46 protein-coding genes and 2 pseudogenes (2 of these 48 cut by a window edge) are annotated in these 57,671 nt (G+C 67.4%); 25 read left to right on the top strand and 23 right to left on the bottom strand.

Annotated features, from left to right (window positions below; translation table 11 throughout):
* Positions 1–1,593, bottom strand: a pseudogene (locus VGK20_13600) (heavy metal translocating P-type ATPase) (it extends 762 nt beyond the left edge of the window).
* A 150-nt stretch (positions 1,594–1,743) separates the two neighbouring features.
* Here VGK20_13600 and VGK20_13595 point away from each other — a divergent pair.
* Positions 1,744–2,322, top strand: a complete 579-nt coding sequence (locus tag VGK20_13595; protein ID HEY2775075.1) for a hypothetical protein — start codon at positions 1,744–1,746, stop codon at positions 2,320–2,322.
* 25 nt (positions 2,323–2,347) lie between these two features.
* Here the strand turns inward: VGK20_13595 and VGK20_13590 are convergent.
* The 8 genes and pseudogenes from VGK20_13590 to VGK20_13555 form a co-directional block, all read right to left on the bottom strand.
* Positions 2,348–2,701 (bottom strand): annotated as a pseudogene (locus VGK20_13590) (FKBP-type peptidyl-prolyl cis-trans isomerase).
* 205 nt (positions 2,702–2,906) lie between these two features.
* Positions 2,907–4,103 (bottom strand): class I SAM-dependent RNA methyltransferase, encoded by a 1,197-nt coding sequence (locus VGK20_13585; GenBank protein ID HEY2775074.1) that lies wholly within the window; start codon positions 4,101–4,103, stop codon positions 2,907–2,909.
* A gap of 16 nt (positions 4,104–4,119) precedes the next feature.
* On the bottom strand, positions 4,120–5,616 hold the full coding sequence (locus VGK20_13580) for an ammonium transporter (protein ID HEY2775073.1): 1,497 nt from the start codon (positions 5,614–5,616) through the stop codon (positions 4,120–4,122).
* A 181-nt stretch (positions 5,617–5,797) separates the two neighbouring features.
* Positions 5,798–7,429 (bottom strand): PTS sugar transporter subunit IIA, encoded by a 1,632-nt coding sequence (locus VGK20_13575; protein ID HEY2775072.1) that lies wholly within the window; start codon positions 7,427–7,429, stop codon positions 5,798–5,800.
* A 34-nt stretch (positions 7,430–7,463) separates the two neighbouring features.
* Entirely contained in the window at positions 7,464–9,314 is a 1,851-nt protein-coding gene (locus tag VGK20_13570) for an ATP-binding protein (protein ID HEY2775071.1), read from the bottom strand.
* A 39-nt stretch (positions 9,315–9,353) separates the two neighbouring features.
* A complete protein-coding gene (locus VGK20_13565; protein HEY2775070.1) occupies positions 9,354–10,736 on the bottom strand; it encodes a sigma-54 dependent transcriptional regulator in 1,383 nt (460 codons plus the stop codon).
* A 155-nt stretch (positions 10,737–10,891) separates the two neighbouring features.
* The gene (locus tag VGK20_13560) at positions 10,892–12,916 is read right to left on the bottom strand and encodes an APC family permease (GenBank protein ID HEY2775069.1); all 2,025 of its coding nucleotides are present in this window, start codon (positions 12,914–12,916) and stop codon (positions 10,892–10,894) included.
* Positions 12,917–12,953: 37 nt separating this feature from the next.
* A complete protein-coding gene (locus VGK20_13555) occupies positions 12,954–13,283 on the bottom strand; it encodes a hypothetical protein (protein ID HEY2775068.1) in 330 nt (109 codons plus the stop codon).
* Positions 13,284–13,619: 336 nt separating this feature from the next.
* Between VGK20_13555 and gnd the strand changes: the two genes are divergently transcribed.
* From gnd to VGK20_13525, 6 genes are all read left to right on the top strand, one after another.
* Positions 13,620–14,624 carry a decarboxylating 6-phosphogluconate dehydrogenase gene (gene gnd / locus VGK20_13550; GenBank protein ID HEY2775067.1) on the top strand — a complete coding sequence of 335 codons (1,005 nt, stop codon included), beginning with the start codon at positions 13,620–13,622 and terminating at the stop codon, positions 14,622–14,624.
* Between the two features lie 72 nt (positions 14,625–14,696).
* On the top strand, positions 14,697–16,220 hold the full coding sequence (zwf, locus tag VGK20_13545) for a glucose-6-phosphate dehydrogenase (GenBank protein HEY2775066.1): 1,524 nt from the start codon (positions 14,697–14,699) through the stop codon (positions 16,218–16,220).
* Entirely contained in the window at positions 16,220–16,990 is a 771-nt protein-coding gene (gene pgl / locus VGK20_13540; GenBank protein HEY2775065.1) for a 6-phosphogluconolactonase, read from the top strand. The genes zwf and pgl overlap by 1 nt, the downstream gene beginning before the upstream one ends.
* Before the next feature lie 455 nt (positions 16,991–17,445).
* Positions 17,446–18,024, top strand: coding sequence for a DnaJ domain-containing protein (locus tag VGK20_13535; GenBank protein ID HEY2775064.1), 579 nt, complete (start codon positions 17,446–17,448; stop codon positions 18,022–18,024).
* 26 nt (positions 18,025–18,050) lie between these two features.
* A complete protein-coding gene (gene dnaK, locus VGK20_13530) occupies positions 18,051–20,027 on the top strand; it encodes a molecular chaperone DnaK (GenBank protein ID HEY2775063.1) in 1,977 nt (658 codons plus the stop codon).
* 35 nt (positions 20,028–20,062) lie between these two features.
* On the top strand, positions 20,063–21,346 hold the full coding sequence (locus VGK20_13525; protein ID HEY2775062.1) for a spherulation-specific family 4 protein: 1,284 nt from the start codon (positions 20,063–20,065) through the stop codon (positions 21,344–21,346).
* 112 nt (positions 21,347–21,458) lie between these two features.
* On the opposite strand, the gene VGK20_13520 is transcribed toward VGK20_13525, so the two are convergent.
* Entirely contained in the window at positions 21,459–22,610 is a 1,152-nt protein-coding gene (locus VGK20_13520) for a phosphoserine transaminase (GenBank protein ID HEY2775061.1), read from the bottom strand.
* A gap of 229 nt (positions 22,611–22,839) precedes the next feature.
* Here VGK20_13520 and VGK20_13515 point away from each other — a divergent pair, with 229 nt between their 5' ends.
* From VGK20_13515 to VGK20_13485, 7 genes are all read left to right on the top strand, one after another.
* Positions 22,840–23,118, top strand: a complete 279-nt coding sequence (locus tag VGK20_13515; protein HEY2775060.1) for a pyrimidine/purine nucleoside phosphorylase — start codon at positions 22,840–22,842, stop codon at positions 23,116–23,118.
* A gap of 58 nt (positions 23,119–23,176) precedes the next feature.
* Entirely contained in the window at positions 23,177–24,691 is a 1,515-nt protein-coding gene (locus tag VGK20_13510; GenBank protein HEY2775059.1) for an oligosaccharide flippase family protein, read from the top strand.
* Positions 24,688–25,521: a glycosyltransferase family 2 protein gene (locus tag VGK20_13505; GenBank protein HEY2775058.1), complete on the top strand. Its 834-nt coding sequence runs from the start codon at positions 24,688–24,690 to the stop codon at positions 25,519–25,521. The genes VGK20_13510 and VGK20_13505 overlap by 4 nt, the downstream gene beginning before the upstream one ends.
* On the top strand, positions 25,518–26,690 hold the full coding sequence (locus tag VGK20_13500; GenBank protein HEY2775057.1) for a glycosyltransferase family 4 protein: 1,173 nt from the start codon (positions 25,518–25,520) through the stop codon (positions 26,688–26,690). Before VGK20_13505 ends, VGK20_13500 begins: the two co-directional genes overlap by 4 nt.
* 105 nt (positions 26,691–26,795) lie before the next feature.
* Entirely contained in the window at positions 26,796–27,260 is a 465-nt protein-coding gene (locus VGK20_13495) for a nuclear transport factor 2 family protein (GenBank protein ID HEY2775056.1), read from the top strand.
* Positions 27,261–27,402: 142 nt separating this feature from the next.
* A complete protein-coding gene (locus tag VGK20_13490) occupies positions 27,403–30,786 on the top strand; it encodes a hypothetical protein (protein ID HEY2775055.1) in 3,384 nt (1,127 codons plus the stop codon).
* A gap of 169 nt (positions 30,787–30,955) precedes the next feature.
* Positions 30,956–32,404, top strand: coding sequence for a PQQ-binding-like beta-propeller repeat protein (locus tag VGK20_13485; GenBank protein ID HEY2775054.1), 1,449 nt, complete (start codon positions 30,956–30,958; stop codon positions 32,402–32,404).
* Between the two features lie 42 nt (positions 32,405–32,446).
* Here the strand turns inward: VGK20_13485 and VGK20_13480 are convergent, their stop codons facing one another.
* Positions 32,447–33,118: a helix-turn-helix domain-containing protein gene (locus VGK20_13480; GenBank protein ID HEY2775053.1), complete on the bottom strand. Its 672-nt coding sequence runs from the start codon at positions 33,116–33,118 to the stop codon at positions 32,447–32,449.
* An 80-nt stretch (positions 33,119–33,198) separates the two neighbouring features.
* On the opposite strand from VGK20_13480, the gene VGK20_13475 reads away from it, so the two are divergent.
* The 3 genes from VGK20_13475 (at position 33,199) to VGK20_13465 (ending at position 36,165) form a co-directional block, all read left to right on the top strand.
* The gene (locus tag VGK20_13475; GenBank protein HEY2775052.1) at positions 33,199–34,173 is read left to right on the top strand and encodes an alpha/beta hydrolase; all 975 of its coding nucleotides are present in this window, start codon (positions 33,199–33,201) and stop codon (positions 34,171–34,173) included.
* A gap of 65 nt (positions 34,174–34,238) precedes the next feature.
* Entirely contained in the window at positions 34,239–34,892 is a 654-nt protein-coding gene (locus tag VGK20_13470; protein ID HEY2775051.1) for a glutathione S-transferase family protein, read from the top strand.
* 73 nt (positions 34,893–34,965) lie between these two features.
* Entirely contained in the window at positions 34,966–36,165 is a 1,200-nt protein-coding gene (locus VGK20_13465) for an amidohydrolase family protein (GenBank protein ID HEY2775050.1), read from the top strand.
* Positions 36,166–36,247: 82 nt separating this feature from the next.
* Here VGK20_13465 and VGK20_13460 read toward each other — a convergent pair whose 3' ends face one another.
* Positions 36,248–36,895: a protein-L-isoaspartate(D-aspartate) O-methyltransferase gene (locus tag VGK20_13460; GenBank protein HEY2775049.1), complete on the bottom strand. Its 648-nt coding sequence runs from the start codon at positions 36,893–36,895 to the stop codon at positions 36,248–36,250.
* Between the two features lie 111 nt (positions 36,896–37,006).
* Between VGK20_13460 and VGK20_13455 the strand changes: the two genes are divergently transcribed.
* Entirely contained in the window at positions 37,007–38,278 is a 1,272-nt protein-coding gene (locus tag VGK20_13455) for an adenylate/guanylate cyclase domain-containing protein (protein ID HEY2775048.1), read from the top strand.
* Positions 38,279–38,287: 9 nt separating this feature from the next.
* Here the strand turns inward: VGK20_13455 and VGK20_13450 are convergent, their stop codons facing one another.
* Positions 38,288–38,890: a hypothetical protein gene (locus VGK20_13450; protein HEY2775047.1), complete on the bottom strand. Its 603-nt coding sequence runs from the start codon at positions 38,888–38,890 to the stop codon at positions 38,288–38,290.
* Between the two features lie 123 nt (positions 38,891–39,013).
* Positions 39,014–40,882: an ATP-binding protein gene (locus tag VGK20_13445; GenBank protein ID HEY2775046.1), complete on the bottom strand. Its 1,869-nt coding sequence runs from the start codon at positions 40,880–40,882 to the stop codon at positions 39,014–39,016.
* Positions 40,883–41,080: 198 nt separating this feature from the next.
* Between VGK20_13445 and VGK20_13440 the strand changes: the two genes are divergently transcribed.
* Entirely contained in the window at positions 41,081–42,040 is a 960-nt protein-coding gene (locus tag VGK20_13440) for a DNA-formamidopyrimidine glycosylase family protein (protein ID HEY2775045.1), read from the top strand.
* A 3-nt stretch (positions 42,041–42,043) separates the two neighbouring features.
* Here VGK20_13440 and VGK20_13435 read toward each other — a convergent pair whose 3' ends face one another.
* Genes VGK20_13435 through VGK20_13415 form a run of 5 tightly spaced genes read right to left on the bottom strand, consistent with a single transcriptional unit; the run spans position 42,044 to position 47,963 of the window.
* Positions 42,044–44,473: a mechanosensitive ion channel domain-containing protein gene (locus tag VGK20_13435; GenBank protein ID HEY2775044.1), complete on the bottom strand. Its 2,430-nt coding sequence runs from the start codon at positions 44,471–44,473 to the stop codon at positions 42,044–42,046.
* On the bottom strand, positions 44,470–45,072 hold the full coding sequence (locus tag VGK20_13430) for a PqiC family protein (GenBank protein HEY2775043.1): 603 nt from the start codon (positions 45,070–45,072) through the stop codon (positions 44,470–44,472). The genes VGK20_13435 and VGK20_13430 overlap by 4 nt, the downstream gene beginning before the upstream one ends.
* The gene (locus VGK20_13425) at positions 45,072–46,658 is read right to left on the bottom strand and encodes an MlaD family protein (GenBank protein ID HEY2775042.1); all 1,587 of its coding nucleotides are present in this window, start codon (positions 46,656–46,658) and stop codon (positions 45,072–45,074) included. Before VGK20_13425 ends, VGK20_13430 begins: the two co-directional genes overlap by 1 nt.
* Positions 46,645–47,292 (bottom strand): paraquat-inducible protein A, encoded by a 648-nt coding sequence (locus VGK20_13420; GenBank protein HEY2775041.1) that lies wholly within the window; start codon positions 47,290–47,292, stop codon positions 46,645–46,647. Before VGK20_13420 ends, VGK20_13425 begins: the two co-directional genes overlap by 14 nt.
* The gene (locus VGK20_13415) at positions 47,289–47,963 is read right to left on the bottom strand and encodes a paraquat-inducible protein A (protein ID HEY2775040.1); all 675 of its coding nucleotides are present in this window, start codon (positions 47,961–47,963) and stop codon (positions 47,289–47,291) included. Before VGK20_13415 ends, VGK20_13420 begins: the two co-directional genes overlap by 4 nt.
* A gap of 327 nt (positions 47,964–48,290) precedes the next feature.
* Here VGK20_13415 and VGK20_13410 point away from each other — a divergent pair, with 327 nt between their 5' ends.
* The 4 genes from VGK20_13410 to VGK20_13395 all read left to right on the top strand — a co-directional run bounded on the left by VGK20_13410 (position 48,291) and on the right by VGK20_13395 (position 52,376).
* Complete coding sequence (locus VGK20_13410) at positions 48,291–48,992, top strand: DUF4410 domain-containing protein (GenBank protein HEY2775039.1); 702 nt, start codon at positions 48,291–48,293, stop codon at positions 48,990–48,992.
* Between the two features lie 76 nt (positions 48,993–49,068).
* Positions 49,069–50,043 (top strand): AAA family ATPase, encoded by a 975-nt coding sequence (locus VGK20_13405; protein ID HEY2775038.1) that lies wholly within the window; start codon positions 49,069–49,071, stop codon positions 50,041–50,043.
* A 52-nt stretch (positions 50,044–50,095) separates the two neighbouring features.
* Positions 50,096–51,502 carry a hypothetical protein gene (locus VGK20_13400; GenBank protein ID HEY2775037.1) on the top strand — a complete coding sequence of 469 codons (1,407 nt, stop codon included), beginning with the start codon at positions 50,096–50,098 and terminating at the stop codon, positions 51,500–51,502.
* A gap of 298 nt (positions 51,503–51,800) precedes the next feature.
* Positions 51,801–52,376, top strand: a complete 576-nt coding sequence (locus tag VGK20_13395; protein ID HEY2775036.1) for a DUF4142 domain-containing protein — start codon at positions 51,801–51,803, stop codon at positions 52,374–52,376.
* A gap of 77 nt (positions 52,377–52,453) precedes the next feature.
* On the opposite strand, the gene VGK20_13390 is transcribed toward VGK20_13395, so the two are convergent.
* Genes VGK20_13390 through VGK20_13375 form a run of 4 tightly spaced genes read right to left on the bottom strand, consistent with a single transcriptional unit; the run spans position 52,454 to position 56,674 of the window.
* Positions 52,454–53,650 carry an ABC transporter permease gene (locus VGK20_13390; GenBank protein ID HEY2775035.1) on the bottom strand — a complete coding sequence of 399 codons (1,197 nt, stop codon included), beginning with the start codon at positions 53,648–53,650 and terminating at the stop codon, positions 52,454–52,456.
* Positions 53,651–53,652: 2 nt separating this feature from the next.
* Positions 53,653–54,816, bottom strand: a complete 1,164-nt coding sequence (locus tag VGK20_13385; protein ID HEY2775034.1) for an ABC transporter permease — start codon at positions 54,814–54,816, stop codon at positions 53,653–53,655.
* A complete protein-coding gene (locus VGK20_13380; protein HEY2775033.1) occupies positions 54,813–55,538 on the bottom strand; it encodes an ABC transporter ATP-binding protein in 726 nt (241 codons plus the stop codon). The genes VGK20_13385 and VGK20_13380 overlap by 4 nt, the downstream gene beginning before the upstream one ends.
* A 5-nt stretch (positions 55,539–55,543) precedes the next feature.
* Positions 55,544–56,674 carry an efflux RND transporter periplasmic adaptor subunit gene (locus tag VGK20_13375; GenBank protein HEY2775032.1) on the bottom strand — a complete coding sequence of 377 codons (1,131 nt, stop codon included), beginning with the start codon at positions 56,672–56,674 and terminating at the stop codon, positions 55,544–55,546.
* Between the two features lie 340 nt (positions 56,675–57,014).
* Here VGK20_13375 and VGK20_13370 point away from each other — a divergent pair, with 340 nt between their 5' ends.
* Both VGK20_13370 and VGK20_13365 read left to right on the top strand, forming a co-directional pair.
* Positions 57,015–57,308: a hypothetical protein gene (locus VGK20_13370; protein HEY2775031.1), complete on the top strand. Its 294-nt coding sequence runs from the start codon at positions 57,015–57,017 to the stop codon at positions 57,306–57,308.
* 340 nt (positions 57,309–57,648) lie between these two features.
* Positions 57,649–57,671, top strand: partial view of a hypothetical protein gene (locus VGK20_13365; GenBank protein ID HEY2775030.1) — the 5' portion only. Its footprint extends 3,016 nt past the window's final position; only the first 23 of its 3,039 coding nucleotides appear in the window; its start codon is at positions 57,649–57,651; its stop codon lies off the right edge, out of view.

Raw genomic sequence — 57,671 nt, 5'->3', positions numbered from 1 at the left:
GTCGGCAATGGCAACGCCGCGCCGCGCTGCTTCGCGCACGACGGCTTCGGCCAGCGGATGCTCGCTTGCACGCTCGACCGCTGCGGCGGCTTCGAGTGCCATGTTTTCCGTAGCGCCCGGCGCCGCGACGATCGCAGTCACCTCGGGTCGCCCTTCGGTCACGGTGCCGGTCTTGTCGAGCACGACCGTGTCGACTTTCTCCATGCGCTCGAGAGCCTCGGCGTTGCGGATCAGGATGCCGGCGCCGGCACCGCGGCCGATGCCGACCATCACCGACATCGGAGTGGCAAGGCCAAGAGCGCAGGGGCACGCGATGATCAGGACGCTGACGGCCGAGACGATCGCGTGGGCGAGCCGCGGCTCGGGGCCGAGCACGAGCCACGCGGCGAACGAAAGCACGGCGACGACGATCACCGACGGAACGAAGAGCGCGGAGACGCGATCGACGAGGGCCTGCACCGGGGCGCGGCTTCGCTGCGCGGTCGCGACGAGGCGGACGATTCTGCCGAGCATCGAGGCCTGCCCGAGCCTTTCCGCGCGCACGACGAAAGACCCCGAGCCGTTGACGGTGCCGCCGATGACGCTCGATTCCTCGCTCTTGGCGACAGGCATCGACTCGCCCGTGATCATCGACTCGTCGACCGTCGAGTTTCCACTGATGACGCTGCCGTCCACCGGAACTCTCTCTCCCGGTCGCACGCGAAGCAGGTTTCCGGGCTGCACGTCCTCGAGTGCAATCTCTTCGTCGCTGCCGTCGGCAGCAACGCGTCGCGCGGTTTTCGGCGCGAGCCGAAGCAGCGCGCGGATGGCATCCGACGTGCGATCCCTCGCGCGCAGTTCGAGCACCTGTCCGAGAAGTGCCAGCGTCACGATCACGGCCGCCGCCTCGAAATAGACGGGTACGGTGCCGCCGTGCTCGAGCATCGTCGCGGGAAACAGGCCGGGAGCGAGCAGGGCGACGATGCTGTAGAGGCACGCCACGCCGGTGCCGAGCGCGATCAGCGTGAACATGTTGAGGCTTCGCACCCGGACCGAGTCGTAGCCGCGACGGAAAAACACGGAGCCTGCCGCAGCGACCACCGGCGTCGCCAGCGCGGCCTGCACCCACTGCGAGCTTCGCGGATCGAGCACCACCGCGTGCCCCGCGACGTGCTGCCCCATCTCGAGTGCGAACACAGGCAAAGTCAGCAGTGCCGCGCCGGCAAAGCGCCGCTTCATCGACGCAAGCTCGGCGTTCGGTGTTTCGTTGGCTGTGACAGTCTCCGGCTCCAGCGCCATGCCGCAGAGGGGGCAGGCACCGGGGCCGGTCTGGCGCACCTGCGGATCCATCGGGCAGGTATAGATCGCACGCGGATCGGCATCGTATGCTGGCGGCCGCGCCTCGCCCGCAAATTACGCGGGCGCGGCGACGAAGCGCCGCTGGCATTTTTCGCTGCAGAAGTAGTACGTGCGGCCTTCGTGCCGCGCGCGCCACGGCTTGACGTCGGGATCGACGGTCATGCCGCAGACGGGGTCGAGGAACGAGGACGCATTCGACCTCGTCGCGCTCGCGGAGCCTGCCGCCGTCTCGCCCTCGCCGTTGATCCCACCCATCGTGCGACAATAAGTCCTGGGTGTGCGGGCACAACCCGGCGGTGTGTCGCTGTCCTCAGCCGGCGCCGCGCGCTATCTGGCAGAAGCAGGCTGCGGAAAAACCCCTCCCGTCGGCCCGCACCGCAAGCCGCACCGAAGGAGGACCAACACGTGCACCAACGACGCATTCGAGGAGCCGCGATCGGCGCCCTTTTCTGCTGCTCGCTCACGGCGTGCAGCACGATGGCCCCGCAAGGCTACGGCCGCGGCGAGAACCTGAGGCTTCCCGCGCAGATGCCGGGAAAAAGCTGGCAGGTGCGTCGTGGCCGTGAGGACCAGACCGACGTGTCCGAGTGGACGCAGCCGGGCAGCCCGGGCGTCTTCGTCGTTCGTGTGATGCGCGAGGGGCCTGGGCCCAATCCCGCGGATTTTCGCCGCATGGCCGAGCAGGGAGGCAATCCCGCCTGCCTCACGGAGACTTCCGACACTCTGGATGAGTCCGCGGCCGGCGGCACCCCGCGTCTGCTGTGGCTCAAGACCTGCAGCACCCGCGACGCGAAGCATCTGGCGAACCTGCTTCTCTATCTTCGCGGCGCCGATGCGCACTACCTGCTGATCCGTCGTTGGGGCGCCGCTCCGCAGGACGCCGAGCTGCGTCAATGGGAGGACTACCTGCGCAGCGTCGCGCTTTGCGACACGAGGTCCGGCCACGGCGCACCGTGCCCGCTGGCGGGAACGGTGACGCCGTAGCCGGAAATCCTGCGCGCAGCCTCGCTCAGTTGATGCCGAGCAGCTCGACTTCGAAGACCAGCGTCGAGTTGGGCGGAATCTTGCCCATGTTGCGCGGTCCGTACGCAAGCTCGGGCGGAATCGTGAAACGGTATTTGGAGCCCACCGTCATGTACTGCAGGCCTTCGGTCCAGCCCTTGATCACGCCGCTCAGTGGGAACGTGGCCGGCTGGCCGCGGTCGTAGGAGCTGTCGAACACGGTGCCGTCGGTCAGCGTGCCCTTGTAGTTGACGGTGACGTTGCTGGCTGCGGTGGGCTTGGCGCCCGTTCCTTCGCGCAACACTTCGTACTTGAGGCCGCTGGCCGTGGTGGTCACCTTGCCTTGCTCCTTGCTGTCGGCGGCAGCCGGTTTGGCGGCTTGTGCCGCAGGCTTGCTGTCCTTGGTGGCGTCCTGCGCGCACGCTACCAGGGTGGACGTGAGGGCGACGGCAATCGCCGTCGTCGTGACGAAGGTCTTCATGTTCGTTCTCCAGTTTCGGTCGCGGTGAAGGCCCCGCCAGCGGCGGGAGCCGGGACCTTGTCTTGCCAAAGGCCGGCGGAAAAGCCTACCGGGGCCCGCTTTCGCGTGCTTCCCGGTCTTCGCCGGTGCCGGTGCCGGTGCCGCCGCCGTCGGCCCGCGGAGGCTTGGGCCCGTGGAACTGGAAGTACGTGCACTCGATGCGGGCATTGTAGAGCTTGCGGCGCCGGTCGGCGCGCCGCCGGACGATGCTCTCGAAATCGCGCCACGGCGTAAGAACGAAGAACGACCAGGTCGGCAGGCGCTCGAACACGGCCGCCATCGATTCGTACAGGCGGCGCACGTCGTCATCGTCCTCGAGACGCACCCCGTAGGGCGGGTTGGTGACGATGCAGCCGTAATGGTGACTGGTCTCGAGGTCGGCAAAGGCGCGCTTCTGGAAGTGGATGTCGGCCTCGACTCCGGCGCGCGCGGCGTGGCGGCGCGCGAGCGACAGCGCTTCGGCGTCGATGTCGGTCGCGATGATGCGTTCGTCGAGGCGCTCCAGCGCCTGGTCTTGCGCTTCTTCGCGTGCCTGCGCCCAGACCTCCGCCGGCATCCAGCTCCAGCCTTCGGCCGCGAAGCTGCGTGCCACACCGGGCGCGATCCTGCGGCCGGCCAGCGCCGCTTCGATGGCGATCGTTCCGCTGCCGCAGAACGGATCGATCAGGGCCTTGCCGTTTTTCCAGAACGAAAGATCGACGAGGGCGGCCGCCAGCGTCTCGCGCAGCGGAGCGGCGCCGACCAGGTCGCGGTAGCCGCGCTTGTGCAGCCCGTCGCCGCTGGTGTCGAGGAGCAAGGTGGCGGTGTCGTGGAGCAACGCGATTTCGATGGGAACGACAGCGCCGGTCTCGGCAAGGCTGCGCACGCCGAACGCCTCGCCGAGCCGCATGGAGATGGCCTTTTTGACGGTCCGTTGCAGCGCCGGCACGCTCGACAGCGTGCTTCGTACCGATCGTCCCGTGACCGGAAAGGCCTCGTCGCGCGCGATCCAGTCTTGCCACGGGATCGACAGCACGGTCTCGAACAGCGCATCGAAATCGGGCGCGGGAAACTCGGCGAGCCGCACGAAGACGCGGTCGGCGCTTCGCAGCTGGATGTTCGCGCGCGCCAGCGCGAGGCGATCGCCCTCGAAGTGGATGCGCCCGGTCTGCGCGGGGCTGGCCTGGTAGCCGAGCGCGTCGAGCTCGCGCGCGACGACCGCCTCCACGCCGAACGTGGAGGCGGCTACGAGATCCAGCGGCATCAGCCGCTCCGCGCGTTCAGAAGTTGTACCCCACTTCGCCGTGTTCGCTGATGTCGAGACCCTGGCGCTCGACCTCGGTCTCCGGCCTGAGCCCGACCAGCGCGCGCACGACGTTGGCGATCACCACCGTGCCGACGACGGCCATCACGATCGTGATGCCCATCGCCTTGAGCTGCTCCATCCACAGCGTGCTGCCGACGATCTTCGACAGGTTCGTCGCGAGGTTCGAGTTGACGTCGGGAGTCGCGAAGATTCCGGTGACGAAGGCGCCGAGAGTTCCGCCGACGGCGTGCACGCCGAAGGTGTCGAGCGCGTCGTCGTACTGGAATATGTGCTTGATGCGCGTGCACGCGATGAACGGAACGATTCCGGCCAGGATGCCGATGAGGACGCTCGAGCCGGGCGTGACGAAGCCGCAGGCCGGCGTGATCACGACGAGGCCGGCCACCGCACCCGAACAGAAGCCGAGCACGCTGGGCTTGCCGCGCTCGAAGTATTCGGCCATCGCCCACGTAAACGACGCGACCGCCGTTGCCAGCGTCGTGGTCGTGAACGCGTTGGCGGCAACGCCGTCGGCAGCCACCGCGCTTCCTGCATTGAAGCCGTACCAGCCGACCCACAGCATCCCGGTGCCGATCATGCACATCACCATGCTGTGCGGCGCGAATGCCTCCTTGCGGAATCCGATGCGGGGCCCGAGGATCAGGCACAGGATCAGCGCCGACCATCCCGACGACATGTGCACGACAGTGCCGCCGGCGAAGTCGATGGCCTTGATCGGGGCGTCGGCGTTCCAGACGCCGTTCATCATCCCGGTGACACCCCAGACCATGTGGGCCAGCGGGAAGTAGACGACGAGCATCCAAAGCGTGACGAACAGCAGGATTGCCGAGAACTTCATGCGCTCGGCGATCGCGCCGATGATCAGCGCCGGCGTGATGATCGCGAACATCATCTGGTACATCGCGAAGACGTTCTCGGAGACCCAGTACGAGTAGTCGGTATTGGGTGCGCTCGTCACGCCTCGCAGGAACATCTTGGAGAAGCCGCCGATGATGCCGCCGCCCCTGTCGAAGACCATGCTGTAGCCGAAGGCCCACCAAAGGATCGTCACGAGGCCGGCAATGCCGAAACACTGGGCCAGCACCGACAGCACGTTCTTCGTGCGCACGAGGCCGCCGTAGAACAGCGCCAGCCCCGGCAGCGTCATGAACAGCACCAGTGCCGCCGACGTCATCATCCAGCCGTTATGGCCGGGGCCGGAACCGGAGACCTTCGACGCGACCGTCGCATTGGTTGCGTCGGCTCCGCGCGCGGCGTTGTTCACGTAGGCCTCGAGGTCGGCCACCCGTTGCTCGATGGTCGGGTCGGAGCGCGTCGCTGCGTCGGCCGCCGAGGCGATCGCCGGCGCGAAGACGCCGACAAGGGCCGCGATGACGGTGACAGCGGCAAGAGGCCGCAGGAGAGCGCAGGCGCTGCCGCCCACGAAGAGAACTCGCGAACTTCCTTTCATGGCTGGTCCCTTGTGGCGATAGATTGGCCGTGTCGCGGAGGCGGCGACGACGGCACCGGAACGCCGCCGCCCCTATAGCGCATGCGCCGGGGGAAAGGACAGGGTGCGCGCTGTGCAGGCATCGGCCTGGTCGAACTGCGCGGGGCACCGCGAAAAACGGCCGCCAGGCATGGCCTGGCCGTCAGGTGAACGGCTCTCCATCCTCGAGCGCCCGGAGCACGTCCCCGGGACCGGCAGCTGCTGCCAGACGCCGCCGCACCGACGCGTTGCGGAACACGCGTACGGCCGTGCCGATCCATTGAAGGTGCTCGTGGGCCTGCGTCGCGGGCGCCAGCAGAAGGAAGACGACCTCGATGGGGTGCTCGCGCGCGACGTCGCTGACTCCGGCCCTGGTCACGGCCAGCGCTGCTACGGGAGCGGCGAGGCCATCGAGCCGGGCGTGGGGAAGCGCGATGCCTTCGTTCAGGAACGTCGAGCCCTGGCTTTCGCGTTCGTGAAGGCGCGCGAGCGCCTCGTCGGCGTTCCACTGCGCGCGTCCGGCCCCGATGCGTGAGAGCAGGGTTCTCAGCACCTGCTCGGTGGCCATCGGTCGATCGAAGATCTCGATATGATTCTCGCCGAGAAGCTGCGACAGGCGTCGCGACGATTCCGCCGTGCTTCGTGTCGGTGCGGTGTCGCCCTCGATCGCTACAGGCTCGTCGCGATCGGTGTCGACGACGACCACGGTGAAGCCGGCCGAGCGCTCGATCAGATCCGAGCACAGCGTCGTGCGACCGAGCCGGTGCTGCCACCACGCCAATTGTCTCGACCTGCCGACGACGATCTGGCCGACGCGGTATTCGCCGGCAAAGCGGACGATGGTATCGACGACGCTGTCGCCGCGGAACGTGAAGACGGTCGCGCCGAGCTCGTTGGCCAGCACCATCGTGTCGGCGAGCGCTCGCGCCGCCGCCTCGCCGGCGTCAACCGAGCCCTGCACGTGCACCGCGTACCAGTTGCGGTTGAGGCGCCCGGCCAGGCGCGACGCGAAGCGCAGCAGGCTCGCATTGGCGGCGGCGCCTGTGCCGAGGCAGACCATGATCTGGTCGGGAGAGGATCCTTCGCCGGCGCGCGGGATTGCGCGGCGACGGAAATCGATCTGGGATGCGATCTCCCGCATCGTCAACTCGCGAAGCCGCTCGAGGCTCGTCTCTGCGAAAAGCCCGGCCGTTTCGCCGTCACTGCCGCCGCGCGGATAGACTTTGCCGTCGGCGACGCGCCTTCGAAGATCCTGCGGCGAAAGATCGACGTTGACGACTTCGTCGGCGTCGGCGAGCACCGAGTCGGGCAGCCTTTCGCGCACCTTGATGCCGACCAGTCGTTCGACCGTGTCGTAGAGGCTTTCGAGATGCTGGACGTTCAGCGTCGTCAGCACGTGGATGCCGGCGGCGAGCAGCTCCTGGACGTCTTCGTATCGCTTGGCATTGCGGCTTCCGGGAAGGTTGGCGTGCGCGAGCTCGTCGACGAGCACGACTTCCGGTTTTCTCGCGAGCGCCGCCTCGACGTCGAATTCCTCGAGCACCAGGCCGCGGTAGTCTTCCTTGCGCCGCGCAAGCGTCTCGAGTCCGGCGGCGAGCCTGGCGACGTCGTCGCGTCCGTGCGTCTCGACGTACCCGACGACGACGTCCACGGCCTGCTGCCGCAGGCGGTGCGCTTCCTCGAGCATCTGCCAGGTTTTGCCGACACCGGGGCCGTAGCCAAGATAGACCTTGAGGCGGCCGCGGTGCGCGCGGCGAATCAGCTCGAGGAAGTGATCGCTTCGTTCCCTGCTCATTGCCGTTCCGGCAGGCCGGCGACGAAAGACCGGCTCACGATGCGGCTTCGCCCCGGCTCGCGGCGGCGTCGGCTGAGCTGGCCGCCCGCAGCGAGAAGCGGAACGTTGTGCCGCGCGCGGGCTCGCTTTGCACGAAGATCGTTCCGCCGTGCGCCTCGACGATCTCCTTGACGATCGCCAGGCCGAGCCCCGCGCCGCTGTGGGCGGCCTGGTGGGCTGCGCGATAGAAGCGGTCGAAAATGCGCGGGAGATCCTCGGGTGCGATGCCGCTGCCAGTGTCGGCGACGGCAAATTCGACGAACTCGCCGCTGCGCGAAGAAGTGATCGACACGCGGCCGCCGCCGGGCGTAAAGCGCAGCGCATTTTCCAGCAGGTTCGCGAAGACGTGACGGACGCGCCCGGTATCGACGAGCGCTGCGCCCGAATCCGGCGCGCACCCAACCTCGAGCTGCACGCCGCGGCTGCGGTAACGGGTCGCGAATTCGGCGACCGCATCCTCGACCAGGCTCTGCACCGGTACCGGCTCCAGGTCGAGAAGGCCGCGCCCCGACTGCAGGCGCCCGAGGTCGAGCAGGTTGTCGATGATGCCGTGCAGGCGGTCGCCGTCCTCGCGCGCCGCCTGCAGGAGGTCGGCCTGCTGTGCCGTCAGCGGTCCGACCCTGCCTTCGAGCAGAAGGTGCGTGGCCATGCGGATCGACGTGAGCGGAGTCTTGAGCTCGTGCGACACGACCGACAACAGGCCGCTCTTCATCATGTCCAGAATGCGCAGGCTCGTGACGTCGCTCAGCACCAGCGTCACACCGACGAGCGTCTTGTCTTCCGACAGGATCGGCACCGCCTGAGGCTGAAAGTAGCGCTCGGTCTCGCGAAAGATTCCGATCGCCGACTCGTAGCCCCTCGGACGGAACGGCTGCTGGGTCGCCAGCGTCTGCCCGACGATGTTCCACAGGGCCTTGTTCTCCGAGCGCGCCAGGTCCACTCCGGGTGCGAGCTGGAACTCGCGCTCGGCGGTCTCGTTGGCCATCTCGATGCGACCGTCGGGACCGACGACCGCCACGGCGTCGGGAAAGCTGTTGAGCGCCAGCAGCGTCGTGCGCTCGGTGCGCGCCAGGCGCGCGCGGTCGGAACGGCGGAACTCGCGCAGGCGTGCCGTCATGTTGTTGAACGCCTCGGCCAGCTCGCCGATCTCGTCGCCCGACGGAACGGCCACCGCCAGGTCGAGATTGCCGCGCTCGATCTCGCGCACCGACGCAGTCAGTGCGCGAAGCGGATCGAGGATGGATCGTCCGATCAGCACCGTGAGCGCGACGGCGAACAGTGCGGCCAGCCCCATGATCGCCAGCATCTCGCGGCGCGACGTCTCGGCCTGGGAACGTACCTGGCCGTCGACCGAGACCATGTTGGCAAGGTTGAGGTCGATGATGTGCTGGGCCGTCGCCTTGACGGCCTGGGCCTGGACAAGCAGCACCGTGCGGTAAGCCTCGCGTCTGGCCGGCACCGGATCCTCGCTGGCAAGCTGGCGTTCGAGGTTCTGGCGGTAGGTTTTCCACTGGGCGCCGAGCTGGTCGGCGGCTTCGGCCTCCCCCGGCAGCGTGATGTTGCCGAACTCGCTGGCAAGGTTGCGCTCGAAGGAATCGGTCGCGTCGTGTGCCTGCGATGCGTCGGTGTTCTCGTTCCACAGCGAGCGCTCGGCCAGGCCGTCGAGGACGTCGATCGAGTCCTTCATGTGCTGCGCATAAAGGACGGTGTCGTAGTTCTCGCGGAAGATCCTCTCGAGCGTCGAGCTGTATTCGTTGAGCAGCGCGATGCTGGTCGCGCCGAGCACGAGAAGCAGCGCGAGCAGGCCGCCGAAGGCGAGCGTGAGTTTGCGGCGCAGTCCGAGCATCGAGCAGGCTTTGCTTGCAGGCGGCCGCGAGCGCCGCCGTCAGGCTTCGTACTTCTTACGCTTGCGCCACAGCGTGGACGAGTCGATTCCGAGGATCCGCGCCGCTTCTTCCATGCTCGGGGCGCGGCCGAGCACGCGAAGGACATGCTCGCGCTCGATGGCTTCCAGCGTGAAATCGCCGCCGAGGCGGGCCAGGCCGCCGTCGTGGGCGGCCATGGCCTCGGGCAGCGCCTCGGGCCCCATCACGGAGGACGGCCACAGGATGACCGCCCTTTCGACGGTGTTGCGAAGCTCGCGCACGTTGCCGGGCCAGCCGTAGGCGACGAGGGCCGCCTCGGCTTCGGGAAGCAGCCGCGGCGAGGCGCGCCCGGCCTTGAGCGCGAAGAAATCGAGGAAGCGACGCGCCAGGCGCACGATGTCTTCGGGACGTTCGCGCAACGGCGGCACGCGCACTTCGATGACGTTGAGGCGAAACAGCAGGTCCTCGCGGAAGCGCCCGGCACGCACGTCCTCGTCGAGGTTGCGGTTGGTCGCCGCGACGATGCGCACGTCCGCCGTCCGCGTGCGGTTCTCGCCGACCCGCTCGTAGCGCTTCTCCTGGACGAATCGCAGCAGCTTGGACTGCATCTGCGGCGAGATCTCGCCGATCTCGTCGAGGAACAAGGTGCCGCCTTCGGCCGCGTCGACGCGGCCGGGCTGGTCACGCACCGCGCTCGTGAACGCGCCGCGCACGTGACCGAACAATTCGCTGGCGAGCAGGTCTTCGGACAGCGTCGGGCAGTTGAGCGTGACGAAGGGACGCGCGCGCCTCGGGCTCTGCGCATGGACTGCGCGTGCGAGCACGCCCTTGCCGGTGCCGTTCTCGCCGCGCAGCAGCACCGGCGCCTCCGAGGCCGCGGCGCGCGACAACAGGTCGAGCACCGCCCTCATCTTGGAGGAGGCGGTGACGAGGTCCACTTCGGGAACCTCTTCGGCCAGCCGGTCCTCGAGCTCGAGCACCCGTCCGACGATTTCCCTGCGCCGCGCGGCCTGCTCGACGATGTGACGGATCTGCGCGGGCGTGAACGGCTTGGGCACGTAGTCGACGGCGCCGCGCTTGATCGCCTCGACGGCGGTATCGAAGGTTGCGTGCGCAGTGATGATGACGACGGACAGGCTCGGCCGGGCGCTCAGCATGCGCGCGAGCACGTCCAGGCCGTCGGCATCGCCGAGCCGGAGATCGAGGAACGCGATGTCGAACGGAGCGCGTTCGAGGGCTTCGAGGGCGCTCTCGGCCGTCGCGACTGCCGTCACTTCGCAGCCCATCCCCTCGACGCAGACCGACAGGGTGGTCCGGATGTTTCGCTCGTCGTCGACGATCAGCACGCGCGAGGCGCCGCCGTGCCCGGCGTGGCCCGCGTCGGCGCGTGGGACGCTGTCCATGCCGTCATCCATGACGGGAAGCAGCCGGGCGGTCAATGAAAGCGGGCGGTACAGAGCCGCCGGAGGCGGGGTACCTGCCGGATCTTCGTCGCGGAGGAGCCGCGGGCTGCCGGCGGCCGACCGCGGCGGCGGCTCTCCGGCGGGCCGCCCGGTGCTCATGCAGCGGTCTCCAGCACGCGGGTCGGAAGCACCATCGCGTTCAGGCCGGCGAACTGCAGGCTTCGCTGGAGCTGGTAAGCCGTCTCGTTGTGCAGCAGGCGCTGGTACCAGCGCTCCCGCTCGAACACGAGCTTGCCGGCAAAGAAGATCGAGCGCGGGTAGTCGCGCTGGACGTCGGTGCACAGGCGCAGCGCGGGACCGAGCACTTCGGTGTCGATGGCCATGCGCATCTGCGCAGCCAGCCCGAGGCGGTTGGCCAGCTCGACGTAACGCGCGAGCTCGGTCTGCGTGCGCTCGCGCACTTCGTCGACGGCGCTCACGTTGGTGAACGACGCCGAATCGATGACCCCGACCGCGACGAACACGTAGTTCTTGAAATAGCGGGGGAACAGCCTCTCGATTGACAGCATCGTGTGGATGCCGAGTCCCGCGTAGGAGCCGACCAGCAGCACTGCGGTCGGCGCTTCCGGCTGCAGCTCCGGCGTATGGCCGTTGCAGGTGGTCGGCAGCGCCTCGACGATGTCGTCGAGCCGGTTCAGCCCGCCCTGCACGGTGCGGTAGTGGCGCCGGATCACGAAGCAGGTGGCGATCAGCACCGCGGTAAGCCCCAGCGTGACCCAGCCGCCTTCGGCGAACTTCACGTAGACGGTGGCGCAAAGGATGAACACGCAAAGCGCCAGCGCGATCACGTGCACGCCCAGGCGCCGCCTCCACAACTCGTGGTCGCTGCGGTGGCGCACCCAGAAGCGGCACATCGCGAGCTGGGACAACGAGAACGTCACGAACACGTTGATCGAGTACATGACGACCAGGTGCGTGACGTCGCCACTGGTGTACCAGAGCGCGGCAGCGGAAAGGCCGCCCATCAGCAGCACGCCGTAGTGCATCGTCAGGCGGTCGGAAAGCTGGCTGAACCGGTGCGGGAGGAACGAGTCGGAGGCCATGTTGGCCATCACGCGCGGACCGTCGATGAAGCCGGCCTGCGCGGCGACGACGAGCAGCGCAGCCTCGGAGACGAGCGTGACGAACACGAACGCGGTGCCGTACGAGAAACCGCCGATGTGCATGCCCTCGCTGAACTTCTCGGCGAGAACGGCGTTCATCGTCTTGCCTTCGACCGGGATCACGTGCGCGAGAAGGTACGCGACGATCAGCCCTCCGGCGGTGAGCGCCAGCGAAGAGGCCATCAGCGCCATCGTGCGGCGGCCGGTCTGTACCTTCGGCTCGCGCATGATCGAAAGGCCGTTGGAGACGGCCTCGATGCCCGTGTAGGTACCGGCACCCATCGAGTAGGCGCGCAGGAACAGCGCGATCATTCCGATTGCGCCGAGCCCGAGCGGCGGACTCTGCAGCCCGTGGGCGAAACCTTCGCGCACGCCGGCGACGACGACCGGAATTTCGCCCGAGCGGCTGAGGATGACGCCGACGATCAGGATCGCATGCGTGACGAGGAAGGTGAGGAAAATCGGCGCCAGCGCCGTCACCGACTCCTTGACCCCGCGCAGGTTGAGCAGGATCAGCACGACGATGGCGAGAAATTCAATCGGAAGCTTCAGCGGGAACAGCCCGAAGACCAGTTTGGTGCTCCACTCCGGGTGCAGGAAGCTGAAGATCGCGTCGCCGCCCGCCGCGATCGAGATCGAGATCGTCAGAACGTAGTCGATCACGAGCGCCGATCCCGATGTCACGCCCGCGCCGGCTCCGAGAAGTCGCGACGCGACGATGTACCCGCCGCCGCCCAGCGGAAAATGCTCGATGATGCGGCTGTACGAGTACGCGATGATGACGACCGTCAGCGTCGTCGCGAGCGCGAGCATGATCGCGAGGTAGGTCTCGCCGCCGAGGGCCTTGAACGCTTCCTCGGGGCCGTAGGCCGACGACGACAGACCGTCGGCGCCGAGGCCCACCCAGGCCAGGAACGCCACCAGCGAGACCTTGTGGAACACGCCCTCGTCGATCTCCCTCTTGTCGCCGATGACGGCACGCAGCAGGCGCGACGCAGTAAAACTCTGGTTGGTCATCCCCACGGCAAGCTCTCTCCTTTTCTCATTTTCTCATCTAGCGGGTCGGCTCCGGCAGGAAGGGCCGCGCAAGGGTGCGGCAGGCTTCGTCGCATTCCGGAAACTCGACGAGGAAGCGGGCGCTGTCCTGGCAGCGCGAAGCGACGGCGTCGGCGGCGCGCTGGTCGGTGCACAAAGCGGTGACGCTCGAAAGCGTGCGAAGGTAGATTTCGCGCCGGATCGGTGCCGGCAGCGACAGCAGCCCGCGTTGCTCGCGGCCGCTCCACCATCCGGCGACCACCATCGCGAGCAGCGCGCCGGCGAGCCAGCTGCTCGTGCGAGCGGCCGCCAGACCTTGCGCAGCCGGTGTCGAATGGGACGGTGCCACACGGGCTCTGGAGCAGGCGGCGTGCCATGCGCGAGCACCGGGAATTCACGCGTTTTCGGCAGCCTCCCCGGACGGGTCGTGCAGGATGCAGGATTGTCCGCCGGGGCGTCGTGCGATCTGCAACACAGCTGGCGAGGGCGCTGGGAACGGCGCGCCACCCGTGCTCGGATTGGCGAAATCCGGGCCAGGTACACATTCGGCGCGCCCGCTCGCGCCCGCGCGCCGGCTCGCGATGGATGCCCGGTATTGCGGGAATGGCACGCATGAGCCGGCTGCCGCGCGTGAAATGCTTTGCCGTCGCGGGCTTGGCCGGTTTTCCGCTCAGGAGGTCAGTCGATGAAAATCGCAATGGTCGGACTGGGACGCATGGGTGCCAACATGAGCCGCCGCCTGATGGCCGGCGGCCACCAGGTGGTCGCCAGCGACCGCAGCACCGCGGCGGTCCAGGAGCTTGCCGGCGCCGGGGCGCAGTCGGCCTCGAGCCTGGCTGACGCGGTCTCGAAACTGGACGCGCCGCGCGTCGTGTGGGTGATGGTGCCGGCCGGTGCGGCCACCGATTCGGTATTCAACGAGCTTGCCGGCCTGCTGTCGCCGGGCGACGTCGCCATCGACGGCGGCAACTCGCATTTCAAGGACGACATCCGGCGCGCAGCGATGCTTGCGACAAAAGGCATCCGCTTCCTCGACGTCGGCACCAGCGGCGGAGTCTGGGGCCTCGAGCGCGGCTACTGCCTGATGATCGGCGCCGAGCCCGAGACGTTCGCAATCGTCGAGCCGATCCTGAAGACGCTCGCTCCGGGGCCATCAGGCATCGCCGCATCCCCCGGCCGTGAAGGCCGGCGCAGCACTGCCGAGAACGGCTACCTGCACTGCGGCGGCGTCGGCGCCGGTCATTTCGTCAAGATGATTCACAACGGCATCGAATACGGCCTGATGCAGGCGTACGCCGAAGGGTTCGACATCATGAAAGGGGCCGCGACGGCTCCGTCCGGCGCCGGCTACCGCTATGACATCAATCTTGCCGACGTCGCCGAGCTCTGGCGCCGCGGCTCGGTCGTGACGTCGTGGCTGCTCGACCTGACGGCGTCCGCGCTTGCGACCAGTCCCGACCTCGGCCAGTACTCCGGCACCGTGGCGGATTCGGGCGAAGGACGCTGGACCGTCGAGACGGCCGTCGAGCAGGCGGTTCCAGCCGAGGTGCTGACGGCGTCGCTCTTTGCCCGCTTCCGTTCCCGCCAGGACCACACGTTCGCCGAAAAAATCCTGTCGGCGATGCGCCACGGATTCGGCGGGCACGTCGAGCCTCCGCAGCAGCCCGCGGCCGGCAAGAAACCTGCGTGAGCTCGCGAATCCGGAGTGACGCGCGAAGCCGGTGTGAAGTGCGAAGCCAGAGTGAAAAAGGAGACGCAGCAAATGGCTACTGATCGCTCCGGCAGCACGGTCGCCGCCGCCGGGCCCTGCCTGCTCGTGCTGTTCGGCGCCTCGGGGGACCTGACCAAGCGCAAGCTGATCCCGGCCCTGTACAATCTCGTCGGAGACCGGTTGCTCGCCGAGGAGTTCGCGGTGATCGGATTCGCGCGCCGCGACACCAGCGACGCGGATTTCCGCGACCAGATGCGACGCAACATCAGCGAGTACGCCACCGACGGCGTCGACGAGCGGACGTGGGCATGGCTCCAAAGCCGCCTGTATTTCGTCGGTGGCGAGTTCCACGACGACGAGGCCTACAAGCGCCTCGAGGCAAAGATCAAGGAAGTCGAAGACCAGCATCACACCGGCGGCAACGTCCTGTTCTACCTTGCCGTCGCGCCGGAATTCTTCGATCCCATCGTGCAGAAGCTGGCAGTGCAGGGGATGGTCAAGCAGAACGACGGCAGGTGGCGGCGCGTCGTCATCGAGAAGCCGTTCGGCCGCGACCTTGCGACGGCCAAAGCGCTCAACGACTCGCTCCTCAAGGTTCTCGACGAAAGCCAGATCTATCGCATCGATCACTATCTCGGGAAGGAGACCGTCCAGAACATCCTGGTGTTCCGCTTCGCCAACGGCATCTTCGAGCCGATCTGGAATCGCCGCTACGTCGACCACGTGCAGATCACGGTGGCCGAGACCGTCGGCGTCGAGGGCAGGGGAGGCTACTACGACGAGACGGGCGCTCTGCGCGACATGGTGCCGAACCACATCATGCAGCTGATCAGCCTGGTCGCCCTCGAGCCGCCCATCTCTTTCCACGCCGACGCCGTGCGCGACGAGCAAAGCAAGGTGCTGCGCGCGGTGCAGCCGATGACTCCCGAGGAAGTGCTGCAGAAGGCGGTTCGGGGCCAGTACGGCGCCGGCACGATCGGCAACCGGCGCCTGCCCGACTACCGCCAGGAAGACCGCGTCGACTCGCTGTCCAAGACCGAGACCTTCGTCGCGATGAAACTGGAGATCGACAACTGGCGCTGGAAGGACGTCCCGTTCTACCTGCGCGTCGGCAAGGCGATGGCCCAGCGTGACACGGAGATCGTCGTGCAGTTCCGACGGCCGCCGTTCGCGCTGTTCCGCGAGACGACGATCAACGACATCGATCCGAACGAGCTCGTCATCCAGGTGCAGCCGGACGAAGGCATATCGCTCAGCTTCGGCGCCAAGATCCCGGGCGCGACGATGCGCATCGGCAGCGTCGACATGGACTTCAAGTACTCGGAGCATTTCGGCACCGAAGTCGCCACGGGCTACGAGCGACTCCTGCACGACGCGTTCGTCGGCGACCAGACCCTGTTCCAGCGCGCCGACATGGTCGAGGCCGGCTGGCGCATCGTCGCGCCGGTTCTCGATGTGTGGTCGGCCCTGGCCGCGCGCGACTTCCCGAACTACGCCGCCGGCAGCTGGGGACCGAAGGCGGCCGACGAGCTGATGACGCGCGACGGCCGCCGCTGGCATCGCCAGGACCGTTGATGGCCGCTTCCGCCTCATCGGCGCAGGCAGGCGCGCCCGGTGTCGTCACCGTCGCGGATCCCGACGCCCTGGCCGAAGCCGCCTGCCACCTCGTCCTCGAATGCGAGCACGCTGCGCTGGCGCGCAGCGGGGTCTTTCGCATTGCGCTGTCGGGCGGCTCCACTCCGCGTCGCCTTTACGAGCGGCTCGCCAGGTCGAGCGCCGCGCAGTTCGCACGCTGGCAGGTCTTCTTCGGCGACGAGCGCTGGGTTGCGGCCGACCATCCCGACAGCAACGCGAGGATGGCGCACGAGGCGCTGCTCGACCACGTGCCGATCCAGCAGCGCAACGTCTTCGCGATCGACACCTCGTCCGGCTCTCCCGAAAAGGCAGCGACGCTGTATTCCATTACCCTCAGGCGCCATGTGCCGCCGGGCGCCCGCGGCCTGCCGAGCCTCGATCTCGTGCTGCTCGGCCTCGGCCCGGACGGCCATACGGCATCGCTGTTTCCAGGATCGGCGGCGCTGGCAGCACCGCCGGAGAGCCTCTGCGTCGCGAACTGGGCTCCCGGCCTTCGCACGTGGCGAGTCACGCTCACCGCCGGCGTCATCAACGCTGCACGCTCGGTGGCGTTCCTCGTCGCCGGACCGGACAAAGCCGCGCCGCTGGCCGAAGTATTGTCAGGCGGTGCGACGGAACTTCCGGCCGCCCTCGTCCATCCCGCAGGCGGAAAGCTGACCTGGCTCGTCGATTCTGCCGCCGCCGCCCGCCTCGGTGCCCAGGCGCCCTGACTCGCGATCGAGCTCCAGCGGCGGCGTTCCGCAGGAGCGAGGCCACGGCGTCCCCCGGAGCCTGTGCTAGCGAGGCCGCCCGGACAGCCCCGGCGACCTGGTGGCCTAGACAGCACCGCAGAGCAGAAAAATCTGCGTTAAAACAGCGACATCGACCGAAAATCGGATGTTTCAGGTGATCTGCGTTGCCGGGCCATCTTGCCCGATCAGCTTGGAGACAGGACCATCGAAGCGCTATAGGAAGATGGGTGGGAGGACGGCCGTTCGGACGGCACGGCTCGCGGGAAGCCGATCTGCTGTGGGAACGGTCACACTCCGCTGAAAAGAACCGCCCAGGTTCAGGGGTTTGCCTTGTCCGGACGACGCGTGCGAAGCGTCGTCGCGGCGTCTTTTAGTTTTGACTAAGGGTTGCGGCGCGTATAGCCGACATCTTCTTGGCTGGGGGTGAGGGGGCGATGAGCTCTCAGGACGTTTTCATCGATTTCTACGAGGTGCTCGAGATCAGCCCGAATGCGCATCCGGACACGGTTGCGCGCGTGTACCGGATGCTGGCCCAGCGCTTTCATCCCGACAACAAGGAAACCGGTGACGTCGAGCGATTCACGCAGATCCTCCAGGCCTACAAGGTGCTTGGCGATCCCGAGCTCCGCGCCCAGTTCGACGTTCACCACCAGCACCACAAGGCGGTCAAGTGGCGCCTGTTCGACGCGCAGGAGGCCGCCGGCGGCGTTTCCTCCGACCGCGAGATCCGCTTCGGCGTGCTGAGCTTGCTGTACAACAAGCGGCGTCGCGACCCCGAGCACCCGTCGATCGCGATGTACGAGATCGAAGGCCTGCTCGGCATCCCGCGCGAGCACCTGGAGTTCACGTTCTGGTTCCTGCGCGAGAAGAGCCTGATCGCGCGCACCGACGGCGGCGGCTGCACCATCACGTCGACGGGTGTCGACTACCTCGACCAGAACGGGCTGCCGGAACGGGCTGAGGCTCTGGCGGGACTGCCCGCCGGCCGCAGGGCCGGCCGCGCACGCGCGTAACGATTCCGGATCAACCGAAAGGCCGCATGGGAAAAATCCTCGGAATCGATCTCGGTACGACCAACTCGGTGATGGCCGTGTGGGACGGGCGCGAGCCGCGCCTGATCGCGAGCCAGCAGGGCTCGCGGCTGACGCCGTCCGTGGTCGCGTTCGGTGCCAACGGCGACGTGTTCGTCGGGGAAGTTGCGCGCCGCCAGGCCGTGGCCAACGCGCGCTGCACGATTTTTTCGGCCAAGCGCTTCATGGGGCAGCAGTTCGAAGCCGTTGCCGCCGACCGCGAGGTCGTGCCTTACGAAGTCGTCGCCGGCGATCACGGCGAAGCCCAGATTCTCGTCGGCGACCAGCGGTGGATGCCCGAGCAGATCTCGGCGCACGTGCTGCGCGAGCTCAAGCGCTCGGCCGAGTTCTTCCTCGGCGAGCCCGTCGACGGCGCGGTGATCACGGTGCCTGCGTACTTCAACGACGCGCAGCGCACGGCGACCAAGGAGGCCGGCCGCCTGGCGGGGCTCGACGTACGCCGCATCATCAACGAGCCGACGGCGGCCGCGCTGGCTTACGGCCTCGACAAGAACCACGAGAAGTGCGTCGCAGTCTACGACTTCGGCGGAGGCACTTTCGACGTCTCCATCCTGACGGTCGGCGACGACGTCATCGAGGTCATCTCGACGCACGGGGACACCCATCTCGGCGGCGACGACATCGACGCGCGCATCGTCGCGTGGCTGATCGCGCAATTCGAAGAGAAGACCGGCATCCACATCAACGGCGATGCCGTCGCGCACCAGCGCCTGCGCGAAGCGGCCGAGCACGCCAAGATCGATCTCTCTTCGCGCACCGCGACCGATATCAACCTGCCGTTCCTTGCCGCCGACGCGAGTGGACCCCAGCACCTGGAAGTCGCGATGTCGCGCGGCGCGCTCGAGGAGATGATCGCCGACCTCGTGGAACGCACGCTCTCTTCCTGCGTGCAGGCGCTGAGCGACGCCGGGCGCGGCGCGGCCGAGATCGACGAGATCGTGCTCGTCGGCGGATCGTCGCGCATTCCGCTCGTGCAGAAGCGAGTCACCGAGTACTTTCGCAAGGAGCCGCGCCGCACCGTCAATCCCGACGAAGTCGTGGCGCTCGGCGCGGCCGTCCAGGCCGGCGTGCTTTCGGGCGAAATCAAGGGGCTGGTGCTGCTCGACGTCACGTCGCTGTCGCTCGGCGTCGAGACGTTCGACGGGCTGACCGCCAGCGTGATCCCGCGCAACACGACGATTCCGACCGAGGCGATGCGCACGTTCACGACGGCTGCCGACGGGCAGACCAGCGTCGAAGTGCACGTCGTGCAGGGCGAAGCCGACCGCGCCAAGCTCAACGACTCGCTCGGCCGCTTCGATCTCGACGGAATCGAGGCAGCGCCCAAAGGTGCACCGCAGATCGACGTGACGTTCGCGATCGACCTCAACGGCATGGTCAAGGTCAGCGCTCGCGACCGCGCCACCGGCCGCTCCCAGACCGTATCGGTCTCGGCGCGCACCGCCGTCGCCAACGAGCCTGCCCTCGGCGGGAAGACCGCCGAGACCAATACGACGACGACTCGGCCGCTGCACGAGGGCACGGCGCGCTCGGCGCAGACCCTCGACCAGCCCGTCGCGCAGCACGCCGCATGGCAACCGGGGCCGCCGGCCGGGCAGCACCCGGTGCAGCAACGCGCAACGCAGGCTGCCAGGGACGCCGGCGCGAAGGGTGCGTCGCACTCCGCCGCGAGCGACGCGCGGCAAAAAGAAGCGAGCCCGCCGCCGCCGGTCGATCCGACGCTGCAGGAAGTGGACCGTCTGCTCGGTCAGGTCGGCGACAAACTTGCCGCCAACGACCGCGTGCATCTCGAGAAGAACGCGCGCGAGCTGCGCGGCCTGCTCAGCGAGCAGGCCGCTTCCGAGGAAGTCGAGCGCTCGCGATCGGCGCTGCGCGGCGTCGTCGGTCGCATCAAGGAAGCGCTGCTGCAGCGGCGCGCGCGGTGACCCGGGTTCACTCCGGCCGCGCTGCGGGCCTTCGCATGGTATTGCGCATGGCGTTGCGCGCGGCAGTGCTCGCGGCCTGCTGCATGCCGGCGTCCGGTGCGAAGCTCGCCGCCGCTTCTCCGCTCCAGTCGATCGCGATTCCCGCGTATTTCTACCCGAGCTATCCGGATCCGCTGTGGACCCAGATGGAGCACGCCGTGCCGACGGTGTCGTTCGCCGTCATGAATCCGGCAAACGGCGCCGGGCCGATGCCCGACTCGAACTACACGAGCCAGATTGCCCACACCCGTGCTGCCGGCATCAAGGTGCTGGGTTACGTCTACTCGAGCTATGCGACGCGCGATCCGGCGCTGCTCAAGACCGACATCGACAACTACTACGCGTGGTACGGCGTCGACGGAATCTTCATCGACGAAGCCGACGACACGTGCGCCAACGAGCCGTACTACGCCGATCTCGACACGTACGTGAAGGCCAAAGGCGGCCTCGGGTTGACGGTGATCAACCCGGGAAATCCCACGCTCGAATGCTACGCCGCCGCAGCGGACATCATCCTGGACTTCGAGGGTTCCTGGGCCCAGTACCAGACGTGGATGCCGACCGGATGGGAGTCGGGCTACGATTCCTCCCGCTTCTGGCACCTGATCTACGCCACGTCCGAAGCCGACGTTCCACAGGCCGTGCTGCTCAGCCAGCAGCGCAATGCCGGCTTCGTCTACGTGACGACGGACCAGCTGCCCAATCCCTGGGACACGTTGCCGTCGCCCACCTACTGGTCCACTGAGCTTTCGTACGTGCAGCCGACCAGCGGGGGCTGCTCGCCGCCGGTCGCGAAGCCGAAGCTGCAGATCCGCGGCATCGACACGCCCGACGCCGACGATTCACTCAAGTTCTCCGGAACCTTCGTCCTCGCCGGCACCCCGTCGATCGATCCGGTCACGAACGGCCTTCGTTTCGTGATCGCCGACGGCAGCGGAACCACGGTCGACGTGACGATTGCGGCCGGAGCCTACAGCGGCGACCCGGGAAGCGGCTGGACCGGCTCATCCGGAAAGTGGAAATACCAGGACAGGACCGCCATTGCCGCCTCCGGCATCACCAAGGCGCAGCTCAAATCGAAGAGCGACGGCGTCTCGACGACAGTGTCGTTCCGAATCTTCGGATCGGCCGGCTCCTATCCAGTCAATCCCGCCCAACTCCCGCTAAGCGGCGCCGTCCTCCTCGAACCGACCACGCCAACCACCAACTGCGCGACCGCCACCTTCGCCGCCGACGGCTGCCTCCCGACCGGCACCACCACCGGCGTCCGCTGCAAATAAAACCTCAACGCCACTAGCGGGCGAAAGGCATCCCCGTGCGAGCGGCTCCGCAGGGCCGCGAAGCGGCCCGAGGACGTAGCGAGCGCGGGCATCCCTTTCGCCCGCCAGGGCACTACACCCCGCGAACTTCGGCGAAAGCCCAATCGAGCCAAGGCAGCAAAGCCTCGATGTCACTGCGCTCGACGGTGGCACCGCCCCAGATGCGAAGACCTGCCGGTGCATCGCGGTAACCGGCGATGTCGTAGGCGACCCCTTCCTTTTCGAGGATCGAGCACATCTTCTTGATCGCCGCCGCCCGCGCGTCGCCGTCGAGCGCCTCGAACCACGGCTCGACCACCTTGAGACAGATCGACGTGCACGAACGCGTCTTGTCGTCACGCGCGAGGAACGCGAATGTCGGTGACTCGGCCACCCATGCCGAGATCGCCGCAAGATTTCCTTCCGAGCGCGCGATGAGACCGCGAAGCCCGCCGACGCTCTCCGCCCACGACAGGGAATCGAGCGCATCCTCGACGCAGAGCATCGACGGCGTGTTGATCGTCGATCCCTGGAAGATCTCCTCGTCGAGCTTGCCCTTCTTGGTCATGCGGAAGATCTTCGGCATCGGCCACGCCGGCGTCCAGCTCTGCAGCCTCTCGACGGCGCGCGGAGACAACGCGAGCATGCCGTGGCCGCCTTCGCCGCCGAGCACTTTCTGCCAGGACCAGGTCACGACATCGAGGCGGTCCCACGCGACGTCCATTGCGAACACCGCAGAGGTCGCGTCGCAGATCGCCAGGCCGTTGCGATCGGCCGGGATCCACTTGCCGTCGGGCACGCGCACTCCCGAAGTCGTGCCGTTCCACGTGAAGATGACGTCGTTGTCGAAGTTGACCGAGGAAAGATCGGCAATCTCGCCGTAGTCGGCGCGAACCGCGCGGGCTTCGAGCTTGAGCTGCTTGGTGACGTCGGTGATCCAGCCGTCGCCGAAGCTTTCCCATGCGAGCAGGTCGATCGCGCGCGATCCGAGAAGCGACCACATCGCCATCTCGACCGCGCCGGTGTCGGAGCCGGCGACGATGCCGAGGCGCCAGTCCTTTGGCATGCCGAGAACGGACTTGCTGCGCTCGATGACGGCAGCGAGTTTTTCCTTGCCGACCTTGGCCCGATGCGAGCGGCCGAGGGCAGCCCCGCCGAGCCCGGCCAGGCTCCAGCCGGGACGCTTGGCACAAGGACCGGATGAAAAATTCGGGCAGGCAGGCCTGGAGGTGGGCTTGGTCGGCATGGATTTCCCTCGGGTCGAAGGGCGCGTTGCAGAGCGCCCGGTGGATACGCGAAGTGTCTACATTGCGGGTGCAGGCCGCGGATTCAACGCGGCCGGCAGCGGGCCGCAGCGCGCACTTGCGGCTCTGCGCGATCCGATCACCGGCTCGGGCCGCGCAAGGCCGCGTCCAGTTTGGACCGGCGCATTTTCGCACTGGCCCTGAGCATGGTTATCGGCTAGACAGCGCTCCATGCTCCTCCACAACACCTTCTTCGACGGACTGGTCCAGAGCATCGGCTTCGAGCGCAACGGACGCCGCTACTCGGCGGGAGTGTTCGACGTCGGCGCGTTCCACTTCAACACCGATGCGCCCGAGCGCATGACCGTGCTCAGCGGCGAGCTGCGCGTGCGGCTTCCCGGGGAAGTCTCGAGGGTCTATCCGTCGGGAACGTGCTTCGAAGTGCCCGCCCACAGCGGCTTCGACGTCGAGGTTTCGGCGCCGGCCGCGTATCTCTGCGAGTTCCTCTGATCCGGAGAGGGGCGATGACGATCCATATCGTCCTCGCCGCCTGCGCCCGGCTTCGGGCATGAGCGAGGCGTCGCCAGAAACCGGCGACGTGCTGTCGCGCGGAGCGCGCGGCGCGCTGGCGCTCGGTGTGCGCCAGGCCGTGGTGCAGCTCCTCAACATGGCGGGCGCCATCGTGCTCGCCCGCGTGCTGACGACCGCCGAGTTCGGCGTCTACGGCATCACCGTCTTCGTGATGAGCTTCCTCGTCGTTTTCGGCGACGCAGGGCTTGCGGCCGGCCTCGTGCGCGAGCACGCCGAGCCCCATGAGCGCGACTACCAGGCGATCTTCACGTTCCAGCAGGTGCTGGTGTTCATCGTTGCCGCGGTCGGTTTCACGGTAGCGGGCCCGCTGTTCGCGCGCGCGTGGCCCGGCGCCGGTATCGGCCATCTCGTCCCGGCCCTGTTTGCCGCGCTGGTGCTCGCGTCGTTCCAGACGACTGCGGCGGCGCGGCTCGAGCGTCACCTCGAGTTCGACAAGCTCGCGGTGGTCGAAGTGATGCAGGCATTGGCATTCAACGGCGTCGCGGTGGCGTGCGCGCTGGGGGGCGTCGGTGCCGACTCGATGGCAGCAGCGCTGGTTGCACGCGCTGCCACCGGCGCAGTCTGCGTGCACGCAGTGACGCGCCGGCCGATCGCATGGCACTGGGACTGGACGCGGGTGCGATCGCGACTGCATTTCGGGTTGTCCTACCAGGGCGCGGCGCTGGTGAACCTGATCCGCGACGGTCTCGTGACCGTCTTCGTCGGCGCCGCTCTCGGCAACGCCGCCGTCGGCAGGATCTTCTTCGGCCGCATGCTCGCGTTCTATCCTTTCGTGATCGTCTACATGATGCAGCGCCTGTTGATGCCGCTGTTCGCGCGCCTGCAGGCGAGCGCCAAGGACCTGCGCCGCGCGGTCGAGCTTTCGGTATTCGCCGTCGCGGCGCTCGTCGTCCCGGTGCAGACGACTGTCTGGGCTTTGCAGGAGCCTGTCGTGCGCATCGTGTTCGGATCGCAGTGGCTCGACTCGCTTCCCGTCTACCGCTGGCTCTGGTTTGCCGCGACGCTCGAGCCCGAGCTCGTCGTCGCGATCGCGCTGCTCAATGCGCTCGGCCACGCCGATCGCACGCTGCGCTTCGTCGCGACGACGACGGCGTTCCTGTGGCTGGCCGGCGTGCCGCTGCTGCTGCTGGTGGGCCCGACCGGTTACGGTATCGCCGCGACCCTCATGCTCGCGATCAAGTGGAGGCTCGTGGCCGAGGCCGACGCGACGACGGACACGCGCTCGCTCGCCATCGTCGTTCCGGTGTGGATCTCCGGGCTTGCCAGCGCGTTCGTCACGGCACTGGTCGCGCGGGCGTGGCCTCCGTCCTCGCCGCTGTCGCTGGCCGTGCTGCTGGCCGCGTGCCTGGCTACCTATTCGGTATTCCTCTACCTGGCGGCCAGGGACAGGACGACGACCGCTCTTCGCTGGCTGCGCGCCCAACTTGTCCTGGCAATGGCCGGCGGAGCCGCGCCGGGCGCCGCGCGATCCGCCGCCGGGAGTCTCGATTGAGCAACGAGCCCGTGTGCGCCGTGATGCTGTGCTGGAACGACAGCGCGCGGGTGCTGGCACTTATGGACGCGCTCGCTCGCCTCGTGCCCGCTCCCGACCGCATCATCGTCGTCGACAACGGCTCGGCGGGCGACCACGTTGCGCGACTTATCGCCGTGCATCCCCGGTTGACCGTGATCGAGCTCGGGTACAACTCGGGCTTCGCCGCTGCGGCCAATCGCGGCATCCGCGAAGCGCTCGGCTGCGGTGCCGGGTGGGTCTGGCTTCTCAATACCGACGTCGAGCTCGAGAAGGACACGCTCGCTTCGCTCGTCAACGTCGCGCGCAGCGATGCGCGCTGCGGAATGGCGGCGTCGCTCCTGGTCGAGACGGGGGGCGAGGTGCAGGCCCGCGGCGGAGGTCGCGTCAACCTGTGGACCGGATCGTCCCGTCACGTGATCGCACGAGGTGAGCCGTGCCACTACCTGACGGGAGCGTGCCTGCTGCTGAGATCGAGCATGCTGCGCGAGATCGGCCTCTTCGACGAAGCCTATTTTTTCTATTGGGAAGACGTGGACCTCGGCTTCCGCGCGCGCAAGGCCGGTTGGACGTTCGCGGTGGCCGACGCGCCGGCCGTCGTGCATCTGGAGGGCTCGACGCTGGGCCGCTGGAGCCGCGAGCGCTGGTACCACATGTTCCGCGGCATGAAGCGCTTCCTGTTCGCCAACGCGCCGCTCCCGCGAACGGCGCTGGCGGTGCGGCTGTTCCATCACAGCGCCGCGATGCTGAGGCACGGTCGCCGGGATGCGATCCGTGGCGCGTGGCAGGCCGCGCTCGAGCCGCGCCGTTGAAGATCCTGTACATTGCGCCGGCGTCTCCTTTCCCGGCCCACTTCGGCGGAGCGATGCGATGCGCCGCCGTTCTCGCTGCACTCGGGCAATGTGGATCCGTCGAGCTGATCGTGGTCGCCGACGAGCCGGGCCAGCGCGCGCGCGCCTGGCTCGCGGCCCGCGGTGCGACGCTGTGGGCGACGCCGCAGCGCGGAGCGCTCCCTCGCGCCGCACGCATCGTGCGCGGCGCGGCTACCGGTCGCTCGATACCGGCGCTGCGGCTTGCCGAAGGACGGCTCGGCGAAAAGCTTCGCGGGGAAATCCTCGCCCGCCGTCCCGACGTCGTCGTGCTCGGCGATACGTTTCTCGGTGAGGCGGCGCCGGCGCTGCGCGATGTGACGCCGATGCTCGTCGTCGACAACTTCAACGTGGAATCGGTGTTGTGGAAAAACGTTGCGTCCGTAACGCGCACACCGGCGGCCAGGGCGCTGTATTCGCTGCTCGCGACGAATACCGACGCACTCGAGCGGCGTGTGCTTCCGCTTGCCGATCGCGTCTGGACCGCAAGCGGCGAAGATGCCGCGTGGTTTTCGCGAACGCTCGCTTTGCCGCGTGTCGACGTGGTGCCCAATGTGCTGCCGGGTCGTGCGCCACTGGCCCCGTCTACATCCAGCGAAATCCTCCTGAGCGGATTTTTCGAATATCCGCCGAACGAAGATGCGGCGCTCGCCCTCATCGGCGTGTCACAGGAGCTCGCACGCCGCACCGTAGGGCACAGCATCACCCTGGTCGGCCGCGGGCCGACGCGGCGAATGAGGACCGCGGCGTTCGCGACGCCGGCGGTGGCGATTGCCGGCGAGGTCGAGAGCATGGAGCCCTGGCTGGAACGGTGCGGCATTTTTGCGGCGCCGCTTCGTGCCGGCTCGGGCACGAAGTTCAAGCTGCTGCAGGCGATGCTTGCGGGACGTGCCCTGGTGACGACGCCGGTGGGCGCGAGCGGCCTCGAGATCGAGCACGGGCGCCACGGCCTCGTGTGCGAATACGCGGATTTTGCGTCAGCGGTCGCACAGTTGCTGCGCGATCCAGCACTTCGCGAGAGGCTGGCCGCCGAGGCTCACCGGCACGTCACCACGCGCTTCGGCCAGGCCCGCCTCGATGATGCCGTACGTCGCAGCCTCGGTGTTCCATGAGGGGGCGACGCCGACCGGCGCGGACGTGATTGTCAGCAGGGCGTGCGCGAACGGGGGCGGGGCGGCACTTCCATCGGCACGGCCCGCGGTCCATTGTCTCGCGCAATGGACCTGCTCACCACTTTCGCGGCTTACGAAGCCGATTTCGAAAAGACCGTTGGCGACGATCGCTGGACGCGGCTCGAGCCGTACTTTGCAGAGGACGCGGTCTACCAGACTTACGGCAGCACCGGACGTCGCACCAAAGGCCGCGCCGCCATATTCCGCCGCCTTCGCCGCGAGCTCGATGCATTCGACCGTCGCTGCCAGTCGCGTCGCGTGCGCACGACCCAGGGTCCGGAAGTGGACGGAAACCGCGTGCTGCGAAGCTGGGTCGTCACGTTCCACATCGACGGCGCCGCCGACCTGATGATCGAAGGCTCCGAGCGCATCACGTTCGAAGACGGCCGCATCGTGATGCTCGAGGAAGAGCCTTCGGAGCTGGCCGAGCGGCACCTGCTCGCCTGGATCAAGCTGAATCCTCACGTGTTTGCCGTTGCCAGCGACACCACGGCCGCGACTCCGGGCTGAATACAGGCTCAGCTCCCTTCGCCAGCGAATTTGCGCGCGGCCCCTTGATGGCCGGCGGCCGTCGTGGTTCCTTGGTCGGGGGGAACAGCCGATGCGGATCGGGGGACGGGTCCACGCGGCCGCAGCGCGAGCAGCGGCACTCTTGATTCTCGTAGTCGCGACGGCGTCGCAGGCCGGCGTCGTTCCCTACGACATCGTCTACGTACGCCAGCCGCGCTTCGGCAACAGCCAGAACACGCTGTGGCCCGAAGTGTTCCATCCCGCACGCATCGATCCCGGCGCCGACCTCGTGCTGCTGCATCCCGATGGCAGCGAAGAAGTGTTGTTCGCAGGCGGCGACGGGTCGGTTACCGATCCTTTCGTCTCGTTCGATGCGCAGTGGGTGTACTTCGCGTATTTCCACGACCAGCAGCCGGCAGGGATCAACGACCAGCGCGGGCTTTCGTACGCGGGCTCCGACATCTATCGCATCCACCTTGCCTCGCGCACCGTGCAGCAGCTCACGCACGGCGAGTTCACGCCGAACACCGGCGCGGCGCACTGGTACCAGGACCCGAGCGGGAACTACCAGCCGGTGGACACTCCGGACCAGTACTCGTGGGATCACCTCGGGTACGGCATTCTCAATCTCGGCCCGGCTCCGGTTGCCGGCGGCAAGATCGCGTTCGTCAGCAATCGCAACGGCTTCCTGCCGCCGAAAGGCTACACCAATCCGAGCCTGCAGCTGTACGTGATGGACGACGACGGTCGCAACGTGACCGAAATCGCGCCGATGAACATCAGCAGCGCGCTGCATCCGACGCCACTGGCCGACGGCCGCCTCGTGTTCAGCTCCCACGAATCGCAGGGTCTTCGCGATCCGCGGATGTGGGGCCTGTGGTCGATCGATCCCGACGGCCGCCACTGGGGACCCGTCGTCAGCGCGTTCCATGACGGTCAGGCTTTCCACTTCATGACGCAGCTCTCCGGCGGCGATCTCGTCGTCGTCGACTACTACAACCTGAACAACAACGGCTTCGGCGCGCTCTACCGCATGCCGCTTTCTCCTCCGGCCGGCCAGCCGCCGTTCTATCCCGCATTTCTCGACCAGAATCCTTCGATCGACCAGACTGTCGGCGCCGGCTACCACTATCCGTTCACGATGCCGTTCACGCCTCGCGGCGGCATGTACTCGATTACGCCGTTCACGACCGGACAGGACGAGGCCGCGCCGGTGGGAGCGGGCGGCGTTCGCGTCGGGAAGTTCACGCAACCCTCGGCCGCGCCCGGCGGAGACCTGCTCGTGGTGTGGACGCCCGGCCCGGCGAACAATCTCGACCGGCCCACGCCCACTCCGTACTACGACGCAGGCATTTACCTGATTCCCGGCGGCAACGTCGTCACCGATCCATCGCAGCTCGTCGAGATCAAGAACGACAGTCGCTACAACGAAGCGTGGCCTCGCGCCGTCGTGCCGTACTCCGACGTGCACGGCATCGCCGAACCGGCCGAGCTCCCGTGGCTGCCCAACGACGGCAGCGAGCATCCCGATCTTCTTCCGGCCGGAACCCCGTACGGCCTCGTAGGCACGAGCAGTTTCTACAAGCGCGACAGCTTTCCGGGTTTCGCCTCGGCCGGCAGCGAGGACTACGACGGGCTCGACGTTTTCAACACCGCCGAGAACGGGCAGAGCTACAACTGGTCGACGCAGGGCTCCGACGACGGCAAGTACACCAACGATGACATCTGGGCAGTGCGCCTGCTCGCGATGGAGCCGGGCACGCATCGAAGCTACGGGCCCAACGGCGGCCCGAGCGGCGGACAGCTTTTTTTCAGCCACGCGATGGAGCGCCTGCGCATTCTCGGCGAGATTCCGCTGCGCAAGACTGCACCGGGCGGCGGCGCGCTGCTCGATCCGGAAGGAAATCCCGACACGAGCTTCCTCGCGAAGATTCCTGCCGACACTCCGTTCACGTTCCAGCTCCTCGACCGCAACGGCATGTCGCTGGCGATGGCGCAGACCTGGCATCAGGTGCGGCCCGGCGAGTCGCGCTACGATTGCGGCGGCTGCCACGCGCACAGCCAGCAGCCGCTCGATTTCGAGACGACGGCCGCCGACCAGCCCGGCTACCACGTCTACGATCTTTCGAAGCTGACGCCCCTGGTCAGTCACGACGTCTCGGGCAATCCGACGCTGAACGTCGTCAGCCAGGGCATCGTCAACGTCGAGTTCTACCGCGACATCCGGCCGCTGCTGCAGCGAAGCTGCGTGCCGTGCCACAGCCAGATGAACGCGATGCCCGGCGCAAACCTCGTGCTCGACGACTACGCCGACTACGGCGGCGTGCCCGGCGACTACGCGCGCCTTGCCGACGACCAGGACGCAAGCTGGGGCTATCCGCCTGTGACCGGCGCCGGCTGGCGGCAGACCAACGCGAGCCGCTATATCCGCAGCTTCCAGAGCCGCCGCAGCCTTCTCATGTGGAAGATCTTCGGCCAGCGGCTGGACGGCTGGACCAATGCCGATCATCCGACCGAAACGACACCGGGAAATGCGGCAACGCTGCCGCCGGGCGCTTCGGCCAACGACGCCGACCTCGACTTCACCGGCACGATCATGCCGCCGGTCGGCAGCGGTGTTGCGGCGCTGACGATCGACGAGAAGATGACGATCGCGCGCTGGATCGACCTCGGCTGCCCCATCAACAACGGCGACGGCGGCGCGACGCCTTGGGGCTGGTTCCTCGATGAAATACGGCCGACGCTCGAGGTGAGCGTCCCGCGCGAGGGCCGCACGATGACGAATCTTTCCGAGATCGTCGTCGGCATTGCCGATGCCGACAGCGGCGTCGCAATGGGTTCCCTGTCGATCGTCGCGAATTTCAGTCTTGCCGGTCGCTCTGCGGGAAGCGAGCTGGCAGACCTCGCCTCCGAGGTTGGCGATGGCATCTATCGCATCGACCTCGGAGGCGCGGTTACTGTTCCCGACGACGGCGAGATCAAGTTCTCGGTGCGCGACAACCAGGGCAACACGACGTGGGTCTCGCGCTCGCGATCGGCCGCGCCGTTCTCGCCGCCGCCGCCGTTCTCGTGCGACGCCGCGCCGATGACCGGCTGCCACCAGACCACGACGGCCAGCCTGGCGACGCGCCTTTCGGATCCGACGCGCAAGCGCCTCATGTGGAAGTGGAAGAGCGGCGATCCCACCGGCGTCTCCGAGTTCGGCGACCCGCGCTCGACGACGTCGGCGGCGCTTTGCATCTACGCCGACACGGGCAGCGGACCGGCGCTCGTTGCCGATCTCGGCGTTGCGGCGGGCTCGGCGTGGATCGCGCGGCGAAGCCTCGGCTTCCAGTACCGCAACGACAGCGGCGGCTCGTCGGGCATCACGCGCGTCAAGCTTCTCGCCAAGAGCACCGGCGCCGGCGGCCTGCTCGTCAAGGCGGCGGGCGCATCCATTCCGCTGTCGGCCGGCGACATTCCGGACGGCGCCGTCGTTACGACGCAGTGGGCGAACAGCGACGGTCAGTGCTGGGAAAGCCGCTGACGCGGCGTGTAGTCGGTCACATTCCAGTCCTTCCGGCGCAGGTTGCCACGGGTTATCGAACGTGGCCGCGGTGATCGATGACGAACTCTCGTTGACTCCGGCCGGTCCGGCCGATAGGCGGGACGCGCCGTCGCTTCCCGGGGGACAGCGGTCGGTCCGGAGCCTTCCCATGACAATCGCACGAGTGGTCGTCTCACTGGCTTTTCTCGCCTGCATCGCCCGCGAGACGTGGGCGAGCGATCAATGGCCGATGTTCCAGCAGAACGCTTCGCACAACGGCTTCATGCCGGTGCCGCTGGACCCGTCGCGGTTTCATTCGCTGTGGGACGCGGACCTCGGCGGTGCCAGCCTCAATCCGGTGACAGGTGCCGACGGTCTCGTGTTCGTAACCCAGCGAGGCTACTTCGGCGTACAGTCGCTTTTCACATTGAACGCCCGCAACGGCAGTGTGCGATGGAGCGTCGATTACGAAGGTGTCTTCTCCGTCAATCCGCCGAGCTACGGCTTCGGCAACGTCTACATCCAGACGTGCAACAACGCGGGCGACACGTATCTGCGCTCGTACCGCGCCCGTGACGGACGCTTCCGCTTCCGCACGCTGCACGGAGCACAATGGGAGCGCTATTCGGCGCCCACGATCTTCGACGGTGCCGTTTACGTCGACGGTGGCGAGTACGGCGGGATGTACAGCTTCGACGCCGTTTCGGGCAGCGAGGGCTGGTACGTCGGCCTTCCGCAGTACGACGGATGGACGCCGGCAGTGGATGCCGGCCACACGTATGCATACCTCGGCGAATACGCGCCCGGGCTGTACGTGTTCGATCGAATCAGCGGAACGCCCGCATACACGATCGTCGACCCGAATTTCCGTTGGGATGGGTGGACGATGGGACCGGCGCCGGTCCTGGACGGGCAGGGCGGTGCGTTCACCATCCACGACGGGCGCCTGACGAAATGGGACCTGAAAGGTCAGGCGATCGCGTGGCAGCTGTTTTCCACGTTCAGCGGCGAGCCGGCCGTGCACGGAGGCGTGGTCTACGCGATCGACGCCGGGACATTCGCCGCATACGACCGCAAGACTGGCGAGAGGCAGTGGGCCGTCGAGATCCCGAACGACAATCTGGGCGGGAATATCGTCGTCACGCAGACCCATGCCTTCGTGTCGGGCGCGAAGGCGGTCTACTGCATCGACCTCGACGCGAAGAGTTCAATATGGTCGTGGCCCTCGCCAGGCGCCTTGGCCATCGCCGAGGGCACGCTCTACATCGCCGGCGTCGATGGCGTTGTCCATGCGATCGGCCTGGGAGTCCAGGACATCTCGGTGCCCGTATCGTTCGCCGAAGGTCGATCCAGACTCGGTATTCCCGTGACTCGATCGCTCACGATCCGCAATTTCGGCGATCATCCTCTGCAAATAACGTCCGTGACCTCCAGTTCGACCCTATTCGAGGTGCCGACGAAGGGCTTCACGATCGCCGCGCACGGCCAGAAAGCCGTTCCCGTCACGTTCACGCCGGCGGCGGTCGGCAAGACGGGCGCCACGCTCACGGTTGCGAGCGACGATCCGAACGAGTCTTCCGTGACGACCCATCTCACCGGCAAGGGCATTGCGCCCTGAAACCCGCGTCGGCCGGCGAATGCGCCGGCTTCCGCGCAGTGTTCAGCGCGCGAAACGACGAATCACGTCGGCGAGCATCGCGACTTCCTGCTCGTGCGTCACGCCGAGGTCGTGAAGCTCGCCGTCGGCCGCGGCGTCGGCGATGCGCTCGACGGCGAGCAGCAGTGCGATGCGGGTTGCATCGCTGCGCTCGCGCCCACGCGCGGCGTCTTCTGCCGCGAGCAGTGCGACCTGGCGGCGCCGGCTCTCGGCTCGCGCCGTGCGCACGACCGGGTCAGTGACGGTGAGCCGACGCAGGCTGCGGCGGAACTCGCGATGGCGAGCGTGGTGTGCGAGCGTCACGCGCGCGGCCCCTTCGGCGCCTTTGGCTTGCGCGTTCTCGAGGTCCCTCCACTCGTCGTCGAACCAGCGCTTGTAGATCTCGACGAAGATCTCCGTCTTGTCGCGGAAGTGGCGGTAGAACGTCTGCGGCGCGTAGCCGGCGCGGCGCGCGATGCGGTTCGTGTCGGTGCCTTCGAAACCGGCCTCGTCGAACTCGGCGCGCGCCGCATCCAGCAGGGCCTGGCGAGCGACGCCGGGCTCCGGACGACCGCCGGCGTCGCGTGACCCTGCGGGCTTCGCCGGCCCGGAACGCCCCGGCCGGCGCCGGCCCGGACTACCTGCGGCGCCCGCAGGCGTCGGCAAATCGCGGCCGGTCGATTCCCCTTGACTCATGACACGCGACTCTATACTTTCCGACGTGATATATCTATCACGTCATGCACGTCGCCGGCACTTTCCAGCGAAGACACCCAATGAAATCGATCCACCAGCCGACCATCGACCCGATCGTTGCCGCCGCCGGAGCCTGGAACCCGATCGAATTCCATGAGGCCGCGGGCGCGACGATTGCGCTGAACAGAAAAGGGGCGGGCCCGAAAGTGGTGTGCCTTCACGCCACCGGTCACGGTGCACGCGACTTCGAACCCTTCTCCGAGCGCTGCAGCGACGATTTCGAGGTGATCGCGGTCGATTGGCCGGGGCAGGGCAGCAGCCCCCGCGAGAAAGAGAAGGCCAGCGCCGCGCGCTACTCGCAGATTCTGGACGAGTTGATTCCGCAACTTTCGAGCGAGCCGGTGATCGTGATCGGTTGCTCGATCGGCGGCGCTGCGGCGATCCAGACGGCAGCGCGAAGGCCCGACCTCGTGCGCGGCCTCGTGCTCTGCGATACTGGCGGCCTGATCGGTGCCGATCGCACGACGCGCTTCGTGATCGGTCACATGACGTCTTTCTTCGAAGCGGGTGCGCGTGGCGCGTGGTGGTTCCGTCGTGCTTTCGCGATGTACTACCGGGTGGTGCTGCCGCAGCCGGCCGCGCGCGCCCAGCGCGAGCGCATCGTCGCGGGCTGCAGGCAGGTGGCTCCGGTGCTGGTCGAGGCCTGGACCAGTTTCAACGCGCCGGAGGCCGACATCCGCGCGCTGGCTCCGCACGTGCTGTGTCCCACGCTGTTCGCATGGGCGCGGCAGGATCGCGTGATCCCGTGGTCGCGAACCCAGCCGGCGGCATCGACGTTCCCCGACCATCGCATCGAGATGTTCGATGCCGGACACGCGGCGTTCCTGGAGCAGCCGGACCGCTTCGCGGAGGTTTTCCGCAATTTCGCTGCGAGCTTGCCTGAGGCGGCCGAAACAACGCGTGAGCACGCGAACATCGCGGACCTTGCCTCGCGGCGCGGTGGTCCTGGCGCGTCGTTGCCAAGTGGCCCTTGGAAAGCCGCGACCGCGATGTAGAACCTCCAGCACGTTGCGGGAAACCCCGGTTCGCCGGGCTCGCACCGGCGCAGACGGAGGCGACGATGAAGCTCTACTCGGGTCCGCTCAGCATGTTCGGCTCCAAGACCGAGATTGCCGTGCTCGAAAAGGGCATCGATTGTCCGCGCGAGTTCGTGCCGTTCTCGCTCGCGACGCTGTACGAGCCGAAACATGGCGACGTCGCGCGCATCAATCCAAAGCAGCAGGTGCCGGTCCTGATCGACGGCGACCTCGAGATCTACGACTCGACGCAGATCTTCGAGTATCTCGAAGAGCTGGCCCCCGCGCCTCCGATGTGGCCGCGCGACCGCAAGGAAAGGGCGAGGGCGCGCCTGCTCGAGCTGGAGTCGGACGAAGTGTTCTTCCCGAACGTCATTGCGCTGATGCCGCGCTCGCGCGGCCTGCCCGGCGGCGACGCGGTCGCCGATGCGGCGCGCGCCGCGATCGTCGCGTTCTACGGGAAGACGGACTCGCGGCTGGCCGGGCGCGAATACCTGGCCGGGACCTTCTCGTACGCCGACATCGCATTTTTCATGGCCCAGTTCTTCGCGTCCTTCCTGGGCGCGCCGGCCGATCCGGCGCTGGCCAACCTCGCGGCGTGGCGCTCGCGGGTCGCGCTGCGCCCGAGCGTGCGCAAAGTGGCCGGCGCGATGCACAAGTTCCTCGGGGACGCCGGGCTGAAGCTACCCCCGCTCTGACGCGGCCGCGAGCCGGCTCCACAGGGGCGGATCGTCCGCTCGCGTCGGCGCGACGCGCGGCTACGATGCGCGCATGGACAACAGGCCCTACGCCGTCATCACGTCGGACGCCCACGCCGGTGCCAGCGTCGCCGGCTACCGCGACTATCTCGACGCCGGGCACCAGGCCCTCTTCGATGAATGGAGAGGCAGCTACCGCAACCCGCAGCGCGAGCACATCGGATCGAAGAAGCACAAGAACTGGGACGATGCCGAGCGCATCGCCGACATGGATCGTGAAGGGGTGGCCGGCGAGATCCTGTTTCCGAACACGGTGCCGCCGTTCTTCCGCAGCAGCGTGCTCATCTGCGGCAATCCGTCGCGCGAAGACTATCCGCTGTGGCTCGAAGGTATCCGCGCCCACAACCGCTGGCTGCTCGACTTCCAGAACGAGCAGCGCCAGCGCCGCGCCGGAGTCGGCATCGTCTACCTCAACGACATCGACGAGGCGATACGCGACGTCGAGTGGATCGCGAACAGCGGCCTGAAGGGCGGCGTGCTGCTGCCTCACGTCCCCGACGACTGCACGCACATCAAGCCGCTGTACGCGCCGGATTACGATCCGTTCTGGAAAGTCTGCGAAGACACGGGAGTCGTGCTCAACCACCACGGCGGAACCGGATCACCGAGCTACGGCAACTACCCGATCTCGCTTCCGATCCGTTTTCTCGAGACGCCGTGGTTCTCGACGCGCAGCTTCTCGCACCTGATCCTGGCCGGCGTCTTCCACCGCTTTCCGAAGTTACGCTACATCATCACCGAGTCCGGCTGCGGCTGGGTGCCGGCGACGCTCGAGCAGCTCGACCGCATCTGGAGTTTCGTGCGCAAAGGTTTCGTCGGCGAGTTCGAGTTCAACGTCGAGGCGGTGACGCCGGAGCCGCCGAGCTTTTATGCGCGGCGCAACATCTGGTACGGCGCCAGCGCCGCCTCCCCGGAGGAAGTTCGCCAGCGCCACGCGGTCGGGGTCGAGCGATTCTGCTGGGGAACCGATTATCCACACTACGAGGGGACGTATCCGTACACGCGCCAGGCACTGCGGCACACGTTCCACGACGTGCCGGAAACCGAAGCGCGCTGCATGCTCGGGACCAACGCCGCCGCGTTGTTCGGCTTCGACCTCGAGGCCCTGGCTCCGGTCGTCGACCGGATCGGACCGACGCCCGCAGAGGTGGCGCGTCCGCTGGCATCCGAAGAAATGCCGACGAACACGATGTCGATGGCGTTCTCGCGCTGATCGCCGTCGCGACACGTTCGTAGTCGCATCCGCGAGCCGGGCGCGACGGGAACGACGCCGTGGCTGCGCAGCAGGTGGTGTTCTATCGGCGTGCGGTACCGGCGACCAGCGGCACGAAGCGGCATTGTCCCAGGTCTTCCTCGCTGACGCCGCCGCTCTCACTCCGCGTGATACGCATCAGGCTCTGGAACTCCCCGTCGCCGCCGACGGGCATCACGAGACGCCCGCCCGCGATGAGCTGGTCGACGAGAGGCTGCGGTACCTCCCGTGCGCCGGCCGCCACGACGATCGCATCGAACGGTGCCTCGGATGCGAGCCCGAGAGTCCCGTCTGCGCGCGAGACGTGGACGTTGACGATGCCGAGCCGGTGCAATCTTCGCTCGGCCGACGCTGCGAGCCTGGCGAAACGCTCGACCGAGAATACCGTGCGCGCCACATGGGAAAGGATCGCCGCGGAGTAGCCCGATCCGGTTCCGACTTCGAGCACGCGCTCGCGCCCCGTGAGCGCGAGCGCTTCGAACATGTACGCGACGACGAACGGTTGGGAGATCGTCTGGCCGCACGCGATCGGCAACGCGCAGTCCTCGTAGGCCCGACTCGCAAGGGTACGCGGCACGAACAGCTCGCGGGGAATCGCGCTGAACGCAGCAAGGACGGCGCGGTCGGCGATTCCGCGCTGCGCGAGCTGTTCGCGAACCATCCGGTTGCGCTCCTGGGTGCGATCGACCACGGCTCCTGCCTTTGAATCACGGCTGCGCCGTTCCATGGAATCACGGCTGCGCCGCCGCCGCAGTAGCGGCCGGGCTGTTTCTGGCCCGGCCCCTCTGATGAGATCGGGACCATGCAACGCGCAGATCCCGGCTTTCGCGCCGCGCTGGCGGTCGAGAGGGAGCGCAACAGCCGCCAGATCGCGGCGTTTCGCCTCGCTGCCCTCGTCGTCGTCGTGCTGCTCCAGGGAATTTTCACCATCGCCGTGCGCGGATGGGAAGGCGCACCGTACGGGCCTCTGCTGGGCTACACGGCCGTCGCAGCGCTGGCGTGGCGCCTGCGACACCGTTTCGACGCATGGGCGGCCTGGAGCGGCTACACGATCGCGTTCCTCGACATGCCGATGGTGTACTGGATCGTGCGCGCAACCGCGCGGGCGGCGCGGGCAAGCGACACGCCGTTTCTGGCGGACTCGATCCTGATGATGCTGCCGCTGGCATTCGCGGCATTCGTCGTTCTTGCCTCGCTTGCATTGGACGTGCGGCAGACGGTGACGGCTGCGGTCGTTGCCATCGTGCTGCAGGTGTTCGGGCTGACGGGTGCCGGGCACGACTACACGTTCCTCGCGATGGTGACGGCGCTGACGACGCTGGTGGCGGCGGTGTGCGTCTACTGGCGGGAGCAGTCGGTGCGCATCGTCGCCGAAGCTTCGATCGAGCACCTGCGTCGCGAGCGTCTCGGTCGATATTTCTCGCCGCAGGTCGCCGCTGCGGTCGAGGCCGGCGCGACGGCAGGCGGTGCGCAACGTCGCGACGTCACGGTGCTCTTCGCCGACCTTCGCGATTTTACCCGCATCGCCGAACGCCTCGATTCGCATGCGGTGGTCATCCTGCTCAACCGCTTCCACTCGGCGATGGTGGAGGTCGTCTTCGCGCACGGAGGCACCCTCGACAAGTTCCTCGGCGACGGATTGATGGCGTACTTCGGTGCGCCGGTGGATCAGCCGGACCAGGCGACGCGTGCGGTACGCTGCGCGCTCGCGATGCAGAAGGAGCTCGCGCGGTTGCAGAGGCCTTCGGAGGAGCTGCTGCGCATGGGCATCGGCATCCACGGAGGACCGGCGGTCGTCGGCGACATCGGTGCGGAATCCCGGCGCGAGTTCACGGTGATCGGCGATACGGTCAACGTTGCCTCCAGGCTCGAGCAGCTCACCAAGCAGCTCGACTCACCGATGCTTGTATCGGAGGCGACGATGCTTGCCTGCGGCGACACGCTCGCGTTTCGGCTGGTCGATCGGGTGGTGCTGCGCGGGCGCAGCGAGGCGATCGCGGTTTACGCGCCTGCCGCGGAAAGCCCCGGAGACGCCCTGGTTTCGCCGGTGTCCCAACCCGCCGTTCGCGTCTGAGCTTGCGCTCTATTCGCAGGCGGTTTCGTCAGGCGAGACGGTGACGCTGCCCGTGACGGCATCGATCGTCACCCGCCGCGTAATCCAGCACGAGCCTTTCGTCTCGCCGACGGGGAAGACTCCGAGCCAGACCGGATGCGCAGTGCGACCGTCGCCCTGTACGTCGAGCGACAGGGGACCTTCCAGGACGGCGCCTCCACCTCCCGCGCGCATCTTCGTCTCCGCCTCCGCACGTGACACGCGCGGCGCAATGATCTTGCCGGCGCCGTCGAAGGTCGCGACGTATCCGGACGCCGGGCGTTCGGGGTCGGCGGGAACGATCACGTAGATGTTCGATTGCGCGGCGCCAACCTCGGTCCAGGGCCGGTATCGGTAGGCGAGGGTCCAGGAGCGCGCAGGGGCCTGGCTCGTGTTGGCCGTCGACGTGGTCAGGTCGTCGCGAAGTTCGTAATTTTGCGCCGCATACTCCGGCCCGACCTGCGATACGAGATAGGCCTGCGCCCGTGCCAGGATTTCCGCAGGCGCTTTTGCATTCTGAACGATGTCCGCAGCGCCGGACCGCGCGGCCAGCGCGGCGACGGCCATCACGCAGAGAAGAATCCGAAGGCGCATGCGGTCGACGATAGGGCACCGCAGCGGCGCGCGCAATGCGCGCAAGCCGGCAATGCAAGTCCGACGTGAGACCGCGTGCGGCCTTTCGCTCCGAGCACGGCGGCGATCGGCGGCCTCGGATTTTCAAGCGCCGAGAGTGAAACGGAACGTAGAGCCGGCGCCCGGTGAGCCGCTGGCCCAGACGCGGCCGCCGTGGTGCTCGACGATGCGCTTGACGATCGCCAGGCCGATTCCATGGCCTTCGAACTCGCGCGCCGAATGCAGCCGCTCGAACACGCGGAACAGCTTGTGGGCTTCGGCGGTCTCGAAGCCGGCGCCGTTGTCCCGCACGAAGAAGGTGGGGCCATCGCCGTTGCCCGCCTCGACGCCGAGCTCGATGCGCGCCCGCGGGCTGTGGCTCGTGAATTTCCACGCGTTCGACATCAGGTTCTGCAGCGCGACGCCGACCAGGTCGCCGTCGCCTCTGGCTACGAGCTCGTCGGCGATGACGAAGCTCGCGCTGCGTGACGGATCGCTGGAGGCGAGGTCCTCGGCGATCCCGCGCGCGAGCGTGCTCACGTCGACCACGCGCCGGTCGAGAGGGCAGCGCCCGACGTGGGCGAACTCGAGCAGCTTTTCGATCAGTCCGCCCATCGTCAACGCGCTTGCCCGGATGCGCTCGAGCGAGCGGCGCTGATCCTCGTCCAGGCGCGGTCCCGCTTCGGCCAGCACGATCTCGCTGAATCCGCTGATGCGCTGGAGCGGCCCGCGAAGATCGTGCGATACCGAGTAAGAGAACGATTCGAGCTGGCGGTTGGCCGCCTCCAGCTCTGCCGTGCGCGCGGCGACCCGCGCTTCGAGGTCCTCGTTGAGCCGCTTCACTTCGGTTTCCGCCTGGCGGCGCTCGGCGATCTGCACCTGAAGGTCGGAGTTCAGCGCCGCGAGTTTTTCGCTGAGCGCGGCGGCGTCGGCGGCAAGATGGCGCTCCTCCTCGACGAGGTCCTGGATTTCACCTGCCATCTGGTTGAATGCCCCGGCCAGGCGACCCAGCTCGTCGCGGGACCGGATCTCCACTCGCGCCGACAGATCCCCGGCGGCCAGTCTCTCCGTGCCCTCGACCAGCGCTTCGATGGGCCGCGTCACTCGGCGCGAGTAGACGAAGCCGGCCGCGAGGGCAGCGGCGAGAAGCAGCGCGGCGCCAGCCAGCAGGCGCTGGCGAAGCTCGCGGAAGAACGCCAGCTCGACATCCATCGAGCGAGCCAGCGCATACGAAATCCCGGACCTGCCGATCTCGCCGACGCGCACGACGTAAGGCCCTGCGGAAGTCTCGAGCCTGGTGGCGCGACCCGGCGTCACGACGATGCGGCCGGCAATGTCGCCGAAGACGGGCCTTGCCCGGTTGGAGACTTCGGCTACCGATGGCGACCACAGCGCGACCAGCGAGTTGGTCATGTCCTCGAGGTTGGCAAGCAGCGTGTCGCCGACCGCAAAGCCGGCGACGATCGCCCCGGCGACGCGATCTCCGTCCCTCACCGGCACGGCGACGACCTGGTAGATCCCGTCGTCGGCGCCGAGCAGGCCCTCGAAGGTACGGCCCGCGAGCGCGTCGGCGATTGCGGCATTGCCAGCCATGTTTTCGCCGCGACGCTCCGCGTGCGTCGCGCTCGCGAGCAGGCGCGCGTGATCGTCGACGAGCATCAGCAGGTCGCTGCCCACCAGGCGGCCGGCGGCGCGCGCAATTGCTCCCGCTTGTTCCGGATCGGCGGTATCTGCGATGACGGCGTCGCGCAACGGCGCATCGGCCAGCAGCATCGACGTCTTTGCGGAAAGCTCGCCGGAACGGATCCTGAGGACTTCGGCTACCGTCTGGTCGGCGGCGGCAAGGTCGCGGTCGATTTTCGCGCGTACCGCGTGGGTGACCCACGCGCCGGAGACCGACAGCGCCGCCGCGACGGTAATGCCGACCAGGCAGGAGATTCCCAGCGCGATTTTCTGGCCGAATGCGAGGCTCACTTGCCGCCCCCGGACGGTTCTGGTCCCGATCGATGTCGTCGTTGTAGCAGGTTCCCGTGGCGCGCCGCGCGCAGGGCAGGCGCACCGCGTTACTGCGAAGTGGCGGGGTTCACCGCCTCACGCGCAAGCGGGCGAAAACCCCGCACGAGGCATCCTGCGCTTTTCTTGAGCGGCCAAAGCCGGTAGCGCAGGCCCGGCATGGCGCGGGGTCGCTGCTGCAGCGCAGCCGCCGACGCGCCGCACTGGCACATGCCCGAGCTTCCGGACATCACCGTCTATCGCGAGGCACTCGAGCGCCGCATTGCCGGGCAGCCGCTCGACTCCCTTTCCATCCGCGGTCCCTCCTTGCTGAAGACCGTCGTTCCACCGGCTTCGACGCTCGTCGGCCGATCTGTCGTGGGCGTCGAAAGGATCGGAAAGCGGCTGGTCCTCGCGTTCGAAGATGAGCTGTTCGCCGTGCTCCACCTGATGATCGCCGGCCGCCTGCACTGGAAGAAAAAAGCGCCGGCCGGCGCGTCGCGCACGGTGCTGGCCACCTGGTCGTTCCCCGACGGCACGCTCGTGCTGACCGAGTCGTCCCCGAAAAAGCGCGCGACGCTGTCGATCGTTGCCGGTCGCGACGCCCTCGCGGCCCACGATCCCGGAGGGCTCGAACCGCTGACGGCAAGCCCGGAAGAATTCACGCAGCGGCTCGTTGCCGAGAACCACACGCTGAAGCGGGCTCTTACCGATCCGCACCTGCTGAGCGGAATCGGAAATGCCTATTCCGACGAAATCCTGCACCGCGCCCGACTGTCGCCGCTGCTGCTGACTCGTCGTCTCGACGACGACCAGCTCATGCGACTTTTCGACTCGACCCGGGCGGTACTCGAGGAATGGATCGGAAGGCTGCGCGCGCAGGCCGGCGCGGATTTTCCCGAGCACGTTACCGCGTTCCGTCCCGAGATGGCCGTGCACGGCCGCTTCGGCAAGCCGTGTCCCGATTGCGGCAGCGCCGTGCAGCGTATTGCGTACGCCGACAGCGAGACCAACTACTGCGCCGTCTGTCAGAACGAAGGGCGGTTGCTGTCGGATCGCAGCCTGGCCAGGCTGATGCACGACGACTGGCCGCGCACGCTGGCCGAGCTCGAGGAGAAGCGCCGAAGTCTCGCGCGGTGAGGGTCAGGCGACGGGTTGGGGTTGGCCGAGCGGCACTCCGGCGGCCTTCAGGTGCTGGTGCACGCGGATGGCGAGGCTGCTGCGGATGCCGCCGGCTCGCTCGAATTCCGCGTCGATCCACGCTCTCAGCGCGAACTTCGTCGTCGCTCCGTCGAACGAAACGAGCGTCGCCGACGGCGGCGGCTCCTTCAGCAGGTTCGGATCTTCGGCGGCGGTCTCGAGCAGGAGCGCGACGACCGTGGCGGGATCGGCGGCGGACTGGACGCCGATCTGGACCTCGATCCGCTGGCGACTGTCGCTGAGCGTCCAGTTCGTGACCGACTCGGAGATGAGGTCCGAGTTCGGCACGACGACTTCTGCACCGTCCCAATTGCGCACCAGCGTCGCGCGGATGCCGATCGACTTGACGCGCCCGAAGACCTGCTGGCTCGGGATCTGCAGCGCGTCGCCGACCTGGATGCGCCGCTCGAGCAGCATCGATATGCCTGCGGCGAAATTCTTGACGACGTCCTGGAGACCGAGACCGACGCCGACACCGACGCCTCCGAACAGCAGCGACAGCTCGGTCATGCGCAGCCCGGCCAGCGACAGCGCGACGAAAAAACCGATCGTGTACAGCGAGTAGCGCAGCAGCGTCGACAGGACCAGGGGAATGCCGCGCGGAAGATCGGTGCGAGGGAACACCTCTTCGCGGAGGATCAGCTCGGTCACGCGTGCAATCAACGGGACCAGCACCAGTGTGGTCATCGCCGCGACGATCCCGCCGATGGAGATTGTCGCGGCGCCGATCTGCACTCCCGTCTGCATCAGCGAGGACATCGCGTCGAAGGAGACGGACCACAGGCCGATGCCGCCGAGCACGAGGCGCAGCCACAGCAGGATTCCGAGCGCCGTCAGCACGCGGCCGACGACGCGATGAACGACGACCGAGTCGCTGCGGATCACGAGGCTGCGGTCGAACGGCGGCAGCATCAGCAGGTAGGAAGCGGCGGCGTCGAGCGAGAGAATGCCGGCATAGACGTAGAGAGCGATGAGGCCACCTATGGTAGCGGCACGGCCGAGCAGGGCGGCAAGCACGGACCAGCCGGAGATGTCGGCAACCAGCGCAATGCCGGCGCTCCATGTGCCGACGACAGCAGCGACGGCGATCCAGCGCGGCAGATCCGGCGTGGAGCGGAGCTTCATGGAAGCGCGCCGGAGCAGGAACAGCGTGGTGAGGAATGCGGTGTCCTGGCACAGGCGCGCGACGAGCGGCAGCGCGCCGAAGACCATCGACGCACGGTCGAGAAGAATGATCGCGCCGAGCAGGACGAAACTGCCGACTGAAACCGGCACCTTCGCACGTCGCAGGAGGCGGGCAGCCGGAATCAGCGCCAGCAATGCGATGATCTGGTTCAGGCGCCGCGGCGCCAGCGGGTGGAGGACTGGCGTCAGGAGCGCGGCGACCATCAGCGCTGCGGCATAGGGACGCTCGAACACGACCACGGCGCGCGTCGACAACCGGGTTGCTTCGCCCTGCGCCCTCGCTCCCCTCGAGATGTGGCCGAACCACAGCATAAGCAGCAGCGCGAGCACCAGGTGCACGACGAACGGCCTCTGGTCGCGGACGAGATACTCACGGGTCTCGACTGCGAACGCCCGGCTTTCCTTGCCGAGTCCGGAGAGCTCCGCCGGAAGCTGGGTTTGCCACGGCATGCTCCACAATGCCGGGCGCGACGCCGCCAGGATCTCGCGTCCGGCGGCCTCGGAGCCGGCCGTGAGCTTGTCGAGCATGGAATCGATCGTCGTCGTCATGTCGACGACGTGGTCGTTGACGGCCAGGACGCGCGCTCGCCACTCGCGCTGGGAGAGCACGGCGTCACGGATCATCGCCTGCATTTCGGCGACGCGTGCGACGATGGCGTCCCCGGCAGCTTTCGTCTCGGGCCGCTGTGCGGTATTCGCCCACAGCGCCTGCTCGCGCTGGAGGTCGTCGAATAGCGACGAGGAGCTCTTGGCGCGCGCAGCGAGGTCCTGGCGCCACTGGCGCAGCGGCTCCGCCGTCGTCCTCAGCTCGCGCCAGGCATCCTCGAGCTCGACCAGCGAGGTGGCCGAAACCAGGGCCGTGTCGGCCTCGGCCAGACGCTCGCGCACGCTGGGCAGGATCGCGTCGAGGTCCTCGTCGATCTTCTCGACGCTCTCGCGGTCCCTCGAGGAAGGTTGTGACGAACGGATGCGACGCTCGAGCGAATCGGCGCGATCGGCGATGTCTTCGCTGCGGATCCAGTCGCCTGCTGTCGCGAGCGATGAGACTGCCGTCGCGGCGGCAGCGGCAGGCGCAGCCGCTGCAGTCGCCGCTGCGGCCGGCGGGGTTTCCTCCGCGCGCGCCACAGCCGGCGCAGCGATGACAAGCGCCAGCGCAAGCTGCGGCGCCAGCGACCGCAATCGGTTCATTTCGTCTTCGTGCCGGCGCGAATCGCCAACGCGATGTCCCTGCTGACCGAAGCCAGCGCGCGGCTGTGGGCGGCAGCGATGGCCGCGTAGTCGGCGCCGGCAACCTTTTCCTCGGCCTGGGTACGCCCCGTCCTTGCCTTTGCCGGTGCGGCCGCCGGCGTCACCGACCACACCGCATCGATCGCCACGTGGTCTCCCGGAATCGAATCGAAGCGCTGCACGTCGATCCCGACGCGCCAGTTCGCCGCGAAGTTCGCGGCCGGCGCCACGACGACGTTGTGATCGCCGAGCAGCGTCGTGAGGTCACCGGCGACCGTGCGTGCGATGCTCTCCGCAAGCGGCGCTGCCCAGATGTGAAACTCATCGATGTCGACGCGGTTGGATTCGACCTGGACGACGAACTGGGGCCGATCCACTGACGACGGCACGGTGACCGGCCCGACGAGCACCTTGTCCTGCAGCGCTGGCTCGCTTCCGGGGGTGGCCGTCGAGCCGAGCGTGTAGAAGCGGACCGATGCCGAGGCGCAGCCGGACAGCACGAGCGCAGCAAAGGCGGATCCGAGAAAGGCGGCGCGACCGCCGCCGCAAATGCTTCGCATCACTTGGTCCCCTGGGGTTTTCCGCGAATCAGCGATTCGGGATGGCGTTCCAGATAATCGGCCAGAACGCGCACCGAATTGGCGGCGTCGTCGACCGAGCGCAACGTGTTGCCGAGGTCGGTCGTCAGCTGAGAGTTCGGCTCGACGAGCCTGCCCGTATTGTCGAGAGCTCCCTTGGCGCTGACGAGCGCAGCGTTGGCGGTAGCCAGCGTGCGGTCGAGGTCGGCGACCGATTTCTGCAGGTCGGTTCCGAGCGTCTCGAAAGGAATCTTGTCGACCTTGTTCAGGATGCTGCTCACGCTGGCTTCCATCGTTTCGAGCTGGCCCGACACGGTCGGCATGCGCGGAGGCTTGTGCGACCAGTCGATCATGGCCGGCGGCGCATCCGGGAACGTGTCGAACGAGACGTACAGCGCTCCGGTCAGCAGGTTTCCGGTCTCGAGCTGGGCGCGCACGCCGTGCAGGACCATGCTGTCGATGACGTTGCGTCGCACGGCGTCCGGATCCGCGCCCGGCTCGAGGCTGATGACGTGAACGCCGAGGCGCTGGGCATCCAGGCTGATCGTGACCGGTGCTCGAAAGTCGAAGCTCTTCGCGTCCAGCTCGGCATCGACCGAGACCACCTCGCCGATCGGAATGCCGCGGAACTCGACCGGCGCTCCGGGTGCCAGGCCGCGCACCGACTGATGGAACACGAGCACGAACGTCTGCGGGTCGTGAGCCGGCGTCCGGAAGGCCGCTTCGTGGTTTTCGTAAAGCGGAAAGACACTGTCCACATCCGACTCCGGCAGATCCACGCCGGTACTCGGCGTCTCGAACGCGATGCCGCCGATCAGCACCGAGAGGGCCGACTCGGTCTGGACGTTCAAGCCCGAAGCCGTCAGCGATACGTCCACTCCGCTGGCGTTCCAGAACCTCGTGTTCGCCGTGACGAGCTCGTCGTAGGGCGATAAGACGAACACCTTGACCGCAAGCGTCTTCGAGTCCTTCGCCAGCTCGTAGGAAGTCACTTCGCCGACCTTGATGCGGCGGAAAAACAGCGGCGTGCCGGCATCCAGGGAGCCGAGGTCGGGCGCCTTGAGCACGAACTCGCGCCCGGGCTCCTCGCGCGCGACCACCGGCGGAAGTTCCAGCGCGAGGAACTCGCGCTGGGACTTCTTCGAGTCGCCGATGTCGAGCGTCACGAAGGCGCCCGAGATCAGTGTTCCGAGACCGGAGACGCTGGCGCCGGAGATGCGTGGCCGCACGACCCAGAACCGCGTGTCCTCGACGAGGAAGTGCTCGGTGTCGGGTTCCATGCGTGCGGTAGCCACGGCACTGCGGTGGTCGTCCGACAGCTTCACCGTTTGCAAGGTGCCGATCTCGACGCCGTTGTACTTGATCTTCGTCTTGCCGGCCTCGATTCCTTCCGCGGTCTTGAACTGGATCGTCACGGTCGGTCCCTCGCTCATCACCTTGGTCACGGCGATCCAGGCGCCGGCCAGTGCAGCGACAACCGGGACGATCCAGACCCGCGAAAGGCGACCGCGGCGGACGACACGGGCCTGGGGAACGTTGGGAGCGGGAGTCGTTTCAGGTTCCGGCATGGAGAGCCTCGGGCGCGCCGTCGCAGTCCCAGATCAGGCGTGGATCGAAGGATTCGGCGGCGAGCATGGTCAGCACGACGACGGCGGCAAAGAAGAACAGCCCCGGCGCAGGCGACACGGACATCAACGGCTGGAGCTGCACGAGGGCGGCCGTAAAGGCATCGACGAACACGTCGACCATCGACCAGCGCCCGACGAACTCCACGATGCGGTATAGGCGGCCGTGCTGGTCGTGATGGTCGACCCTCTCGTGCTGTACGGAAAGCAAAAGGTAGGCAAGAGCCAGGATCTTCGCGCTCGGGATCATGACGCTCGCGACCAGCACGATCAGCGCCAGCGGCCAGCCGGTGGGCGACCACAGCAGAACGACGCCTTGCAGGATGGTGTCCGAGTCGCTGCCGGCGGCGGTCTTGGTCGTGAGCACCGGAAGCAGGTTGGCGGGTACGTAACAGACTGCCGCGGCAATAAGGAAGGCCCAGGTTCTCTGCACGCTGTCGCGCTTTCGCAGCTCGACGCCCGCGCCGCAGCGCGGGCAGCGTCCTTCCTCGTGGCCCGGCCATGCGCGCGACAGCAGGCCGCAGTGCTCGCAGCTGCAAAGGCCGAGCTGGAGCGCGGTGGGGGCGACGGCAGTCATGCGTGCTGCTCGGCGGCGGGATGCCGGTGCGCCGGGTGATCGGCGCGCTCGGACGCCCATTCGACGCGCTCCCAGATCTCGTGCGGATCGAAGACGCTGTGCATCGCCGCGAACACGACGACGAGGAAGCCGAGCGCGAACAGCGCCGCGCCAGGGATGACGTGCGCGAGCTCGGCGATCTTGATCAGCGCGACGAGCACGCCGAGCAGCATCACTTCGATCATGCTCCATGTGCGTGTCATCGGATGGTAGCGCAGCAGCGTGCCGACCCAGTATGGCATACGCTCGCGCATCGAAGCGGTCGTGATCACCAGCATGAACAGGATCTGCAGCGCCGGCGACACGACGGCCGCCATCAGTACGAGCATCGCGACGATCTTTTCACCGTCATCCCAGAGCTCGAGCGCGCCGCCGAAGACGGTCGTGAAAGCCTGGTGCCCGGCCACCGTCAGTCCGAGCATCGGAGTGGTGTTGGCGATCACGTAGAGGATGGCGGCGGCGACCGTAAGGGCCAGCGTCCGGTTGAGCGAGTCCCTGCGGAAGTGGCGAAGCTCGTGACCACAGCGAAGGCAGCGTGCCGCACACCCGGGCTCGCTCACGGGTACCTTCTGGACGACGTCGCACTGGGAGCAGGCGACGAGGCTCGCATCGGAAATCGGCTGCTGGAACACGCGCTTGAAGCCCCCTGCGCTTCGTGCCCGGCGTTGCTGTCCCCGCGGCAGGACGACGGCACGGCGAGACAGGCTGGAAAGCCCGCCGCCCATGCCTGACCTAGTTCATCGGGGCTGCCGGCGCCAGCGCGGCGCAGAATACGCACCTCGCAGGCCGGCGTCGGCTTGCGGGCGCCGACCGAAAGCGCACCCTGAGCGCCGGCTTCGGTTCAAAGGCACGGAGCGGGTTTCGATGCCGATCGACGCTGGCTTCGAAGTGCATCCTCGCGTCGGCATCGCCAATCCAGCGACAGGTCGTGTGCCGGCCGGCGCTGCAAAGGAGGCTTCATGAAACGCTACCACTTTGCCGCGTGCGTCCTTCTGGGCGGTGCGATCGCCGCCGGATGTTCGACGACACAGGTGACGAGCAATCCGGTTCCGCTCCAGGGCCGGCTCGCCCGGCCGAATCGCATCCTCGTCTACAATTTCGCCGCAAGCGCGGCCGATCTCGGACCGCAGGAGCAGGGAGCGTACTCGGATCCGATGGGCGCTCCGCCGCCCGATCAACTCGAGCTCGGACGCAAGCTCGGCACCGAAGTCGCCCGCCGCATCGTCGATTCCGTCAACGGAATGGGCTTGTCGGCCGTCGTCGGCAACTACGCCGCACCGGCCCAGCCCGGCGACATCGTCATCGAGGGCCACTTCGAGTCGGTGGACGAAGGCAGCGCCGCCAAGCGCTGGGTCGTCGGCTTCGGCTCCGGCAAGGCCGAGCTGAGGACCGTCGTCACCGGTTACGTAAGAACGAGGGACGGCTTCCAGCGAGTCGGCACCGGCACCGTCAATTCGGCCGGCGGCAAGGGCCCCGGTCTCTTCGTCCCGATCATCGTCACCGCCGCAACGGCAAACCCCATCGGTCTGATCATCTCCGGTGCTGCCAAAGCGGAGGGCCAGATCAGCGGACGCACGACGATCGAAGGGGCCGCCAAACGCACTGCCGAGGCCGTCAGCGAACGCATGAAGGAGCGTTTCCAGCAGGAAGGCTGGATCTGACCGATCGGGCTTGCATTGCCTCGGGACCTGTTCGACAGAGGTTCGATCGCTTCGAAAGTGGCGAATTCCTCCAAGCATGCGCCTACGATTTCTGGGCCTCGAACTGGACGACCAGCGCCGTGAGCTGCGCAGAGAGGGCAGCCTGCTGGCGGTCGAGCCTCGCGTCTTCGACCTCATTTCGTACCTGATCCGGTCCCGCGACCGCCTCGTTACCAAGGACGAGCTGCTCGAGGAGCTCTGGCCCGACAGCATCGTCCAGGACGGTGCGCTCAGCGTCTGCGTCCACAGGGCAAGGCGTTTGCTGGAGAGTGACGGCGCAACGGCGATCCAGACGGTCGCCAGGCGCGGCTATCGTTTCGTCGCCCGCATCGACGCCGAATCCGAATGGTCTCCGGCCGCCAGGCCGAGCGTCGCGGGTCGCGATTCGGAACTCGGCGCCCTGCTGTCCATCGTCGAGGATCTGGCGGTTACGCGGTTGCGTACCGCCGAAGTCACCGGGCCGGCCGGCGCCGGCAAGACTGCGCTGCTCGAAGGTCTCGGCACCGAGGGCCGGCGCCGCCATCTCGAAGTGCTGCGTGCTGCGCCCGCCGACGGCGACGAGCCGTTCTCGCTGTGGGTTCAGGTGATCTCCGCCTACGTTGCGCGCCACAACGCGCTGTCGATTCCCGGCGCGATGGGCGACTACATCGACGAGCTGGCGACGATCGTTCCCACGCTCCGACGCTGGGCGTCACCGGCGTGGCACGCCGGCAGCGAGCCGTCGCGCGAACGGCTTTTCCAGGCCGTCAATCGCTCGCTGTACGCCGCTACGGCTTCGCGTCCGGTGCTTCTGCTGTTCGACGACGTCGATCGCGCCGATGGAGATTCGATGGTGATGATGCGCCGCGTCCTCGAAGGATGTCGCAACGCTCCCACGTTAATCGTCATCGCCTACCGCGACGCGACGCCGACGGTCAGCGGTGTAGTCAACTGCATGCACGAGGTCGGGCCGCACCTTCGCCTCGATCTCGGCCAGCGCGTGCAAGCTCCGCTCGTCGAGTCCTGTCCGTAATCGTAAGAGTTTCGTAAGGACACCCCGCGACCGGGTGTGGTAATCTTACGAAATGAACAAAATCACGGCCCGAAGCGGAGCAGCGGCTCTCGTCGCAGCTTCTGGACTCGTCGCGATGTCGGCTGGCGCCGCCTCGGCTCGCACGATCACCCTCAACCTTCTGTACGTCCACGGCGTGAAGAACTGCCAGACCGAAAGGCAGAACGCGGCCGGATCACTCGTGGACCTCGACGGTGCCATCGGCGCGGACTTGCCCGGGAGAATTTCCGCGTGGCAGACGGCACACCCCGGCGATACCATCGTCGTCAACCGCCACTTCGCGAACCTCTACACGGCGACGCCGTCGCCATCTCACCCTTCCGACTCCAAGGGTCCTCTTTACATGGACGACTGGGAGGTCGGCGATCCGGGTTGCACGACCAGCAACCAGGGTGATGCGTGCACGACGGCGTACGAGTGGCGCTACCGCCTCGCGCAGGAGATCAACAAGTATTATCCCGCGCCGGCCACCAACGTCATCCTGATCGGTCACAGCACCGGCGGGCGCGTCGCGATGGAAGTCGCCGCCAACTACGGCACCGGCGGCGTGAACACGCACGACTGGGGAGTGCAGAGCCGGATTGCCGGCGTCGCCACCGTGCACGGCATGATCGATTCGCTTGGCACCAGCAAGTACAACGTCGTCGGCACCGCCAGTTTCGAGACGACGTGCAAGGACGGTGATGCGATCACCGGCTTCGGCAACTCCTGCGCCCAGGGCAATGGATGGTGCGAGTACGCCGCGCGCATCAGCGGCTTCCCGGCCGCCGACTGGGTGGCACAGAACAGGCGGGCGCTGATGCTGACTTCGTGGGCGAGCTGCTCGCCGTCGCTGTTCACCGGCCAGACCGACGGACCGCTGCCGTATGATGCGCAGGGCAGCCAGTGGGCAGTCGGCCTCGACATGACGCCTGCGCCCGGCAAGACCTACCGGCGCGCCGACGGCACCAAGTACGCGTCCGTGTGCCACAGCGCGATCACCAACGGCGGCGACCCGAACCACTCGACGGCGGTCACCAACGCGAAAACCCGCATCCTCGACTGGCTCTTCGTCGCAGCTCCGCGCGTAGCAGCCCAGGGCTCGAACACGACGGCGACGCTGGCGTACAACCAGACCAGCGCGAACTTCACGATGGGCAGTGCGTGTCCGTCGGGCGAAGTCGACGACACCGTCACGTCGGGCAACAAGGCCAAGGGCATCGACATCGCCGGAGTCTGTCACCATCCCGGATACTTCGACGGCGACGATCACGCGGTCGCGTTGAGCGAGTTCACGGTGGCGAGCAACGGATCCACCTGCAACGGCTCCTACAACTGGAAGCAGGCCCACGATTCGAACAACAGCCACAACGCGACGACGTACTGGAAGACGCGCTCGCTGCGCTCGGCAGGACCGGACCTGATCAGCACGCTGCCCTGAACGATCTCTCCTCCCGTTGGCAGTCACACCCCCCGCACTGCCAACCCAGACGGCCCGCCTCGACCCCTGCGAGGCGGGCCGTCTTCATTGGTGACCATCCAGCTGTCCCGCGCGGGGGAACAGGCATCCCGCGCCTGCTCTTTATCGTCCCCGAACGGCATTTTTTGCGCGGCCTGCTTCGTCATCTTGTCTGGACAGGGAGTTCGGGTCCGGGGCCAGGCCACGCGCAGCAGGAACAGGCCTGCCGCCGCGCATGCCTGGCCCTCCATTTCGCCCCGGACCACCGGAGGAAGATGCCATGATCGCAAGAATCACAATCGCAGCCGCCCTCGTCTCCGGCCTGGCGCTGGCCGCGTCTTCGAGTCCGGCTCAGGCGACGTCGCAGACGGCGCCGATGCACAAGACCATGTTCCACCACGCCAAAGGCTCGTCCGTCTCGATGACGGACAAGTCGTTCATGAACAAGGCGGCGGTCGGCGGTATCGCCGAAGTGCAGATGGGAAACCTCGCGTTGCAGAAGGCCAGCGACCAGGCGGTGCGCAGCCACGCGCAGCACATGATCGACGACCACACCAAGGCCAACGACGAGCTGAAGAGCATCGCGCAATCCAAGGGCGTCAAGCTGCCGACCCAGCCCGACGCAAAGGACAAGGCGCTGATCGGCAAGCTGGGACGCCTGTCGGGCAAGGACTTCGATCGCACCTACATCAAGGAAGGCGGAGTCAAGGCGCACCAGCAGATGGCGAGCTTGTTCCGCAGCGAAAAGTCGAAGACCAAGGACCCGCAGGTGAAGGACTTCGCGTCCAGGACCCTGCCGGTGATCGAGGAGCACCTGAAGGATTCGCAGAACCTCGCCAACGGCTCGGCCCGCTGAGCCTCAGCCGACGCTGATCGACAGCCGAAGCGCGCCCGGTTCCCTCAAGGGAGCCGGGCGCGCGCGTGTGCGGGGTGTCACGAAGTCCTCAGTGCCTGAACCACCGGCACTCGCGCCGCCCGGATGGCCGGGAACAGGCCGCCGACCAGCCCGATCGCCACTGCCCACGCCATCCCCTCGAGCACCAGGCCGAAGCTCACGCGAAAATCGAACGCGACCTGCGAGAACGTGTTGAAGTTCAGCGTCGAGATCGAAGCGCCGTTGCAGTAGAGCCATGCCGCCGACGCACCGATCGCGCCGCCAGCAAGCGAGAGCGCGAGCGCTTCGATCATGACCGAGACCACTACAGGCGCCGCGCCGAAGCCGATCGCCCTCAGCGTCGCGATCTCCACCTGGCGGCTCGCCACCGCCGAGTACATGCAGTTGAGAGCACCGAACGTCGCACCGACAGCCATGAACGACGCGACGAGATAGCCGAGCACGTTGATCAGGGTCGCGAGCATCTGCGACTGTTTCGCATAGTACTGCGGCTCCCTCAGCACGTTGATCGAATAACGCGGGTCGGAGGCGATGGTCTGCTGAAGGCTGGAAAACGTCGCTGCGTCGTCTTCGGCAAGGAGCGCCGTCAGCGACTGGAAGCTCGGGCGCCGGAAAGCCGACATCGCGGTGTCGGCGTCGGTCCAGATCTCGGTTTCGTGCACGTCGCCGCCGGTGCGGAACACGCCCGTGACCGTCCAGTCGCTGTCGCGAAGGCGGATCTGCCTTCCGACGACGAGGCCTTCGAACTCCCCGGCGGCCTTCCGGCCGACGATCACCTCGCGGCGGCCGGGCTCGAACGGCCGCCCTTCGACGATCTCGAGCTCGCTGCGGATCGCGGCGGCCGCCGGCGACACGCCGCGAAGCGGCACGTTGTTGGGGTCGGTCTGTCCCTTGCGCGGAAGGTCCACCATCAGCACGATTTCGGGCGACGCGAGCGGCACGCCGTGCGCGTCCCTCGCAATCTGCGGCATCGCGCCGAGGATCACCGCCTGCTCGCGCGTGATGTCGCTCGACATCTCGGCATCCGATCCTCCGCGCAGCATGATCACGCGGCTGGTCCTGCCGGTGGAGGCCAGCGTATGCTGAAAGCCGTGTCCCATCGCGAGCACCGACACCAGCACGCCGACGACACCCGCGATTCCGACGACAATGACGAGCGAGGACCCCTTGCGCTGCGGGATGGTCCACAGGTTGACGAGCGTGATCTGGAAGATCTGTCGGAGCGCGCGCCGCATCGTCAGCGTCCTGCCAGCGCGTCGACGATCTTCAGGCGCCGCGCGCGAAGCGCCGGCGGCAGCCCGATCGCGAGCGCGACCGCGATGCCGATCGTGATCGCGAGGATCCACGTCTGGCCGGCAACGAACAGCGGGGGGAAGCGTCCACCGGTCGAGCTGTTCAAAGCCGGCATGAGGGCAACGGCTCCTGTCATGCCGATCACACAGCCGCCAAGGATCAGCAGCACCGCCTCGGCCAGCACGAGCGCCGTGATGCGGGCATCGGAATACCCGAGCGTCTTCAGCACCGCCAGCTCGGGGATCCGCTCCCGCAGCGACTGCGCCATCGTGTTGCCGGTCAGGATCAGGATCGTGAAGAACACCGCGGCGAGAATTCGGCTCACCATCGCGCCGATGTCGCCGATCTGCTTGGCGAAGCCGACGGCGAACTCCTTCTCGGGCTGGGTACGTGTCTCGTGCGGGGAGTTCGCGAACATGCGGTCGATCTGCAGGGCGACGGCGTGGGGATCGGCGGCGCCGTCGACGCGGAGAATGTACCAGCCGCTGGTGCCCTTGCCGGTCGTGCGGGCCTCGTCGAAGTACGCCGAGTTGATCAGCACCATGTCGGTGTTGCCGCGCACGGCCGGATCGTCGGCATCGATGGTGCCGACAAGGTCGAACTCCCAGTTCATGCTGCCGTCGTTCTTCGGATAGATTTCCGAGCTGATCGGCAGCTTCTGGCCGATCTTCCAGCCGAAGCGTTCAACGAGACGCTCGCCGGCAAGCGCACCGGTGCGCGTTTCGGCGGCGGCCTGCTGCTGCTCCGGCGGCACGCTGAACTCGGGATACATCGCGAGGTAGCCAGCCAGGTCGGCGGCGATCACCGGAAACGCGTTGCTCTGGTTCTGGTACTTTCCTCCGAACCAGTCGCAGCCGACGATCTGCGTGACGCCCGGAAGTTGCGCGATCCTGGAGCGGTACGACTGCGGAAGGGGCTCGATGAACGAGAAGCGCGCCATCGTGAGCAGCCGGTGCGCATCGGCCGTGCTCACCCCGGCATCGAACGCGAGCTGCACGGCCTGCAGCAACCCGAACAGCAGGAACGCCACGATCACCGACGACAGCGTCAGGATCGTGCGCGTCTTGCGACGCCACAGAGCCGCCCAGAGCAGCGGAAGGTATTTCACGGCGCGGCCCCGGGCGTTTCGTCGAGCATCTCGCCCTTGTCCAGGTGCAGGATGCGGCGCGCATGATCGGCTGCCTTCGGATCGTGGGTGACCATCACGATCGTCTTTCCGTAATCGCGATTGAGCGCCTGCAGCAGCGAGAGGATCTCGTCGGCCGTGTGGCGATCGAGGTCGCCGGTGGGCTCGTCGCAAACGAGCAGCACCGGATCGGATACCAGCGCACGCGCGATCGCGACCCGCTGCTCCTGGCCGCCCGACAGCTCGCGCGGCTTGTGGCTCGCGCGGTCGGCAAGGCCCACGAGCGTCAGCGCAATGCGGGCCCTCTGGCTGCGTTCCGCGGCGGCAAGATCGGTCAGCAACAGCGGGAGCTCGACGTTGCGCTGCGCCGAGAGGGCCGGAAGCAGGTTGTAGAACTGGAACACGAAGCCGACGTTTTCCGATCGCCAGCGCGCGAGCTGGCCGCCGCTCATGCGATCGATGCGCTGGCCGGCCACCGTGATGCTGCCGTCGGTCGGAACGTCGAGGCCGCCGATCAGGTTGAGCAGCGTCGTCTTGCCCGATCCGGACGGTCCCATCAGCGCAACGAAATCGCCGCGAGGAATGTCGAGGTCGATGTGGTGAAGGACTTCGAGCGTTTCGCCGCCGCGATGGTAGTGCTTGGTAACGCCGCGCACCTCGACGAGGATCCCGCTTTTGCCGTCCGTGTCGGCTGCCGCCTTCATCTGCGTCAATCGGTCGCGTGCACGGCGGCGCCGTTTTCGAGGGAGGGCGGCGGCGACAGCACGACGTGCTGGCCGGCGGCAAGGCCGCCGGTGACCTGGCGGTCGGCCTGGGTGCTCTCGCCGAGCGTGACGTCCTTGCGTGTCACGGCTCCCTTCTCATAGACGAAGACTGCGGGCCGGCCCGCCGGCGATACTACCGCTTCGTTCGGAACCCATACTCCCGTGCGGGACCCGGGCGACGCCGTGCTGAGGAAAGCCACGCGGACTCCCATCTCGGGCACGATGCGCGGATCCTTGACGTCGATCGCGACGCGCACCTTGATCGTGGCCTTGTTGCGGTCCGCCGTCGGCACGACCGCGATCACTTTGCCGGGAATCTTCCAGTCGGGATACGCGTTGAGCGTCGCCTGCACCGGCTGCCCCGCCGATACGCGGTTGATGAACGACTCGTTGACGTCGACCTCGATCTCGAGCGAGTCCATGTCGACGATGGTGCCGATGCCGGTGCGCGTGAAACCGCCGCCGGCCGAGATCGGCGAGATCATCTCGCCCGGCTGCGCGGCCTTCGCGACGACGACGCCGGCAAACGGGGCGCGCACCTCGGTGTTATCGAGCTGCACCTTGGCGACGTCCACCGACTGTTCGGCAACCTTGATCTGCTCCTTTGCATTCTCGACGCGTGCCCTCAGCGTATCGCGCGCGGCGCCGGCCTGTTCTTCCTCCTGCGTGGATGTCGCCTTGGCCGCGGCAAGGGCCTGCTGGCGTGCGAAATCCCGCTCGGCCTGGTGTTCGTCGGCGGTAAAAACGTCGAGCGAAGCGCGCGCGGCATCGAGCTGGGCGCGCGCCAGGTCGAGCTGGGCCTTTGCCTCGGTGTCGTCGAGGCGCGCCATCACCGCGTTCTCATCGACGTGCATTCCTTCTTCGATCAGGACTTCGACGACTTTGCCGGTGATTTTCGCGGATACGGTGGCCTGGCGCCTGGCCACAACGTAGCCGCTGGCATCGAGCACCGAGGTGTCGGCGGGCATCTCGCCGGCGGCGCGTGCGACGGCGGTTTTGACCTCGGGCACTTCGCCGCGTCCGAACAACGCGAGAAGGGCCGCCAGCAGCAGTGCCGCCACGACCGCGGTTGCCACGGCGCGGTTACGGATTCGGCTTCGGCGCGGGGCAGCGCCGGCTGCGCTTCGGTCAATGCGCAGCTTGTCGACGAGCTCGCGGCGGTCCGGCTCCGGGGAACCGGACGAGGCAGGTGAGGCGGGAACGGCGGACATGACGGGCGGCCGAGCAAGTCACAATGCTGGGGAATGGGCGAGGAAGCCAGCAGCGAGTGCGGGGCACCCCGCCGGCGGGCTTCCGTGCACCCGCAGGTCGTCGATCGCATCCACCGCGGCGAGCGGACCGCGTCGCCAGTCTGCAAGGCTCGCCCGCACGGGTGGCGTCGGTTCACCAGTTCCTTTAGCGTTGCCTGGAACCGTGATGAGACCGCTCGCGCGATTGCCGTATCGACTGTTGTGCGTTCTCGTCGGCCTGCCGCTCGCATGGGTCCCGTTCTTCCTGCACGGGCCGGCTCCCTGGAAGTACGACGTCCTTCACATCGACGGCGCGATCGCCGTGTGGGGCTGGTACACCGCGCGAATGCTGATCGGTCTGTGGGTCGGCGTCGCGACGTGGCCCGAGCCGTGGTGGGCGCGCGGGCCGCTGTGCGGCTTCTTCGTGATGTTGCCGCTGACGCTCGTCAGCCTCGCGACGCCGGGTTGCGGCTGGCCTTGAATGTTCTGGAACCTGACCACCGGTTCGGTGGTCGGACTCGTAGTAGCGGCAATTGCGTTCGTCGTCACCGGCAAGGATCACGCGTTGCAATAGCGAACGCGCGAGCGTTCGCGTTCAGTGGAAAACGCGGAGCGTTCGCGTTCAATGGCAAACGCGCGAGTGTTCGCGTGAAGCGGCAAACGCGGAGCGTTCGCGTTCAGTGGCAAACGCGCGAGCAGTCACTTACCGAGTGTTAAACCGCTGACACCCGCGCGCTGAATCAAGATAAAGTTCAGCGCACCAGACAAAACTTCTGTTCGGCGTCGGAGCCTTCGTTATACTTCAAAACGGGGGCTCCTCCATGACAATACGGCGACCGAATCG

The sequence above is a fragment of the Candidatus Binatia bacterium genome (genome assembly GCA_036493895.1).
In the GTDB taxonomy this organism is placed as follows: domain Bacteria; phylum Desulfobacterota; class Binatia; order UBA1149; family CAITLU01; genus DATNBU01.
Note: the sequence above shows the minus strand (reverse complement) of the source record. Positions and strands in the feature narration are given on the sequence as shown.

What these genes read in the sequence shown, in the direction of transcription:
- zwf (HEY2775066.1), top strand. Translation starts at nt 14,697, where the DNA reads ATGGCTACTGATCGCTCCGGCAGCACGGTCGCCGCCGCCGGGCCCTGC.
- VGK20_13520 (HEY2775061.1), bottom strand. Translation starts at nt 22,610, where the DNA reads ATGCCGACCAAGCCCACCTCCAGGCCTGCCTGCCCGAATTTTTCATCC.
- VGK20_13410 (HEY2775039.1), top strand. Translation starts at nt 48,291, where the DNA reads ATGAAACGCTACCACTTTGCCGCGTGCGTCCTTCTGGGCGGTGCGATC.
- VGK20_13515 (HEY2775060.1), top strand. Translation starts at nt 22,840, where the DNA reads ATGCTCCTCCACAACACCTTCTTCGACGGACTGGTCCAGAGCATCGGC.
- VGK20_13400 (HEY2775037.1), top strand. Translation starts at nt 50,096, where the DNA reads ATGAACAAAATCACGGCCCGAAGCGGAGCAGCGGCTCTCGTCGCAGCT.
- VGK20_13405 (HEY2775038.1), top strand. Translation starts at nt 49,069, where the DNA reads ATGCGCCTACGATTTCTGGGCCTCGAACTGGACGACCAGCGCCGTGAG.
- VGK20_13480 (HEY2775053.1), bottom strand. Translation starts at nt 33,118, where the DNA reads ATGAGTCAAGGGGAATCGACCGGCCGCGATTTGCCGACGCCTGCGGGC.
- VGK20_13525 (HEY2775062.1), top strand. Translation starts at nt 20,063, where the DNA reads ATGGTATTGCGCATGGCGTTGCGCGCGGCAGTGCTCGCGGCCTGCTGC.
- VGK20_13395 (HEY2775036.1), top strand. Translation starts at nt 51,801, where the DNA reads ATGATCGCAAGAATCACAATCGCAGCCGCCCTCGTCTCCGGCCTGGCG.
- VGK20_13495 (HEY2775056.1), top strand. Translation starts at nt 26,796, where the DNA reads ATGGACCTGCTCACCACTTTCGCGGCTTACGAAGCCGATTTCGAAAAG.
- VGK20_13370 (HEY2775031.1), top strand. Translation starts at nt 57,015, where the DNA reads ATGAGACCGCTCGCGCGATTGCCGTATCGACTGTTGTGCGTTCTCGTC.
- VGK20_13465 (HEY2775050.1), top strand. Translation starts at nt 34,966, where the DNA reads ATGGACAACAGGCCCTACGCCGTCATCACGTCGGACGCCCACGCCGGT.
- VGK20_13390 (HEY2775035.1), bottom strand. Translation starts at nt 53,650, where the DNA reads ATGCGGCGCGCGCTCCGACAGATCTTCCAGATCACGCTCGTCAACCTG.
- gnd (HEY2775067.1), top strand. Translation starts at nt 13,620, where the DNA reads ATGAAAATCGCAATGGTCGGACTGGGACGCATGGGTGCCAACATGAGC.
- VGK20_13420 (HEY2775041.1), bottom strand. Translation starts at nt 47,292, where the DNA reads ATGACTGCCGTCGCCCCCACCGCGCTCCAGCTCGGCCTTTGCAGCTGC.
- VGK20_13575 (HEY2775072.1), bottom strand. Translation starts at nt 7,429, where the DNA reads ATGAGCAGGGAACGAAGCGATCACTTCCTCGAGCTGATTCGCCGCGCG.
- VGK20_13475 (HEY2775052.1), top strand. Translation starts at nt 33,199, where the DNA reads ATGAAATCGATCCACCAGCCGACCATCGACCCGATCGTTGCCGCCGCC.
- VGK20_13510 (HEY2775059.1), top strand. Translation starts at nt 23,177, where the DNA reads ATGAGCGAGGCGTCGCCAGAAACCGGCGACGTGCTGTCGCGCGGAGCG.
- dnaK (HEY2775063.1), top strand. Translation starts at nt 18,051, where the DNA reads ATGGGAAAAATCCTCGGAATCGATCTCGGTACGACCAACTCGGTGATG.
- VGK20_13380 (HEY2775033.1), bottom strand. Translation starts at nt 55,538, where the DNA reads ATGAAGGCGGCAGCCGACACGGACGGCAAAAGCGGGATCCTCGTCGAG.
- pgl (HEY2775065.1), top strand. Translation starts at nt 16,220, where the DNA reads ATGGCCGCTTCCGCCTCATCGGCGCAGGCAGGCGCGCCCGGTGTCGTC.
- VGK20_13470 (HEY2775051.1), top strand. Translation starts at nt 34,239, where the DNA reads ATGAAGCTCTACTCGGGTCCGCTCAGCATGTTCGGCTCCAAGACCGAG.
- VGK20_13535 (HEY2775064.1), top strand. Translation starts at nt 17,446, where the DNA reads ATGAGCTCTCAGGACGTTTTCATCGATTTCTACGAGGTGCTCGAGATC.
- VGK20_13440 (HEY2775045.1), top strand. Translation starts at nt 41,081, where the DNA reads ATGGCGCGGGGTCGCTGCTGCAGCGCAGCCGCCGACGCGCCGCACTGG.
- VGK20_13435 (HEY2775044.1), bottom strand. Translation starts at nt 44,473, where the DNA reads ATGAACCGATTGCGGTCGCTGGCGCCGCAGCTTGCGCTGGCGCTTGTC.
- VGK20_13585 (HEY2775074.1), bottom strand. Translation starts at nt 4,103, where the DNA reads ATGCCGCTGGATCTCGTAGCCGCCTCCACGTTCGGCGTGGAGGCGGTC.
- VGK20_13430 (HEY2775043.1), bottom strand. Translation starts at nt 45,072, where the DNA reads ATGCGAAGCATTTGCGGCGGCGGTCGCGCCGCCTTTCTCGGATCCGCC.
- VGK20_13425 (HEY2775042.1), bottom strand. Translation starts at nt 46,658, where the DNA reads ATGCCGGAACCTGAAACGACTCCCGCTCCCAACGTTCCCCAGGCCCGT.
- VGK20_13565 (HEY2775070.1), bottom strand. Translation starts at nt 10,736, where the DNA reads ATGGACAGCGTCCCACGCGCCGACGCGGGCCACGCCGGGCACGGCGGC.
- VGK20_13580 (HEY2775073.1), bottom strand. Translation starts at nt 5,616, where the DNA reads ATGAAAGGAAGTTCGCGAGTTCTCTTCGTGGGCGGCAGCGCCTGCGCT.
- VGK20_13560 (HEY2775069.1), bottom strand. Translation starts at nt 12,916, where the DNA reads ATGACCAACCAGAGTTTTACTGCGTCGCGCCTGCTGCGTGCCGTCATC.
- VGK20_13455 (HEY2775048.1), top strand. Translation starts at nt 37,007, where the DNA reads ATGCAACGCGCAGATCCCGGCTTTCGCGCCGCGCTGGCGGTCGAGAGG.
- VGK20_13450 (HEY2775047.1), bottom strand. Translation starts at nt 38,890, where the DNA reads ATGCGCCTTCGGATTCTTCTCTGCGTGATGGCCGTCGCCGCGCTGGCC.
- VGK20_13570 (HEY2775071.1), bottom strand. Translation starts at nt 9,314, where the DNA reads ATGCTCGGACTGCGCCGCAAACTCACGCTCGCCTTCGGCGGCCTGCTC.
- VGK20_13485 (HEY2775054.1), top strand. Translation starts at nt 30,956, where the DNA reads ATGACAATCGCACGAGTGGTCGTCTCACTGGCTTTTCTCGCCTGCATC.